Annotated in this window: 59 protein-coding genes, 1 pseudogene and 1 riboswitch (1 of these 61 only partly in view); of the genes and pseudogenes, 17 read left to right on the top strand and 43 right to left on the bottom strand. The window is 46.8% G+C overall.

Annotation, left to right across the window (positions count from 1 at the left end):
- Window positions 1–74: 74 nt before the first annotated feature.
- Window positions 75–347 carry a zinc ribbon domain-containing protein gene (locus tag GON22_RS06275; RefSeq protein WP_160395253.1) on the bottom strand — a complete coding sequence of 91 codons (273 nt, stop codon included), beginning with the start codon at window positions 345–347 and terminating at the stop codon, window positions 75–77.
- A 199-nt stretch (window positions 348–546) separates the two neighbouring features.
- Between GON22_RS06275 and GON22_RS06270 the strand changes: the two genes are divergently transcribed.
- Window positions 547–1,158, top strand: a complete 612-nt coding sequence (locus GON22_RS06270; RefSeq protein ID WP_160395318.1) for a transglutaminase domain-containing protein — start codon at window positions 547–549, stop codon at window positions 1,156–1,158.
- 245 nt (window positions 1,159–1,403) lie between these two features.
- Here GON22_RS06270 and GON22_RS06265 read toward each other — a convergent pair whose 3' ends face one another.
- The 6 genes from GON22_RS06265 to GON22_RS06240 form a co-directional block, all read right to left on the bottom strand.
- Entirely contained in the window at window positions 1,404–1,907 is a 504-nt protein-coding gene (locus GON22_RS06265) for an NUDIX hydrolase (protein WP_336604268.1), read from the bottom strand.
- Window positions 1,907–3,184: a DNA cytosine methyltransferase gene (locus tag GON22_RS06260; RefSeq protein WP_160395251.1), complete on the bottom strand. Its 1,278-nt coding sequence runs from the start codon at window positions 3,182–3,184 to the stop codon at window positions 1,907–1,909. The genes GON22_RS06265 and GON22_RS06260 overlap by 1 nt, the downstream gene beginning before the upstream one ends.
- Before the next feature lie 119 nt (window positions 3,185–3,303).
- Window positions 3,304–4,452, bottom strand: coding sequence for a Ger(x)C family spore germination protein (locus tag GON22_RS06255; protein WP_160395250.1), 1,149 nt, complete (start codon window positions 4,450–4,452; stop codon window positions 3,304–3,306).
- A gap of 13 nt (window positions 4,453–4,465) precedes the next feature.
- Window positions 4,466–5,929 carry a spore germination protein gene (locus tag GON22_RS06250; protein ID WP_160395249.1) on the bottom strand — a complete coding sequence of 488 codons (1,464 nt, stop codon included), beginning with the start codon at window positions 5,927–5,929 and terminating at the stop codon, window positions 4,466–4,468.
- On the bottom strand, window positions 5,926–7,023 hold the full coding sequence (locus GON22_RS06245) for an endospore germination permease (protein WP_160395248.1): 1,098 nt from the start codon (window positions 7,021–7,023) through the stop codon (window positions 5,926–5,928). The genes GON22_RS06250 and GON22_RS06245 overlap by 4 nt, the downstream gene beginning before the upstream one ends.
- 156 nt (window positions 7,024–7,179) lie before the next feature.
- The gene (locus GON22_RS06240; RefSeq protein ID WP_160395247.1) at window positions 7,180–7,920 is read right to left on the bottom strand and encodes a Fic family protein; all 741 of its coding nucleotides are present in this window, start codon (window positions 7,918–7,920) and stop codon (window positions 7,180–7,182) included.
- A 153-nt stretch (window positions 7,921–8,073) separates the two neighbouring features.
- On the opposite strand from GON22_RS06240, the gene GON22_RS06235 reads away from it, so the two are divergent.
- Entirely contained in the window at window positions 8,074–8,490 is a 417-nt protein-coding gene (locus GON22_RS06235) for a GNAT family N-acetyltransferase (protein WP_160395246.1), read from the top strand.
- 145 nt (window positions 8,491–8,635) lie between these two features.
- Here GON22_RS06235 and pyrE read toward each other — a convergent pair whose 3' ends face one another.
- The 4 genes from pyrE to GON22_RS06215 form a co-directional block, all read right to left on the bottom strand.
- Window positions 8,636–9,169 carry an orotate phosphoribosyltransferase gene (pyrE, locus tag GON22_RS06230; protein ID WP_160395245.1) on the bottom strand — a complete coding sequence of 178 codons (534 nt, stop codon included), beginning with the start codon at window positions 9,167–9,169 and terminating at the stop codon, window positions 8,636–8,638.
- A 121-nt stretch (window positions 9,170–9,290) separates the two neighbouring features.
- Window positions 9,291–9,839: a GNAT family N-acetyltransferase gene (locus tag GON22_RS06225; protein WP_160395244.1), complete on the bottom strand. Its 549-nt coding sequence runs from the start codon at window positions 9,837–9,839 to the stop codon at window positions 9,291–9,293.
- Window positions 9,840–9,877: 38 nt separating this feature from the next.
- Window positions 9,878–11,494, bottom strand: a complete 1,617-nt coding sequence (locus GON22_RS06220) for a glycosyl hydrolase family 18 protein (protein ID WP_160395243.1) — start codon at window positions 11,492–11,494, stop codon at window positions 9,878–9,880.
- An 85-nt stretch (window positions 11,495–11,579) separates the two neighbouring features.
- A complete protein-coding gene (locus GON22_RS06215; RefSeq protein ID WP_160395242.1) occupies window positions 11,580–12,221 on the bottom strand; it encodes a hypothetical protein in 642 nt (213 codons plus the stop codon).
- A 186-nt stretch (window positions 12,222–12,407) separates the two neighbouring features.
- Here GON22_RS06215 and GON22_RS06210 point away from each other — a divergent pair, with 186 nt between their 5' ends.
- Entirely contained in the window at window positions 12,408–13,289 is an 882-nt protein-coding gene (locus GON22_RS06210; RefSeq protein ID WP_160395241.1) for an aminoglycoside 6-adenylyltransferase, read from the top strand.
- A 157-nt stretch (window positions 13,290–13,446) separates the two neighbouring features.
- Window positions 13,447–13,839 carry a hypothetical protein gene (locus tag GON22_RS06205; protein WP_237179043.1) on the top strand — a complete coding sequence of 131 codons (393 nt, stop codon included), beginning with the start codon at window positions 13,447–13,449 and terminating at the stop codon, window positions 13,837–13,839.
- Between the two features lie 30 nt (window positions 13,840–13,869).
- Here the strand turns inward: GON22_RS06205 and GON22_RS06200 are convergent, their stop codons facing one another.
- Window positions 13,870–14,523, bottom strand: coding sequence for a M48 family metallopeptidase (locus GON22_RS06200; protein WP_160395240.1), 654 nt, complete (start codon window positions 14,521–14,523; stop codon window positions 13,870–13,872).
- 93 nt (window positions 14,524–14,616) lie between these two features.
- Between GON22_RS06200 and thpR the strand changes: the two genes are divergently transcribed.
- Window positions 14,617–15,201, top strand: a complete 585-nt coding sequence (gene thpR, locus GON22_RS06195) for an RNA 2',3'-cyclic phosphodiesterase (RefSeq protein ID WP_160395239.1) — start codon at window positions 14,617–14,619, stop codon at window positions 15,199–15,201.
- 31 nt (window positions 15,202–15,232) lie between these two features.
- On the opposite strand, the gene GON22_RS06190 is transcribed toward thpR, so the two are convergent.
- The 7 genes and pseudogenes from GON22_RS06190 to GON22_RS06160 all read right to left on the bottom strand — a co-directional run bounded on the left by GON22_RS06190 (window position 15,233) and on the right by GON22_RS06160 (window position 18,906).
- The gene (locus tag GON22_RS06190) at window positions 15,233–15,601 is read right to left on the bottom strand and encodes a DUF4180 domain-containing protein (RefSeq protein ID WP_160395238.1); all 369 of its coding nucleotides are present in this window, start codon (window positions 15,599–15,601) and stop codon (window positions 15,233–15,235) included.
- On the bottom strand, window positions 15,598–16,188 hold the full coding sequence (locus GON22_RS06185; RefSeq protein WP_160395237.1) for a hypothetical protein: 591 nt from the start codon (window positions 16,186–16,188) through the stop codon (window positions 15,598–15,600). The genes GON22_RS06190 and GON22_RS06185 overlap by 4 nt, the downstream gene beginning before the upstream one ends.
- A gap of 14 nt (window positions 16,189–16,202) precedes the next feature.
- Window positions 16,203–16,607, bottom strand: coding sequence for a DUF2716 domain-containing protein (locus tag GON22_RS06180; protein WP_160395236.1), 405 nt, complete (start codon window positions 16,605–16,607; stop codon window positions 16,203–16,205).
- Between the two features lie 467 nt (window positions 16,608–17,074).
- A pseudogene (locus GON22_RS25965) lies at window positions 17,075–17,578 on the bottom strand (GNAT family N-acetyltransferase); the annotation flags it as partial.
- 138 nt (window positions 17,579–17,716) lie between these two features.
- Complete coding sequence (locus tag GON22_RS06170; protein WP_160395234.1) at window positions 17,717–17,866, bottom strand: hypothetical protein; 150 nt, start codon at window positions 17,864–17,866, stop codon at window positions 17,717–17,719.
- A 37-nt stretch (window positions 17,867–17,903) separates the two neighbouring features.
- Entirely contained in the window at window positions 17,904–18,446 is a 543-nt protein-coding gene (locus tag GON22_RS06165; RefSeq protein ID WP_160395233.1) for a histidine phosphatase family protein, read from the bottom strand.
- Window positions 18,447–18,459: 13 nt separating this feature from the next.
- Entirely contained in the window at window positions 18,460–18,906 is a 447-nt protein-coding gene (locus tag GON22_RS06160) for an NUDIX hydrolase (RefSeq protein ID WP_160395232.1), read from the bottom strand.
- A gap of 85 nt (window positions 18,907–18,991) precedes the next feature.
- Between GON22_RS06160 and GON22_RS06155 the strand changes: the two genes are divergently transcribed.
- The 3 genes from GON22_RS06155 to GON22_RS06145 all read left to right on the top strand — a co-directional run bounded on the left by GON22_RS06155 (window position 18,992) and on the right by GON22_RS06145 (window position 21,803).
- Window positions 18,992–20,086 (top strand): hypothetical protein, encoded by a 1,095-nt coding sequence (locus GON22_RS06155; RefSeq protein WP_160395231.1) that lies wholly within the window; start codon window positions 18,992–18,994, stop codon window positions 20,084–20,086.
- A gap of 42 nt (window positions 20,087–20,128) precedes the next feature.
- Window positions 20,129–20,213, top strand: a riboswitch (ZMP/ZTP riboswitch).
- Window positions 20,214–20,295: 82 nt separating this feature from the next.
- A complete protein-coding gene (locus tag GON22_RS06150) occupies window positions 20,296–21,153 on the top strand; it encodes a bifunctional 5,10-methylenetetrahydrofolate dehydrogenase/5,10-methenyltetrahydrofolate cyclohydrolase (protein WP_160395230.1) in 858 nt (285 codons plus the stop codon).
- Window positions 21,150–21,803, top strand: a complete 654-nt coding sequence (locus GON22_RS06145; RefSeq protein WP_160395229.1) for a cyclodeaminase/cyclohydrolase family protein — start codon at window positions 21,150–21,152, stop codon at window positions 21,801–21,803. The genes GON22_RS06150 and GON22_RS06145 overlap by 4 nt, the downstream gene beginning before the upstream one ends.
- Window positions 21,804–21,892: 89 nt before the next feature.
- Here the strand turns inward: GON22_RS06145 and GON22_RS06140 are convergent.
- The 4 genes from GON22_RS06140 to GON22_RS06125 form a co-directional block, all read right to left on the bottom strand.
- Window positions 21,893–23,448, bottom strand: a protein-coding gene (locus GON22_RS06140; RefSeq protein ID WP_160395228.1) for an IS3 family transposase whose coding sequence is annotated in 2 segments (ribosomal slippage) — window positions 21,893–22,818 and window positions 22,818–23,448 — 1,557 coding nt in all. Because the reading frame shifts where the segments join, the coding sequence is not laid out codon by codon here.
- A gap of 91 nt (window positions 23,449–23,539) precedes the next feature.
- The gene (locus GON22_RS06135) at window positions 23,540–24,460 is read right to left on the bottom strand and encodes an ornithine carbamoyltransferase (protein ID WP_160395227.1); all 921 of its coding nucleotides are present in this window, start codon (window positions 24,458–24,460) and stop codon (window positions 23,540–23,542) included.
- A 155-nt stretch (window positions 24,461–24,615) separates the two neighbouring features.
- Window positions 24,616–25,698 carry a phytase gene (locus GON22_RS06130; RefSeq protein WP_202113119.1) on the bottom strand — a complete coding sequence of 361 codons (1,083 nt, stop codon included), beginning with the start codon at window positions 25,696–25,698 and terminating at the stop codon, window positions 24,616–24,618.
- A gap of 222 nt (window positions 25,699–25,920) precedes the next feature.
- Complete coding sequence (locus tag GON22_RS06125) at window positions 25,921–27,327, bottom strand: phytase (RefSeq protein ID WP_160395225.1); 1,407 nt, start codon at window positions 27,325–27,327, stop codon at window positions 25,921–25,923.
- Window positions 27,328–28,032: 705 nt separating this feature from the next.
- On the opposite strand from GON22_RS06125, the gene purN reads away from it, so the two are divergent.
- A complete protein-coding gene (gene purN, locus GON22_RS06120) occupies window positions 28,033–28,644 on the top strand; it encodes a phosphoribosylglycinamide formyltransferase (protein ID WP_160395224.1) in 612 nt (203 codons plus the stop codon).
- Between the two features lie 97 nt (window positions 28,645–28,741).
- Here the strand turns inward: purN and GON22_RS06115 are convergent, their stop codons facing one another.
- The 3 genes from GON22_RS06115 to GON22_RS06105 form a co-directional block, all read right to left on the bottom strand.
- On the bottom strand, window positions 28,742–29,263 hold the full coding sequence (locus GON22_RS06115) for an ankyrin repeat domain-containing protein (protein WP_160395223.1): 522 nt from the start codon (window positions 29,261–29,263) through the stop codon (window positions 28,742–28,744).
- Between the two features lie 76 nt (window positions 29,264–29,339).
- Entirely contained in the window at window positions 29,340–30,173 is an 834-nt protein-coding gene (locus GON22_RS06110; RefSeq protein WP_160395222.1) for a helix-turn-helix domain-containing protein, read from the bottom strand.
- Complete coding sequence (locus GON22_RS06105; RefSeq protein WP_160395221.1) at window positions 30,166–31,194, bottom strand: LacI family DNA-binding transcriptional regulator; 1,029 nt, start codon at window positions 31,192–31,194, stop codon at window positions 30,166–30,168. The genes GON22_RS06110 and GON22_RS06105 overlap by 8 nt, the downstream gene beginning before the upstream one ends.
- A 117-nt stretch (window positions 31,195–31,311) precedes the next feature.
- Here GON22_RS06105 and GON22_RS06100 point away from each other — a divergent pair, with 117 nt between their 5' ends.
- Together GON22_RS06100 and manA are read left to right on the top strand one after the other, a co-directional pair.
- A complete protein-coding gene (locus tag GON22_RS06100) occupies window positions 31,312–32,229 on the top strand; it encodes an ROK family protein (protein ID WP_160395220.1) in 918 nt (305 codons plus the stop codon).
- Between the two features lie 29 nt (window positions 32,230–32,258).
- The gene (gene manA / locus GON22_RS06095; RefSeq protein ID WP_160395219.1) at window positions 32,259–33,203 is read left to right on the top strand and encodes a mannose-6-phosphate isomerase, class I; all 945 of its coding nucleotides are present in this window, start codon (window positions 32,259–32,261) and stop codon (window positions 33,201–33,203) included.
- Window positions 33,204–33,522: 319 nt separating this feature from the next.
- Here manA and GON22_RS06090 read toward each other — a convergent pair whose 3' ends face one another.
- The gene (locus GON22_RS06090; protein ID WP_160395218.1) at window positions 33,523–34,194 is read right to left on the bottom strand and encodes an HAD family hydrolase; all 672 of its coding nucleotides are present in this window, start codon (window positions 34,192–34,194) and stop codon (window positions 33,523–33,525) included.
- A gap of 146 nt (window positions 34,195–34,340) precedes the next feature.
- On the opposite strand from GON22_RS06090, the gene GON22_RS06085 reads away from it, so the two are divergent.
- Window positions 34,341–34,925, top strand: coding sequence for a GNAT family N-acetyltransferase (locus GON22_RS06085; protein WP_160395217.1), 585 nt, complete (start codon window positions 34,341–34,343; stop codon window positions 34,923–34,925).
- On the opposite strand, the gene GON22_RS06080 is transcribed toward GON22_RS06085, so the two are convergent.
- Window positions 34,922–35,659: a phosphotransferase family protein gene (locus tag GON22_RS06080; RefSeq protein ID WP_160395216.1), complete on the bottom strand. Its 738-nt coding sequence runs from the start codon at window positions 35,657–35,659 to the stop codon at window positions 34,922–34,924. The two genes, GON22_RS06085 and GON22_RS06080, sit on opposite strands and share 4 nt — an antisense overlap.
- An 80-nt stretch (window positions 35,660–35,739) precedes the next feature.
- Between GON22_RS06080 and pyrF the strand changes: the two genes are divergently transcribed.
- The 4 genes from pyrF to GON22_RS06060 all read left to right on the top strand — a co-directional run bounded on the left by pyrF (window position 35,740) and on the right by GON22_RS06060 (window position 38,948).
- A complete protein-coding gene (pyrF, locus tag GON22_RS06075) occupies window positions 35,740–36,666 on the top strand; it encodes an orotidine-5'-phosphate decarboxylase (protein WP_160395215.1) in 927 nt (308 codons plus the stop codon).
- A 441-nt stretch (window positions 36,667–37,107) separates the two neighbouring features.
- Window positions 37,108–38,202: a PD-(D/E)XK nuclease family protein gene (locus GON22_RS06070; RefSeq protein ID WP_160395214.1), complete on the top strand. Its 1,095-nt coding sequence runs from the start codon at window positions 37,108–37,110 to the stop codon at window positions 38,200–38,202.
- A gap of 18 nt (window positions 38,203–38,220) precedes the next feature.
- The gene (locus GON22_RS06065; RefSeq protein ID WP_160395213.1) at window positions 38,221–38,718 is read left to right on the top strand and encodes a DUF6985 domain-containing protein; all 498 of its coding nucleotides are present in this window, start codon (window positions 38,221–38,223) and stop codon (window positions 38,716–38,718) included.
- Between the two features lie 20 nt (window positions 38,719–38,738).
- On the top strand, window positions 38,739–38,948 hold the full coding sequence (locus GON22_RS06060; RefSeq protein ID WP_237179042.1) for a hypothetical protein: 210 nt from the start codon (window positions 38,739–38,741) through the stop codon (window positions 38,946–38,948).
- A 4-nt stretch (window positions 38,949–38,952) separates the two neighbouring features.
- Here GON22_RS06060 and GON22_RS06055 read toward each other — a convergent pair whose 3' ends face one another.
- The 3 genes from GON22_RS06055 to GON22_RS06045 form a co-directional block, all read right to left on the bottom strand.
- Window positions 38,953–39,765 (bottom strand): aminoglycoside N(3)-acetyltransferase, encoded by an 813-nt coding sequence (locus GON22_RS06055; protein ID WP_160395212.1) that lies wholly within the window; start codon window positions 39,763–39,765, stop codon window positions 38,953–38,955.
- Window positions 39,766–39,780: 15 nt separating this feature from the next.
- Window positions 39,781–40,821, bottom strand: coding sequence for a hypothetical protein (locus tag GON22_RS06050; RefSeq protein WP_160395211.1), 1,041 nt, complete (start codon window positions 40,819–40,821; stop codon window positions 39,781–39,783).
- 285 nt (window positions 40,822–41,106) lie between these two features.
- Window positions 41,107–41,265, bottom strand: coding sequence for a hypothetical protein (locus GON22_RS06045; protein WP_160395210.1), 159 nt, complete (start codon window positions 41,263–41,265; stop codon window positions 41,107–41,109).
- Between the two features lie 448 nt (window positions 41,266–41,713).
- Between GON22_RS06045 and GON22_RS06040 the strand changes: the two genes are divergently transcribed.
- The gene (locus tag GON22_RS06040) at window positions 41,714–42,274 is read left to right on the top strand and encodes a YdeI/OmpD-associated family protein (protein WP_160395209.1); all 561 of its coding nucleotides are present in this window, start codon (window positions 41,714–41,716) and stop codon (window positions 42,272–42,274) included.
- An 86-nt stretch (window positions 42,275–42,360) separates the two neighbouring features.
- On the opposite strand, the gene GON22_RS06035 is transcribed toward GON22_RS06040, so the two are convergent.
- The 12 genes in view from GON22_RS06035 to GON22_RS05980 are tightly spaced (at most 34 nt apart) and all read right to left on the bottom strand, a layout consistent with a single transcriptional unit that may run on beyond the window.
- A complete protein-coding gene (locus GON22_RS06035; protein WP_160395208.1) occupies window positions 42,361–43,527 on the bottom strand; it encodes a nucleotidyltransferase family protein in 1,167 nt (388 codons plus the stop codon).
- A 17-nt stretch (window positions 43,528–43,544) separates the two neighbouring features.
- Entirely contained in the window at window positions 43,545–44,711 is a 1,167-nt protein-coding gene (locus GON22_RS06030; protein WP_160395207.1) for an acyl-CoA dehydrogenase family protein, read from the bottom strand.
- Between the two features lie 2 nt (window positions 44,712–44,713).
- Window positions 44,714–46,855, bottom strand: a complete 2,142-nt coding sequence (locus GON22_RS06025) for a non-ribosomal peptide synthetase (protein ID WP_160395206.1) — start codon at window positions 46,853–46,855, stop codon at window positions 44,714–44,716.
- A 33-nt stretch (window positions 46,856–46,888) separates the two neighbouring features.
- Window positions 46,889–47,122: a phosphopantetheine-binding protein gene (locus tag GON22_RS06020; protein ID WP_160395205.1), complete on the bottom strand. Its 234-nt coding sequence runs from the start codon at window positions 47,120–47,122 to the stop codon at window positions 46,889–46,891.
- A gap of 25 nt (window positions 47,123–47,147) precedes the next feature.
- Window positions 47,148–48,686: a BtrH N-terminal domain-containing protein gene (locus GON22_RS06015; RefSeq protein WP_160395204.1), complete on the bottom strand. Its 1,539-nt coding sequence runs from the start codon at window positions 48,684–48,686 to the stop codon at window positions 47,148–47,150.
- A 34-nt stretch (window positions 48,687–48,720) separates the two neighbouring features.
- Window positions 48,721–50,433: an ABC transporter ATP-binding protein gene (locus GON22_RS06010; protein WP_160395203.1), complete on the bottom strand. Its 1,713-nt coding sequence runs from the start codon at window positions 50,431–50,433 to the stop codon at window positions 48,721–48,723.
- A 4-nt stretch (window positions 50,434–50,437) separates the two neighbouring features.
- A complete protein-coding gene (locus GON22_RS06005; RefSeq protein WP_160395202.1) occupies window positions 50,438–52,234 on the bottom strand; it encodes an ATP-binding cassette domain-containing protein in 1,797 nt (598 codons plus the stop codon).
- 16 nt (window positions 52,235–52,250) lie between these two features.
- Window positions 52,251–53,210, bottom strand: coding sequence for a 2,3-diaminopropionate biosynthesis protein SbnB (locus tag GON22_RS06000; protein WP_160395201.1), 960 nt, complete (start codon window positions 53,208–53,210; stop codon window positions 52,251–52,253).
- 10 nt (window positions 53,211–53,220) lie between these two features.
- Window positions 53,221–54,192, bottom strand: a complete 972-nt coding sequence (sbnA, locus tag GON22_RS05995) for a 2,3-diaminopropionate biosynthesis protein SbnA (protein ID WP_160395200.1) — start codon at window positions 54,190–54,192, stop codon at window positions 53,221–53,223.
- A 14-nt stretch (window positions 54,193–54,206) separates the two neighbouring features.
- Window positions 54,207–55,844 carry a carbamoyltransferase family protein gene (locus GON22_RS05990; protein WP_160395199.1) on the bottom strand — a complete coding sequence of 546 codons (1,638 nt, stop codon included), beginning with the start codon at window positions 55,842–55,844 and terminating at the stop codon, window positions 54,207–54,209.
- 19 nt (window positions 55,845–55,863) lie between these two features.
- Window positions 55,864–56,523 carry a hypothetical protein gene (locus GON22_RS05985; protein ID WP_160395198.1) on the bottom strand — a complete coding sequence of 220 codons (660 nt, stop codon included), beginning with the start codon at window positions 56,521–56,523 and terminating at the stop codon, window positions 55,864–55,866.
- Between the two features lie 24 nt (window positions 56,524–56,547).
- Window positions 56,548–57,671 carry the 3' portion of a PEP/pyruvate-binding domain-containing protein gene (locus tag GON22_RS05980; RefSeq protein ID WP_160395197.1) on the bottom strand. It continues 850 nt past the right edge of the window, so 1,124 of the gene's 1,974 nt are visible here — the last part of the coding sequence; the start codon falls outside the window, past its right edge; its stop codon occupies window positions 56,548–56,550.

Raw genomic sequence — 57,671 nt, 5'->3', positions numbered from 1 at the left:
CCTTGTCATCTGACATCCCATGGTGGCTGGGAAACCCTCCTTGTAGTATATCCAGAAGCTTGCAAGCTGATTGGCTACTTCGTCCAACGTTCCAGCTTATAGATATTCCGCGTAAACACGCCTCTTAGAAACTTCGGAAACCCGAATTCGCCCAGCTTCTCCTTCACCAGTTCCCGCATCTGCTCCACTGTCAGGTTAGGTAACGTAAATTCGCCATGTTGGTAGCAATGGCTGCAATATTTGTTGCTTTTCGAACCGTCACGTTCGGTCCCGCCCCGTTGTTCGTCACGCGCAAGCGGCATGCCGCAGCTTTGGCAGTTTTTATAGGTTTTCGCCGTATTCGTCATTAAAGGACCTCCTATGTATGCTATAGCATAACCTCAAACATTATAATCGCCTTGAGGCACAGCCGTATACGGCCAAATAAATTACGCCGCCAGAGAAGAGTTCTCCTTGCTGTACGGTTGGGTTTGAATATATAATCATACAGATGTATAAAAATACATTCAAGAACATTTACCATCCACTCACACTCATTTAAGGGGGATTGTCGTGATTTGTGAATCTAGTTCATTAGAAGACTATCTCGCCGAGAGCGAATACGTCGATTTCAGCCACGCCTCAATCCGGGAGCTTGCGGCCAAGCTAGCTAGCCAATCTTCCAACGGCATTGCCTATGTGCAAAATGCTTTCGAATTCGTACGCGATTCCGTATCGCACTCATGGGACATTCAAAGCACTCGCGTCACATGCAACGCATCGGATGTCCTGCACTACCGGGAGGGGATTTGTTATGCCAAATCCAATCTCCTATGCGCATTGCTTCGCATTCACGGCATGCCGGCGGGATTCTGTTACCAGCGCCTCACGCTAGGCGATACGCCTGATACAGGCTATGTCATCCATGCACTTAACGCGGTTTACATAGGTGAGCTGGACCGATGGATTCGTCTGGATGCCCGCGGCAATAAGCAGGGGGTCGATGCCCAGTTTTCGCTAGACGGGGAGCGGCTCGCTTTTGCAATCCGTGAGGCGTATGAGGAGGTCGATTACCTGGTAATCTATACAGCGCCACGTGCGGAAACGATGGAAACGTTGCGGACGCATACGGATTGCCGGGTGATGTATGCGAGTGGGTTGCCGGAGGCACTTTTATAGCCTGTAATGGCAGAAAAAAAGAGCATGCGTAGTAGGGAGCGCATGCTCTTTTTTGAATACAGAATCCGTCAGCGCTCCAGCCGGCCGGATAGGGTACTTTTTTCTGCCCTATTTGCTCCCCGGCGCTCCAGCCGGCCGGATAGGGTACTTTTTTCTGCACTATTCCTTCCACGCCCCTGAAACATAAAAAAGCCGTCGGGACTCGCTCGACAGCCTTAGCCAAGGAGCAGGCACGCCTGCTCCTTTTAATATTTTAATTCACCACGCAATGGCAGCTTTTCGTAATGGTTGGATACACTGTTGGAAAAAGAGAACCGATGCTCATATAGCATCTGTTCCGTTAACATGACAGGCAAAAAATGAGGAACATGCCCGATAACGCCGAGATTTTTCGTATTGCATATCCAATCTTTATGTTTCCAGCATAAGATGCCTTCTGGCGTCGCAACAGGAGTTTCATACTCGAAGCCAGGTGCCATCTCCGCAATAAAAGCGTACATGCCCGACGTTTCATATTCATTAACCCATGTAACAGCACCCGTATACTTCACTTGGTCACGGCCTAACTGTATCCCCGTTTCCTCGTAAGCTTCTCGAATGATACATGCTAATGGCGATTCACCCTGCTCTAGCTTGCCGCCAACCCCGTTCCATCTTCCCATGCCCGGCTCTTTGTTCCGGTTCAGCATCAAAATTTCATCGCCGCGCTTTATGAATCCAACGGTATATTTTAACCTAACAGGCTCCACTATTTACTCAACACTTCATTTCCCTCGGAGATAGATCTGTCAGATTTTCCGCCCTTAACCTGTTTAGCTGCCCATTCTGCTAATGGCTTTGCTATCGCTTTCGCTAACAATACCGGGACGGCATTGCCGATTTGCTTGTAGAAGTAATCTAGCTTAGAAGTTTCAGAAACTTGTCTAGGCGTAGTCGTAAACTCATACCAATCAGGGAACGTCTGGATACGGGCGATTTCTTTTACCGAAAGCCTTCTGTTCATCTCTTCCCCGCCAGGAAGATCCCACGCATCCGCACCCATCTTAACCATGGAAGGCCCGTCTGGATGGAGTGGGGCTTGCCTGCCAGACGCTTGGATCGTAAAGCTTTGCTCGTCCCAGCGTTTCTTTCTGTTTCGCGACAAATAAATAGTTGAGAATGAACCTGTAAAGTAAGGGCCTGGATTTTCCGCCAAGTCACCAATCGCATCTTTTAAAGTAACGTAAGGTTTTAGCGCTGGATCATTACCATGCGTAGGCTCGGGATATTCATAGTCAAAATCGATATCATTTCTTACACCGACCAGAATAACCCGTTCCCGTAACTGTGGTACGCCATAATCCCTTGAATTGAGGAGCTTATATTTCATTTTGTATCCGGCTGAAGCGAAATCCTCAACGATCTGTTTCAGAACTTCGCCGCCGCCGATGTTCATCATGCCTTTCACATTCTCAGCAATAAAGAAATAAGGCTGCGTCTCTATTAAACATCTAATGAAATGGATATAAAGAAAATTCCGTTCGTCATCAATTAACCGAGGTCCCGCCTCTGAAAACCCAGGGCACGGGAAGCCGCCTACGACGATATCCGCTTTCGGAAAGTTTTTAACTTTCCTAATATCTTTTCGATGCTGGACAACCGAAGCTGGAAAATTTATTTTATAAGACTCATTTGCCTCAGTGAACAAATCATTGGTGTAAATCGTATGAAATACGCTCTTTCCCCTTGCTTCATTAAAGCTTTCTTTATCTTGAAATGCCTTCATTGCAGCTTCTTCACCAATCACTGCCGCAAGGCCTGCTAATTCAAACCCCATATCTAATCCGCCGCAGCCGGAGAACAGGCTCAGCATGTTAAATTTATCATCTTGGTAATCTAATTGTGCTAGAAGCCCCTCGTCATCCTCAGATTCAATGATTAGGGACATTTCTTCTTGAATTTTTTCTAGCAATACTTGCCGTACTTCCTCGGGGGATAGATTGGGCGCAGGTTTAAATTTCCCTCTTCCTCTTTCTTCAAGTTTCATTTATGGTGTACCTCCCTAGGTTTCAATGAAGCGCAGCAATTATCGCCTTTACATTATACACGATATATAAAACTATATAGCATTTCCTTCACTAAGAACAGACGTTCCAATCGAATCGATTATCGAATCTTCTCCTTATACTTCCCTGTGCTCAAAATCTTCACCTGAACCTTAACATGGCGCAACGATTGCCCATCCAAGAAAAACGGGCTTGTCTTCGCCAGCTTGTAGAACATTGCAGGATTTTTGCGATACAACGCTTCCTCCAGTTGAAAAGGGTCCACCCGCTTGGCGAGCCCCTTATGGTACGTTTCTCTAATTTCCTTTTCGATTAACTGCTTAGATTTCAGCTCCAGCGTCTCAATCGACTTGTTATGCGACTCATACACGGTCCCGCTAACCTTCAAGTGAAGGTCGAATTGTGCACCGGCTTTTCCGATTACAGGTTTAATTGCCAAATGCGGATGGGCAAGCATCACAACTGCATCGTCAGCATCATTGAGCGGGATCGACAGCGGTGCCTGCTCCAGCCTGCGATTAGCCCACCGAATGCCTTTCAAATCTTCGATGGACATCCAGCCCGAGCTGTGGTTATTTTCAAAAAAGAATGCGCCAGAAATTTCAAACATGGACTTGCTTTTCTGGTCTTCCTTCCAATAATGCTTAGTCGTAGAGATCGATGGCATAATAGCAGGGTTGCCGGGTTCGTTTAAATTAGCGATTGCATGATTGCCGTTCACCGGCAACAGGTAAGACTTTTGGCTGCCTAGCTGCGTTCCTGTGAACATAATCGTGTCGAGCGGCGATAAGTTGAACAAGGATGTCTGGTTTAATATGTCCGATGGATTTTCTTTGGTGCCATAGACGAAGATGTTGTACCGAACTTCCCGATAGCGGTTCAAGGTGAGATAGATTTCTTTGAGCCCTTGTTGCAGTACACTCTCCGTCATAACGACAGCCTTTAAGTGTCCCCAGAACATCGGAAACTGTGAAGTTGCCGTGACGCCGGCTATCGCACTAGACATCGACTTGCCTCGCCCGCTGCCGATCCAGATCGGCACTTTTTTGCCCAGTTGGTTACTCTCGGTTCGCGCAATGTTAGAAAAGTTAAGCACTTGGGCATAGGTAATGTAATTCCCGTCCACATAATCGATCCCAAGCGCAGTGACATACGCCAGTGCTTGAATATCTTTCGAATTGCCGCAGCCTTGCTGGAGCATGGCTGCCAATAGCAGAAGATGAAGCCCCATCAGCCGAACGATTCGCATAAGCCCACACTCCTTAACGGTCTTCATCTTGCGTCTTCAACGACGCCGGCCTGCGCTTCAACATGAACCACGGCACTCGCAGGTACGAAAAAAACACTTCACGGATATTGAGCGGCGATAGCGGAGCAAGGTAATTCATCCCGAACGAGCGTTGGCTCGCCATATAGGCGACGAATATAACGATGCCCAAGATCACGCCGTACATGCCGAGATAGCAGGCCAATCCGAAGAAAAAAAGCCTCAGTATGCTAACGACCGTGCTGAGCGACTGATTGACGAGCGTAACGCCAGATACCGCAGTTATCGCCCCAATTACAACGACGGAGGGCGAAACAAGCCCCGAGCGAATGGCTGCATCGCCAATAATTAAGCCGCCGATAGACGTTAAGGTTTGGCCGATGGCGCTGGGCAGGCGGACGCCCGCTTCGCGGAATATTTCGAGCAGCATAAGCAGAATGAACGTTTCGATTTGGGAAGAGAACGGCAGCCCTAACCGGGACACCGACACTGTCGCCATGATGCGGAACGGAATCTGGTCCTGATGGAACGCCATCAAGGAAACCCACAGCGCCGGCAGAAACACGGACAGGAACAAGCTGAATGCCCGAATCAATCTGGCGAACGTAATATACGAGTAGTTGAAGTGGATATCCTCTGGCGATTTTAAGATCAAGGACAATCCGGCTGGCCCGATCAACACGAGCGGATTGCCATCCACGATGATAAGGAAGCGTCCGGATAGCAAAGCGTTGACGCAAAAGTCAGGCCTGCCTGTGTAATCCATCAAGGGGAGCAGCTTCAGCTTGGAGCCAGTTAACGACTCTTCGAGCTGATTTATGCTGTACAAGCCGTCCGATTCAAACTCGTCCAGCCGTTTACAGACATCGTCCAGAATCTTGGAATTAATAATATCGTGGAAATAGAGCAGCGATACTTTGGTCTTCGTACGCGTGCCCAGCGTGAACGGCTTCACATGGAGCGAATGGCTGCGGACGCGTTTGCGAATCAAGGCGATGTTCGTGTACATGTCCTCGATAAAGCCATCCTTCGGCCCTTTAATCGAGATTTCCGTACTGGATTCTTGCGGGCTTCGCTGAGGGCGATGATTGATGCACATGCGAAAACAGCGATTCTCCTCCGTGAAGAACAAGATGAGATCGCCTTCGAAAATGGACTCATCCAGCTCTTCGGCTGCCGGCTGCTCCGAAATAGATACCAAAGTTAAGCGTGAGATCAGCTGCTCTAACCCCGTGGCTTCATTGGCGCGCTGCTCAAAATAATTTCCCAGCGCAGGCAGCACAATTTCCTGTACATGATGGCCATCGCAGAGTCCATTCGCATAAACCAGAATCACGTTTACCTGGTCGCTCTGGCCGAATCGGCAGGCATCAATATAGACATCGGCGGAGCCTTTATAGGTTTCCCGCAGCCTCTCCTCCGACCATGCCATGTTTGGCTGTCTCGCTGTCGTCGTCATGAAGACTCCCCTTTGCGCATCGGCTTGGCGAATAATGTAATTCCCATCCAAATGATCGAAACCGTAAACAAAATACCGAACGAAATCGGCATATAGATGCGATACATCCACTCATAGAACGAATAGTCATTAATCGGATACAGCGCAATGGCGAGATAACTCAGCATAATGGACGCAATGGCCCACTGCCGATGGGAATTCCGCTTGAATGGCGCAATATCGACGAGCAAATAGACGGCAAGGCTCACGCGTATGCAAGCGCCGGACAGCCATTGGAAGATCGAGAAAAAATCGACATGCTCGATGTATTGGCCGATTTTGATCAGCCGCCACTGCTCGTAGGGAGACGTCATCTGATTCGCAGCTTCGGTGGGACCAAATTCCATAATAGCTCCGGAGATCGGTCCAACCATGATCAGCACGGTAAATAAGCTGTACAGAAAGATCTGCCAAACCTTTACTTTACGGGCAAGGCGATGCTGGAACAGCAGCAACAAGATGATCTCGACATAACCGCCAGCAGCATAGAGCATGCCATCGGTAACGGGCGTCCAGCCATTCTCAAGCACGGGTTTCAGCAGCCGATGATCCTTCTCTGTCGCATTAAACACGCTGACGAATACGCCGAGCAATGTAACGACTGGCAGCAGCATGCCCGCTGTAATCGCGATCGTGCTCATCCCCCATAACGCCAGCACGAGACAGATCAAGATCAGCGACAGGACAATAACCAGCCCCGACGTCTCGGGCAAGTAATTGGCCGTATTCCATTTGGCCGTATGGATGACTGTCGTTGCGCCAATCAAATATAGCATGACGCCTACGGGAAGCAGCAGGATCCAGGAAACGATTGGGTGGGTCTGCTTCGCGATCCAATCATGCCACTTCAGTTGGCCCGATTTGCGCATCATCCAAGTAATGAGCAGACACCACACAACGAATAAGACCCCCGTCAGCAATACCGTAACCCACGCATCCCGTCCGGAAGCATCCAATAACATCGGATTAATAATGACATGATCGACAAGCCCATTCATCAGCGCAAAAATCATAAATAACTGCAAAATATTGATTTTAGTTGGCGCTCCGCTCATTGGTTCACCCCCGTCATTCGTTTCTGCTAGCCGTATAACATCCATATAGGGTGCCAAATGCAGGAAAAAGTATGCAGGGGCCCGCAGGCAGCGATGAGTGCAGCATAAAAAAAGAGCCTTCCTAGGTTGGATGGCTCCTTCTGGTTGCTATTCGGGCTATTTCACTGCACCAATGTATCGCTGCAAACTGTCTTCTACACATCCTGCAATCAAGTTTACGAAAGGTTCAACATTTTGAGCTGTACTAGCCAATTCCAATGTCTCATAATAACTTAACCGAGCCTCATTAGCAGCTTTTACGATTGCTGGCGGATACCCGAATTTCATCAAAATGAGATTCATTAATAGCCGTGCGGTACGTCCGTTTCCATCGGAAAAGGGATAAATATATACAAATTTAAAATGGAACTCCGCTGCCAGTTTGACGGGATGCAAGGTCGTTTGATGTTCATTAAACCATTCGATTAATTGCTCCATCTTTTCTGAAAGTACTGTAAAATGTGCAGGCGTATGCTGCGAGCCTGATATAAAAACATTAATCATCCTATAACGCCCAGCATTTTCATCATCAATGTTCTTAAGAACCAATTGATGAATCGATTTGATTACATGCTCCGTAACATCCATCTTGCGGTTGACCAAGTCCTGTACATATGTGATCGCCTCTGAATGATTAACAACCTCAAAATGCTCCCGCAGCTTTTTACCGCCTATTGTTAGCCCTTCCACAAGAACGAGCTTCGTTTCCAGCAGTGTGAGTGTATTCCCTTCAATTGCATTGGAGTTATACGTCCACTCTACGCGATAGACCTCTTCTAAATTTCGTACAGCCGCCGCCGGCAATGGCCGCAATTCATCTAATTCCATTTTTAATTGATCGATTTTATTAAAATCCATTTGGCCACTCCTCCCTTACATCCCCTTGCTTTCTCCCATTATATCACAGCGGATGTTGGGGTAATGGATATACACAGCTTTGACAAGGGCAGGGTTATCAGCCAGTCTCGCGAATAATAAAATTGTAAACTTTTATATAAAAGGGGATTGAATATGGGCACAATCAGAGAGATGACTATTCACGATTACGAGCCAATGATTCAACTGTGGAGCAGCATCGAAGGTTTAGCATTAAGCAACGCAGATTCCAAGGAAAACATTCAGCGATATCTCGAACGTAACCAAGGATTAAGTTATGTGTGGGAGCAGGATAAGCAAATCGTCGGAACGATTCTATGCGGGCATGATGGAAGACGGGGCTTTATTTATCATGTGGCAGTCAACCCAGACTACAGAAACCAGAAAATTGGCCATCAGCTGGTTCAAACTAGCCTAAACCAGTTAAGGCGTGAGGGAATCGATAAATGCCACATTTTCGTCATTGAAGATAATGCCATTGGCAATGGCTTCTGGTCAGCGTCGGGGTGGGAGAAGCGCAGCGGATTTTATGTGTATTCAAAAAATACGTAAGCGCGCCGACGGGCAGTTCGCTGCGATTAGGGCAGATTTATCTGCCCTAACAAAAAGGCGGAGCAGAAGTTCCCCCTCTGCTCCGCCTTCTCTTGAATTCTCGATCCCCTACGATAGCGCGAGCCATCATACCATCATACTCACACTAAACGCCCTCAGCCGCCGACAGCAGCTCGTCCATCTTGAGCACAGAGTGAAACGCGAGGCCAGCATTTTCTAAATTCGCCCTTCCCGCCGCGTCCCGCTCAATCACGCAGACGACGTCCTGCACCTGCGCGCCATACTGCTTCAAATCCTCAGCACTTAGCAGGATCTGTCCGCCAGTTGTGACCACGTCTTCAATGATACAAACCTGCTTGCCTTGAATATCCGTCCCTTCGGCAAGCTTGCATGTGCCGTATTCCTTCGCCTTCTTCCTAACGAATACGACAGGAATGCCCGTCTTCAAGGACAGCGCCGTCGCAATCGGAATGCCGCCCATCTCTAGACCAGCTAACACTTCGGTCCCGGCCGGAATGAGCGGAGCCATGTGTTCAGCAACTGCTGCAAGCAGCGTTGGATTCGACTCGAACAAATATTTGTCAAAATACTGATTCGATTCCTTGCCCGACCGCAGCTTGAATACACCTGTAAGATGTGCCGTACGATAAATCTCTTGAGCCAACTCTAGCTTATTCATGTTGCTCCCCCCTTCTCTGATGATTGTTTGACGAATTATGCCACAGAAGAGGGTACCAGATCATTTTGGAAAAGTCTACCTTAAAAACTGCCTAAGTATGAGAAGACAATGAATGCGCCGATCATTTCAGTAGAATTTGCTCTAATTCCAAATTAGCATAGGCATCCGCAGCGAATGCCCTGTCTCCGTGTATGCCCGTAATGGCAGTAAATCCCGTTTTAATCCAAAACCGCAATGCTGGCCAGTTTTTTAAAGCCACATTAAGCCTAATAGCCCGATAGCTCAAACCTTTCAATTCGACTAACAAACCTTTCACTGCTTCTTCGGCATAGCCTTGTTGTTGGAATGCCGGGTCAATGAATAGGAACGGAATATACACGATATCTTCATTCGGGAAACCATGATAAAAGGTTATATATCCGATAATAGCATTACATTCACTATGTCTAATCGTTTGAATTTTATAGTTCTCCTTAACGCCGTTAGGAGGCAAATCGCCTTCCAGATACCAATTCATGATGTGGTCCTGTTCCCTATCCGAATTCCCGTCCCATCCCCCCATATATTGGCTTGATTCATATAGTTCTTGAACTCGAGGAACTAGCTCCATAGTAAGGTCTTCCATCAACAATCTGCATGTCTGCCAGCTCGAGCGCAATACATCGGCCATTATCCAATCCTCCTGAATATGCACGCCAGCCCAGCGAATTAACGGTTGTTCGTCTGCGCACCGACCAAATCCCAATCCGAAGCCGTGTAGTTCCCCATAAACCACAAGGAAACGCCCTTCAAGTTGTAAAACTTAGCCAGCCATACCTTCTTCGCAATGCTCTGTGTGTCCTCGTAATAAATCTCATGGCTGCCGCGTTCATCCTTGAACGTTGCTTTCGCCAGGAAATAAGGCAGCTCCCATGTGCGGGTTACGCCCGGCATCGCAAGCCTTTTCTCCACATCTGCAATCGCTGGGCTTAGCACTTTCCCCGTTACGCCCGCCGATGTAATCCATTGGTTCGCCTGTTTCGAAATGCCGAGCACAAGCTTCTCCTTCGGAATCGCTTTAAGTGCGGTCACGACCGTGTCGTTCACGAGCGGCAATGGCGCCGATGGCAGCTTGCTATCGTTATGCGTAAAATCATACGCCATCAGAATAACCGTATCCGCCAGCTTGCCGATCGCCGCAAGATCATAGCCTTTATAATATTGAATCGGCGGAACGGCCACTGACATTGTGAGCCCCGTCCCGAGCTCATCCTTCACCTTTTGCAAAAAACGAACATATTCCGCAGCGCTTCCCGCTTCCTTCAGCCCTTCAAAATCCATGCTCACCCCAGTAAACGAGTACGCCGGATTGTTCACCACCGCAAGCAACGATTGGATAAACGACTGCTGCGCTGGCTCATCCTTAAGGAAATCTTTCAAATTGCTGCCGTCATAGAAGACCATCAGCTCCTTTGAAGCCTGTGCGTAATCCGCCGCCGCAAGCGCCTCTTCATACCCGTCCGGCATTTTATTAACGGTCGTGCTCACATCCAAGGCCGCTGTGCCAGCCGTGCTGTACGCCAAGTGAGACCAGCCGAAGATGACATTGGCGAGCTTGTCCATCTGTTGAATGGCTGGATAAGATTGAATCGCATAATAGCCTGTAAAATCAACCCTTTGCCCCGATACTCGATCATCGATCAGGCGGGTAATGACAGCTGCCGCTTGCTTGCGAATCAAGGGCTCGCTTGGCTTAAAGCCTGCCGGGTCCCCCTCCATCATGCCGCGGTTCGCCGCATAATACACATAGGGCTGCATCGCCGCGTTAATCGCCGATTGATCTTTGAACGCTCGCGTATCCCGCTCTATCTTCCAATCGCCGCCCAGCCATAGCTGTCGCGTCTGCTCCGTCTCGGATTCTAGCAACGCCTTCCCGACGAGCATCGCAACCTCTTGCCTCGTAATTGTCTGATCGGGATGGAACATCCCCTTCTTATCTAGCAAGCTATCGATCCACTGATGCGCATTCGCAACCGAAATAAATGGCGCAGACCAACGCGACTTCGCCACATCCGCCGGGATTTTTCCAATAGCAGCCGTTGTATCCAACTGCCTCGCCATCACCAGCAGCTTAATGAAAGCCTCTCTGGACAGGCCAACATTCGCACGGTATGTCCCATCCTCATAGCCATTAATAATGCCTAAAGCAGACAACGTATAAATCGATTCCCGCGCATAATCGTTTTGTTCATCCTTGAACGGTTTAAGTTGCACATTATAAGCAAACGCACTGTTCGCACACAGCATGCCGAGCACAACAACGAGTAAACCCACCTTTTTAAACATAGTCGTCTCCCTTTCTCCCAAATCTATTAATGAGGAACATCATAAACCAATCATTTAATAGACGCATGAGAGCAGGATAAGTTACTTATGTTCTTAAAGGATACACGAGTTGTATGCCCTTCTCGGCCATTAGGCCTTCATATAATACATGATTGTGGTCTGCACCTGCGATGCACAGGATTCGTTTGTCCGCATGCTTCTTCATCGCGTTTTTGATCCGTTGCAGCATGATGAGATGCCTGCATGTCCACCTGAACATATGAGCCTGCGGATTGATTCGTTCTAACCATTCGTACTTCTGTTTCGTAACCGCATCGAACGCATAAGAATTAAACGGAAGAACGCTTGAACCACAGGTTGCAAGCTGACGCTCAAACCATTGCTCCCACTCCGCATTCAACTGCTGCTGCTCATGTTCCTCGAATGAAACGAATGGGTCAAAATCCGTCCAAACATCAAGCTCCACCCAATCAATCGGTTCAAACTCAATCTTCTCCTCTTCACACAGAGGAAAAATCAAATCCCAATATTCGCTCGCAGGCTCCCCCCAGTACCCACGAAGCGTACGGTCCTTCTTATAGCGTTCCCAACTGCTAGGAAGCACTTCACCGCAAATCACATCAGGATTAAATTCCGTGATCAGCTCCTTCATGAACGCCAAGGATAGATGGTACTTCTCCCTAAGCCCATCATCATGAACGACGCCTAGAATGCCGACAACTGCCATAGCCAACCTCCCATTCATCTGAAGCTCTTGCAGCACAAACTAATTTAACAAACATCTAATTTGATATTCGTTAAATTAGATAATAATGCTTTAGGGATAAAATGTAAATCTTTTTATTTCCGATTTATTGTGGGCATGAACAATTTTGGATAATCGTGGTACTATTAGGTTTGGGGGTGCATTCCGATGAGAAACGAGAAAGAAATGATGGATTTAATCCTAGGCGTCGCCGAGCGGGACGAACGCATAAGGGCAGTCTATATGAACGGCTCAAGAACAAATCCGAACGTTCCCAAAGATATTTTTCAAGACTATGACATTGTATATCTCGTAACGGAAGCCGCTTCATTCGTTAAGGATGAGAAGTGGATCAACGTGTTTGGCCAATTGCTCATGCTGCAAGAGCCTGATAAAAATAACTGTGCTAACGGTGCAGGCATGAATTTTGACCGTTCTTATGGCTATCTCATGCTCTTCCAAGACGGAAACCGCATCGATCTTCGAATCGAAACCAAGGACCTGGCGATTGATCGGTACCTCAGTGACAAGCTCACCATTCCGTTATTGGATAAAGACGGCTGCCTGCCAACCATACCTGCATCTACGGATATTGGCTACCATGTTACAAGGCCAACAGAAGCGCAATTCATGAGTAACTGCAACGACTTCTGGTGGTGCCTGCAAAATGTTGCAAAAGGCATTTGGCGGGATGAGTTGCCGTATGCGAAAAAAATGTTCGAATATACCACTAGAGAGCAGCTGGACGAAATGATTTCGTGGTGGATCGGGATGAAGCATGATTTCCAAGTTTCAACGGGGAAAATGGGGAAGTATTTTAACAATTTTCTTCCAGCAGCATACTGGGACATGTACCAAGCAACCTATTCGGGCAGCAGCTATGAGCAGATGTGGGACTCCATATTTGTCACCTGCGAATTGTTCCGAACTTTAGCAACAGAGGTAGCTGGCACTATGTCATTCACGTATCCGCATATAGACGATGCCAACATGACCGGATATCTCAAGCATGTAAGAAATTTGCCGCTTGATGCAGAGGGCGTATACTAAGGCTAAGGCGGGATCAAGATTGATGGAGTTTCTTTATCACTATTACGATGAATCCACGGGACCATTCGTTAATTTATCTGACCTGGAGGCGGATGAAGCGGAACGTATTCTTCGTGATATTCGGCTTAATTAAAAAGGGTTCGCAAGTAAACGGTCCATGGACTATCTTCAAATTCGCCGCGGTCTTGAAACCAAGACAAGGGAACTATTTATCTCAAAGGGCGGTAAACCATCCAGAAAGTATCCGCATTACATGACGCTTGGGCAATGCCCTTGGCTTTTGGATTGGTATCCGGCCGGCAAGCAACTCGAAATCCCTCTGACGGAATTTGAAGCACAAACGGTAAGCTTCACCTACGGTGACTTATTCCCTACGATGCGTTGCCAAGATGGGAAACCGTACCGTAATCAGGTCTATACCTTAATTGAGATTAGGCATGTTATCGATCAATTCGGGCTACCTCAAGAATGGAATGCCGATGGCAGCAATGGGCCGGAGCGATATATTGAGGTGCAAATTTGGGATGATGGACCGTTAAAAAACAAATAAAGCCCCAGAGCATAACCTCTAGGACTTCATCTACAGCGTCATCGCTTGCCCGTAACGTTCCAGATACGCTTCCTTATCCTTATAATCCGGCATGATGCTCCCGACGCGCCGCCAGAAGGAGCGGTCATGGTTCATGTGCGTCAGATGGCATAGTTCATGGACAATGACATAATCGATCACTTCAACCGGAGCCATTGCCAGGCGGTAGTTAAAGGTGAGCTTGCGGTCCGAGCTGCAGCTCCCCCATTTGGTACGCGACTCAACGATCTCAATCGACTTGGGCGTTACCTTTAGCTGCTTTTGGTAATCCTTGATCCGTTCTAATACAACCTTCTTACAGCTTGCAAAATAAAACTTTTTCAACTGGAGCTTCAGCTCATCCTCGCTCCGCCCTTCCGTCTCAATCAGCTCATGAAGCTGATGGTAGCGGCCCAAATGAAGAAATTTGCCCTCATCCTGATATTCTCTCGTTACGGGGGCTTCTTTCGCTTTCGCGATAATAGCCAATCGTTCCAAAATCCATTGCTCATACTGCCTAACGGCACTCATGACCATTTCGTCGACGGCGCCGTTCGGCGCTTTGACCGTAATGAGGCCCGAAGGCTCGATCTGCAGCGAAATCTTCTTGCGTGGCCCGTATTCCACATGAAATTCAACAATCTGCTGTGCTAGCTCAATTTTCATCATCAACATCGTTTCTGTAAGATTATTTATGGCGCCTTTGCCGTTGGGGAACGCTACAATAGAAAACTTATTCCTGAGGAGGATAACCGACACATGAACTCCCCATCATCTAATCCGGCGGCTAACCGCCAGCGCCTATTTGTTGCCGTTCCACTTCCCGAAGCTATAAAAAAGGCAATCGGCACATGGTCGAATGAAATCCGTGATACGCAACCTTTTCGCAAATGGACACATGAGGCTGATCTGCATATTACGTTGCAATTTCTCGGCGATACGGAGCCAAGCCAGCTGCCAGAGCTGATAGATGCCTTAGCCTCAGCAGCACGCTCAGGTGAGACGCAGCCTTTTCGCTTAACGCTTCAAGACGTAGGCGTGTTCGGCATGCCGAAGCAGCCCCGCGTGCTCTGGATCGGGCTCCACGGCGAGCTCGACCTATTGAGCCGGCTTCATCAGGCGACCGTTTCTGCAACAGCCCCTCTAGGATTTTCGATAGAGGCACGCCCCTATAGCCCGCATCTTACCATTGCCCGCAGCTATACGGGGAGCGAACCATTCGTTGCTCCGCAACACAGCTTTAGCGACAAGCCGCTTGAGTGGGACGTCAATGCCATTGTTTTGTACCGCACGCATATGCATGAGCGCCCAATGTATGAAGAAGTTGCCCGCTTCCCTTTGTGAAGAAGGGCTCTTCTGCGCTCCTCTTACTCCGTTAGCGGCTGTTATGCAGCGCCTCCAGCGCCTCCGCCTCTGTCGAGCGAAAGGCTACTTTGTTGCCCTGATTGCACTCGTAAATAAAATCGTTCAAGCTCTTGCTATTATAGCCGCTGAACTCGCCAACGATAGCAATCGCCATTTGATAATTGGTATACTTCTGCAAAATCTCTCCCGCGAGCCCTGTGCTCAGTTGAAAGAAATCCTCCACGATATTTTCTTTTTTCACCAGCATTTTGTCGCATCCGTGGTTGTAATGGACGTCGGCTAGCAGATCCAGCGCATCCCCAACGTTCGATATAATGAGGCCATCGCTTGATATAACGGCTACCTTCGAACCGTTCTTCTCATTTACAGCAATGTTCATGGCTTATAGCTCCTTATATTCGTGAGTATCGTTTCAACGATTTGATCCTTTTTACATACAGGCAGTAACGCATCCAGCGTTTGAAAATGAAATGCTCCAAAGTTCATCGGCAAATGCGAGAAAGGACGGTCGTAGATCATTACGATCTCATATCGAATGGAATCCCGTTCCTTCGGAAGCAGGGATAATTGTTTGTCCAAGCCGTGCCATATCTCTTCGATATAAAGATCCGAGACTCGTTCAAGCACGCTCTTCCCGCCGATCGGATCTTGCCACCACCAGGATATAAACAGCTTCCAGCTCGTTTCATAATTGGCTTGGCCCCGCTCATCGGGAGTAAACAACTGATTGTATTGGCGCTCAAATTGAAAATCCTGCTCAAACGTAAGATTTCCCGCGCAATAAGAGTGCCATAATTGCTCAAACTGGGCTCGGAACTCATTTTCGGATAAGAGGCCGTTTGGATCAAGGCTAATGTCCGGAAACTTTTGTGAACCTTCATCCCCATTATCATAGAGCCCTTTTACATAAATCAAGTAATTCGGCGTCAGCGGAATGCAGTTGCATAGGGTGAAGTTTTTGAACATCAATGCACTCCCACTCAGCCTCGAAGCAACACCTTTTGCAGCATTCGAGGTTCATTTTGTAACAAGCAGCCAATTAGCTTTTCTCCATAGACCGTGATTGTTTGTTCCCATGGATGGCCCAAATTGCCCCACGAGAAATCCCTTGCAAGAAAGAAATGATAATCGCCATCTGGATGAATGGAAATTATCCAATCCCCGCTATCAACACTCTCAGGCGGTTGTCTTGGGAACTCCAATCGTGCGTCCACTAAATAACCTTCATGCTGCCAATCTAAAGCATAGATTAGTTCCCCCGGAAGGGTACATTGTTGAAACGCAACAACTGCCTGTTCCTCGAAATCTCTAATAAATTCTTCTTTGCAGCAGTTCGATATGTCGTATGTAATAAACGGACCAGGCGCAGTATAAGAAGGGAACATGCTCACTCTCCATTAATGATATTATTAAGCCCACGTCTCCTATCCAAAGCTACTAACGCCCTTCTTCTTACGTATTCAACGTTATCTTCTGAAAATCTAGACAACAGATTAATCCCCTCTTCATCCATTCCTTCTATTTCGCCTAGGGCATGGGCAACTTGCCACCTAGCTTGGCTATCAGAATAGGCAAGAGCTTTGTTCGCTATTGCGACCAATGCTCCGGGATGTTCAACCAACATTTGCAATACATTTTCTACTTCATTATCCCTAGCTAAGATATATAAAATCAGTTCGTAAACTGCTGTATTCCAATCATCTATTAAAGTATTGCCAATAACGCCCCGAACAGCAAGATAAATGCTATTCCAGTGCAGATATTCTGTTTCCCAATCACTATGCTTTTCAGTTACGCCGCTAGCCCATTGTTTAAATGCATCAACCTCATGTTGGAGATTCTGAACCTCCCAATCTTCCCGCAATATCGAATAATAATACTCATCCCACCACTCATCGCCATGGGGGATACATTTCTTGAAATGCCCTTCCCTTCTCATCCCGATTTTCTCCATGACGCGATAGGACGGCGTATTCTCCGGCTGGCAAGTAGCAATAATTCGGTGCAGATTCATTTTCTCAAACGCATGCTTCAAGACGGCTAATGCTGCCTCAGAAGCGTACCCCTTATTGTGAAACTTCGGATTAAACACCCAGCCAATTTCATACGTATGTTCGCCAAAATATTTATGAAAAACGATATGCCCAATAAGCGTTCCTTCGTCAGCTAACACGACAGGAAATTTTTCGGCCTTGCCATCCATATTGTTGCTAACAAATTGTTGCGCCAGTTCTTCCGTAAACACCCCTTCGGGCATGTAACGCATAGCGTCCTGATTCGACGTATATTCATGCACGGATCGCCAATCCATCAATTCGAACTTGCGAATTAGTAACCGCTCGGTTTTTAAGTTCATTTTAAGTCCCCTCATTTCTCTCTCGAAAGACGGAATGGGCTCACCCTGTATGGCCAGCCCGTTTAAACAGCTTGATTCCTAACCTATATGCTAAACAAGCCCCGGTTAAGAGGCTTGCACACACAGTAAGCTATCGCTTCACTTTTTTACAAATCCAACAATCAACGTAATCAACGAAACCAATGCCGAAATCGACAATAGCACGATCAGCCATGTTTCAGTCGAGACGGTAATCAGGTATACGGATGCGATTAGCAAAATAACCCGATACAGTGTCGCAAAATTCAACGCTATTCCCCCCTTTAAAATCGCCGTTCGTTTATCATCATTCTGTCCATATTCGCTGCATGCTAGGAGCACCCTTCTCGAAGGAAAGCTGGAATACGTCAGGATTAGATAGCAATTCCCACTCCTTGAACCCTACTTGACCATCAAAATGCTTCAGCAGCAACGAGATCAGGTTTCCGTGCGAGACCATTACGGCATTCTGATGCCCGCCCTCCAGCACATCTTTAACGACGCCAACAGCACGGTTCATCGCGGCGTTACTAGATTCCCCACCATCATAACATAAATCCAGCTCCTCATAACTTCGCCGCAGCCGATCACGCCAATCCGGATGGCTCGTGCCAGATAACACCCGTTCCGTTAGCCGAGCGTCCAGAACAACTTCTATGCCAAGGCGTTCTGCTAGCGGCGCTATGGTACGATAAGCTCTTTCATAAGGGCTCGAAACCACATAATCAATCGCCCTGCCTGACAAAAATGCAGCAAGCTGCTCCGCCTGCTTGACACCCTCTGCAGTTAACGGAGCATCTGGTGCTTGTCCCTCTGCCTTACAATGCCGCACGACATAGATATGTTGCATCGCTGCCATCCCCTTATAATCCGATGTTGGCTTTCAAGCCTTGGTAGCTTCCGGCCTCAGGAAATCCCGCTTGAACAATAGCCATAAACTTCTCAGAGAAGCCATGCGCAACAAGCTCATGAATGGAAACCATGGCGACGTCGCTTATCGGATTGAGATCAAACTCATTAGAAGGAATACGCAGCTCTCCACCGATCCGTTTCAACAGAAACGTTATATGGATGAGAGAAGGCGAGGCATCCGGTTTATCGCATAGATATAATAACTTGGAAACCGTAGTGGCAATCCCCGTTTCTTCTTCAACTTCCCTAACAATTGCCGCTTCTAGCGTCTCTCCTTGCTCCACTCGCCCACCTGGCAAAGACCACTCGCGATCAGGCGTTACGTTTTGTTTTACTAACAAAATGCAATCTTGCTCTACCAGCACTCCCGTTACTCTAACCTGCAATAGATTGCTCATCCCGCTCCATGCCTCCCATTCGTATAACCAAAGAAAATATAGTATCATAAAGTACCTGATTTTGGTATAAAAAGGAGTACATCTCATGGTTCGATCACAATTGATCTTAATGGAAGGTCTTCCCTCGACCGGAAAATCGACGAACGCTGGCATCCTTTTAACACAGCTAGAGCGCAATGGGCATAAGGCGTGGTGGGTTCACGAGGTAGCTCGGCCTCATCCGGTTTTATTTTTTTATGAAGCGTACATGGAGAATCACGAATACGACGCATTCATCACCCGCCACCCACATGCCGCCGCCACATTGGAATCGTTCATCATTAGGCGTAACCGTTCCGTTGGCATAGACTTGCTTGAACTCGAATGGCATCATCTTGATCAACTCGGGAGTGAAGCCTATCATGGCCTATGCCAATATGATGTATGGAAATTTTCATTGGAGCGTTATAAGAAGGCGGCGTTAGCCAAATGGGAGCATTTCGTCCAGCAGCAAATGCAATCCGATGAGATTGTTATTTTGGACAGCAGCATTTTTCAATTCCAAATCTATAGCTTTATATTGGCTGACGCGCCACTCACTGAGCTATTGCCGTTTATTGAGCAGCTCTACGCCATTATTGCCCCGCTTCACCCGTCGCTCGTTTATTTACATAGAGAAGATACGAACGATACGATCGATTACATGATTCAGGATAGAGGCACTGCTTTTCTTGAACGCATTTGGGAGCGAGACCGGCATCGGCCATACTATGCGAACCGCCCGGAGGGTGCAGAGGGGTACAAAATGTTTTTGCGGGACTACGGGACATATGCGAAAGCCCTGTTCGATTCAACCCCGTTCGCCAAGCTAGCGCTAGACATCAAGGATGGGAAGTGGAACGAGTACGTGGATGCGCTCCTTCGGTTTGTGGACCTATCTGATGTAGCTCCAATTGAGGCTAACTATCCTAACAGAATCTATTATAATGCTGTGTTGAACCAGTCGATTGCCATTAAGAATGGCCAGTTGATCACCCCGGACGGCGGCAGCAAACGAATCATTCCCCTTTCAGCATCCGAGTTCCGCCTCCATGATATGCCTGTGTCGATTCGCTTGCAGGATAACGCAATCCATATCGGTGGCGAGCAGCTATGTGAGCGATGGACGGCGACAGGAACGGTCTTTGCCGCTCAACAATAGGCCTTGCTTTTAATAGACTTTTTGATAAAATAAGGGAAAAACAAAGCGGCATGCTACTGGCGAAGAAAAGTGGAATAAACCACGAGGGAGCCTGCCGTTGAACGTTCCGTTCGCCTGGGAGAAGTATCTGCAGTTGACTCGTACAATAACGAGCCTCCGCAGATGCTTTTTTTCGTTTCCGAATAAACGAGAACAGGGAGGAAATTGGGATGTCCGTACTCATGAAAGCAAAAGAAGCAGCAGACCAGGCATACGAAGCAATCAAAACGAAAGTAGAGGCGATGGGAAAGAATGGCCTTCACCCTCACATGGCGGTCCTATTAGTCGAGGGAGACCCTGCATCCGCCTATTACGCGCAATCCAAACAAAGAATTGCTAGCAAGCTTGGCGTAGCCTTTCATCTCCACGCCTTCCCCGCAAACGTAACGGAAGATGAGATTCTTCGCCTGATTACACAATTGAATGATGATCCTACGGTCCATGGCATCATGCTTGAACTTCCCTTGCCTAAGCACTTATCGGCGAACAAAATCGAACAGGCAATTTCGCCTATGAAAGACATCGACGGCGTTACGCCAAGCAATAAGCTTGCTACGGTTACAGGCGGCGCCGGCCTTTACCCCGCTACTCCCCAAGCATGCATTAAGCTGCTCAACCATTACGGCTATCGCCTTGAAGGCAAGAACGTTACGCTTATAGGGAGGGGCCAAACGGTCGGGATGCCGTTATTTCATATGCTGCAACGGGAAAATGCGACCGTAACCGTGTGCCATTCCCGCACGCCAGACTTAGCCTTGCATCTTAGCCATGCAGAGATCGCTTTTGTCGCTGTCGGTCGCCCTGATGCCGTTGATCGCAGTATGGTTCATCCAAACCTAGCCATCATCGATGCAGGAATAAACGAAACGGCTGATGGGAAAATCGTGGGAGATGTTGCTACAGACGCAGGCAATCATGCATGTGCTATCTCTCCAGTCCCGGGTGGGGTTGGAACGTTAACGACTGCCATTCTGTTTGAGAATCTCATGAAAGCAATAGGCATGCAATTCGGAGAGGAATTACGATGACGAATATGGTTTCTTGGGACAGCTCCATTCGCGTTTTCCTGCAACAAGCTGGAAGCCCAGCCCCTACTCCAGGCGGCGGAAGTGTCGCTGCTCTGATCGCCGCGCTCGGAGCATCCATGGCAACGATGGTCGGCAACCTCTCCCAAGGCGGTAAGTACGCTCCTATTCAACCCCAAATCGTCGAAGTTATCGAGATGATGGCCAGCTTGACCACGGAATGTGAAGAGCTGCATCATGCCGACATCACTTGCTTTAACTATTACATGGAAGCATTGAAACTCCCCAAAGTGACGGACGAAGAGGCGCTCATCCGCAATCAGGCCATTCATGAAGCCGCCATTCATGCCATCGATGTCCCCCTTCGCCTTATTGAAGTGTGCAAAGCGGGCATAATCTGCACGCATCGCATTGCCGAATCATCGAATAAAAACGTCATCTCCGATCTTGGCATCGGAGCCATATTGTTTGAGGCTGCCGCCCAATCGGCTTCCCTAACCGTCGAAATCAATCTAAACTCTTTGCAAGACTTGTTGCTAAAACGCCAGTATGCAAGCAAGCTATCCTTATGGATCAGTGAGATTGAAAATCTAAAAAACGAGACGTTACAAATTGCCCGTAACAGAATCATGCATGGCGACGCAACAACGTAAGCTTCAATGAGCTATCTCCAATCAATTAGAGCTTGTCCATTACATGAACTGCACCCCGTCAAGTAGACAGCATAAAAAATAAAAGCTAATTAAGCGGCCTTGGTCCTGAATTCCATTGGACTTAGGCCGTTTAGTTTTGCTTGTAGCCGTTCGTAATTGTAAAAGTGAATGTAATCGTCAATATCCTTTTGGAGCTCCTCGAAAGTGCGGTAGGTATGCAAGTAATACTTCTCGCACTTCAATGTTCCCCAGAAGGATTCCATGGGACCGTTGTCAATGCAGCGCCCGACTCGTGACATGCTTTGCTTCATTTCAGCTTCGTCCAGCATCTCTTTAAAGCGTAGTGACGTGTACTGAAATCCACGGTCACTATGAAGCATTGGCGTGCTTTTTGGCGCGGCCTGTAAGGTCCTCTCTAACGTTTGAAATACGAGAGGGTTGTTGTTGGATCGTCCCAATACATAAGAGACAATTGTTTTATCATGAAGATCCAAAATCGCGCTTAAGTACGCTTTCTGTCCATGACCATACTTGAATTCTGTTACGTCCGTTACCCACTTCTCATTTGGCGCTTCTGCTTGAAACTCACGGTTAAGCAAGTTCTCAGCTACTTGTTGGGGAGTGGAACGCTCATATTTCTTCTTTTGTCTACGAATGACCGACTGAATCCCCTTGAGCTCCATAAGGCGCCGTACGCGCTTGCGGTTAATCGGTTTCTTGGTCTCACGACGCATGTGTAGGGTTAACTGACGGTAGCCAAAAGTACCCTCAACCTTCTGGTGTAGGGACATCATGACTTCTGTTAGCTCTCTGTTTTCCAATTCTCTTGCGCTAGGTTTGTGGTTAAGCCACTTGTAATAGCTCGACCGTGGGGTCCCTGCAATTTCACATAGAAGCTGTATGCTGAGTGATTCTGCCTGTTGCACGGCTTGGATGGCGAGATAGACGTTTTCCTGACGATGTTGGTTTAGCGACACCTCCTTTGGAACTCCTGTAACTTTTTTAAGAAAGCATTCTCCGCACGAAGCCGCTCGTTTTCATACTCCAGCTTTTTCATGGCAAGCTTCTGTTTGTCGGCTTCCGTCAGTTCTTCGGGTGCTTTTGTACGCCCCCTGCCGTCGCGTAGAGCCTCTTGGTCACCCACTTCGTATTTCTTAACCCATCCATATACTTGCTGGTAGGAGACTTGAAATTGATTCGCCGCTTTCTTGTAGTCCTGCTCGTTTGCAAGACAATACAGAACAATGTCAATCCTCTCCTGGTATGTTGTCGAGCGTCCTTTGGTCATAGCTGGTGATCCCCCTGTATAGGCACTTAAGCTGCTATGACCATTATACTTCTTAACCCAGCTCGCAAGTTGACATCGGCTGGCAATCTTATATTTGTCGATTACCTGATATTGCGATAATCCCCCCTCAAGATGATCCTTGACGGCTTGAAGCTTAAGCTCAGCGGAATAACTGCGATTATGAATACGGGGCTCTAATCCCTCATAGCCGTACACGCGATATCGACGACGCCATTTGGCAAGCGTTGTTTTGCTGATACCGAACTTTCTAACCGCCTCTTTAACGCCTATACAACCATCCTCGATCTCCTGAACGATAGCGAATTTATCTGAGGCGGTATATTCTTTTTTGGACATGAAAAATGCTCCCTATACGGCAACACAGGTTTTATTATTTCACCTGTCTACCGTATAGGGAGCATATCATACAAATGGCAAGCTCTTTTCTTTACTCGTTTTCATTTAGCAAATAAAGCAGCAGCGCCTTCTGCACATGCATCCGATTTTCCGCTTGCTGGTAGATGACGGAACGGTCCGATTCGATCAGCTCTTCTTCAATTTCATAGCCCGGATGAATCGGCATATCGTGCATGATATAAGGCGTATGCCCTTGCAGGTTAGCCCTGTTCAGCTGATACGGCAGCATTTGCTCCAGCCTGCGATTTTTCTCATCCTGGTAATGCTCCTCATGGAAAAACTCCATATCAATCCATGTGTCGGTGTAGACAAAATCAGACCTAGCCGCCGCTTCGGACAGGCTGTCTATACGTTCCACATAACCGCTTGCATACGCAGCCTGCATCAGGCCTTCATCCCATGAAGGGGTGTTGATAATTGGGGTCACAAGCAACAGCTTGATGCCTAAAGTGACACAGCCCGCTATTAAGGAATTAGCCACATTATTATGAATGCCAACATACGTAATCGTGACTCCTGTGAACGTGCCTGCTATTTCATATACGGTCATCAGGTCAGCTAATGCTTGGCAAGGATGGTATTTATCGCAGCAGCCGTTGATTACGGGAACGTTAGAATGCTTCGCTAATTCAAGCAAATCCGAATGCTTCTTTAATCTAGCCATGATCACGTCACTGTTGCTCGATACGTACCGCGCCTCATACTGAATGGGTGAAATGCTAAAATTGCTGGCATCCCAGTCCAGTGCCACCGCGTAGCCGCCTAATTGATTGATTCCGGATTGAAAGGAAAGATTCGTCCGGGTAGAGGTTTTCTGAAACAGCATAAGGAGCCCTTTTCTATCGCATGCATGATCATACTCACGAGGGTTCTGTTTGATTGCAATCCCCGTGAGGATAATAGATTGAAGCTCCTCTTTGCTTAATTCTTTTAGGGATAATAAGTGATTCAATGGGTCACCTCATATTGAATATTTATTCATTATAATGAATATAAATACAATAATATGGCAGCTCGCTATTGGTGTCAACTGTACCTTCCTCCACCCCTAGAAACGAAAAAAGCCGAAAAGGTGGTCGGTCGCCACCCTTTCGACTATAAAACCCCTTATTGCCGTTCTTCAAGCTCCCGTGGATCAACAGAATCGAGGGTTTCGACAAGAGATCCGAATTCATCCGAAATATTATCCCATTCGACCAATTTAAAGTTCTGGTTGATGGCTACGCCATTCTCCATGTTCTCATCATCCTGGGCGACGAACAAACCGTTCGAGAATTCATCCCCGAGATCATAGTTAAGAACATCAATGCCATCCGTCTCGCTTGTGCCATCCGTATCATCGCCGTCTCCGATCATGAAGCTGCCGAGATATGGGTTGGAATTCTCACGGTCAAAGATCGCATAGCTGCTGCTGCCTTGACTAGATGCGATCAAATAGCCCTCGCCATCCTCTCCGTAATACAGGGTAAGCCCCTCAACATCAGCCGTTAACTTCTGATTATCAACCGCAGCTACTTGAACAGCGCTGTTACCAGCATTAGGCTCGGCACTATATTTCCAGATCCCCACGTCTTCCTCAGCGATGTATATCTTGCCGTATTCATCGTCAGCGACCATCCCTTCGGATTGCGAGCCAAGTTGGAATGAGCGAACCAGCGTTCCATTAATTTTTCCGCTTCCATTGTGGTATAGCTCGTACTGCTCGAATTCTCCGGCTTTACCAAGCACCAACGCATAGAATTTACCGGTGCGTTGGCTGTGATATAAACTGAAGCCGTAAACCTCACCCATGTTGGAATGGATTGGCGTTCCAGAAATATTGGTAAGCGCACCCGTAACAGGAGAGATTGCGTAGATATCGACTGTATTGGTCGTCCGGTTCGTGGCCGCTGCGATATCCACTTTTTTGCTGCCTAACGGAAAACCGTAACGGACATCAACATTGTTCATTTTACCAGTCGAATAGGAAAACTTCTGATGGCCCTCTAAGTCATACACCAGCAAGCCGCCTGCTTTGTTCGTTGCGATGATCGTGCTGTCCTCCGCATCATCAGGGTGAAGCCAGATTGCCGGATCATCCGCAGCATCCTCACCGTTGCTGACGGCATCCGTTTCCACATCGGCCTCAACATAGACTGGCTGCGTCCCATTAGCGAGCGCATTGGACCCCATCGACAAAGAAATGATCATCCCTGCCACTATCAACCTCTTGTAAAGCTTGGACACAATTAATTCCTCCTTTTATTTATGAGTCAATTAATACAATATAAGGGTATTGTTACAGTTGTATTATCATTATGTTAATACTTTGTAATTCCCTTCTTACTCGAATATACATGCAAAAAAACCGTACTTCTGCACGCAGCAGAAGCACGGTTTGAATACAATTGTGGAGGAATTCGCGATTATGGATTATTTGACGTCTCGCTTGATGAGTTTACGCGGATTAACCACATTTTCCTTCTCCATAAGCAGTTGGATTGGTCCGCCCTGTGCAATCTGCTCCCATGCGACGACCTTGAAGTTCTGATTCAATTCCTTGTTGCCTTCCATGTTGGAATCGTCTTGTGCGACGAAGATACCGTAAGGGAATTGCTCCCCAAGCCCGAAGCCTAGCACATCGATGCCATCTGTAACGGACGTGCCATCGATCTTCTCTCCAGCTTTAATCTTGAAGCTCGTTATATACTTATTGCTGCCTTGGCGATCATAAATTGCGTAGCTGTCACTGCCTTGGCTGGAGGCGATCAAGTAGCCGCGGCCGTCTGCACCATAATAGATGGTCAAGCCTTCGATATCATCTTGCAGCCTGCGGCCGTCAGCAATATCTACCGTGGACAACGGCTTGACGCCGCCAGTAGGCTCTGCTGCATATTTATAGATCGCATAATCCTCTTCGGCAATGTACATAGTGCCATATTCATCGTCCGCTACAAGGCCTTCCGACTGCGAAGCGAGCTTAAATTCACGAACCAGCTTGCCTACAATTTTGCCCTTGCCGTTGTCTGACAGCTCATATTGCTCGAACTCGCCTTCCTTGCCCAGCACGAGTGCATAATATTTGCCGCTGCGCAGGCTGTGGTACAAGCTGAAGCCATACACCTCTTCCATCTTCGCAACGATTGGCTTCGCGACGATATCTTTCAATTCGCCGGTTGCCCCGTTAATTGCAAACACGTCTACCGTGTTTTTGGAACGGTTCGTTGCTGCTACGATATCGACCTTTTTGCCGCCAAGCGGAAAATCATAGCGAACATCGATATTGTTCATTTTGCCAACATTATAATTTTGCAGCTGCTTGCCATTCAAATCATAAACGAGCACGCCACCGCCTTTATTCGTTGCAATGAGCTTGGAATTGGACGGATTCGTGGGATCAAGCCAGATCGCCGGGTCGTCTGCCGCATCCTCGCCATCTTCCACTGCTGCAGTTTCAACTTGCGCCTTAACAGCGAAAGTCGAGATGGCATCCTGCGGATTGCGGAATTTCGCATTCTCAGCCAGGATTTGCTTCAGCGCTTCTGAAGGAATGTAAATCGAATTGCCAACCATCTTAATCTTGCTGGCGAGTTTGTATCCTTTGCCCGCCAGGCGGTATTCTTGTTCACCGACGGTAAACGTGCCTGCAATGCCATTCTTCAGCTTAACTAATGCCGACAGGTCATCGTTATCCCAAGTGACTGTCGCACCAATTTGTTCAATATTTTTCCTCAGTGGCTCGTACCCTGCCGTGTTAGCGCTTGCCCCCATTGCTGTCCCAGCCTGTACAAGCAAGCTTGCGGATAATGCGATCAATGCTGCGGATTTCCCAATATTCATTTCGATTCCCTGCCTTTACGTTATGTTATGTCCATATGGAACAAGGCTACAGAGGAAGTGTTAGATGAATATTATGGGCATGTGGTTATATTGTAAAAGCCATTGAACCCCTTTAAGCGCCTAACCGTTGCCTAAACCGATCCATTTGCAAATCATCAATTGCCTGTATGGAAGCTCCGCACTTCGAGAGGCTTATGCTTTCATCCTTCCTCGATAAAATAAAGTACTTCTCTCCTTTTTTTAAAGGGTAGGGGCAGTCGGATGCTGCCGAGAGTTTAATTTCTTCTATTGGCTTGCCTTTCCACGTTCTGTCGACCGCAAATTTAACTTTATAGGCTTTCGTTATTCGATCTTGTTTAATGGACACCACTTTAGCTTCGTAGATATGGCCTGACTGGTTGATCTCATCGTCCAATGGGCCTGACCTTTCGCACAAACAACCGCCAGTGGCGATTTGGGAGAGGCTATTTTCCCGGAATAATAGAAATAAAACTGCTATTATTAGCAAAATGCCGCCACACAATTGCGATGTGTTTCATCTTTTTCATACCATCCCCCTCATGGCTATATTAACATTTTTGGATGAATTGTATAAATAAGGTCCAATCTAATATAGCAGGCAAGCCTGTTATATTCCCTCCATGCCCATCATGATATAATCTAATATGATAAAATAATGAGAACAAACGCAAAGGAAGTGATGGAATGGAAGCCATCCGACTCGGTTTCCTAGCTTCGCATGGCGGCAGCAACGTGCTTGCCATCATTAAAGCTTTCAAGGAAGGCAGGCTCGCTGCTGCTCCGGCCGTTGTCATTAGCAACAATTCCGGCTCAACCGCACTGGCGCATGCCCGTAACGAAGGGGTGCCCGCCTATCATATGAGTGCGAAGACCAACCCAGATCCCGCTGATCTGGATAGCCGCATCCTACAAGTGCTAGAGAAGAATGGGGTTAACCTCGTCATTCTTGCAGGCTATATGAAAAAAATCGGTCCAAATACGCTAAACGCATTCAACGGCCGGATATTAAACATTCATCCTTCCTTGCTTCCAAGACACGGCGGGCATGGCATGTATGGCCAGGCCGTGCATCAATCCGTTCTCCAGTCAGGGGATACAGAGACCGGCGTAACCATACACCTCGTTAACGAAGAATATGATCAGGGTGCCATTGTATCCCAATTTCTAGTGCCAGTTCTCCCAACCGATACGGCAGAAACTTTGTCGGCACGCGTCCTTGAACAAGAGCACCTCTCGTATGTCGAGACGATTAACCGAATCGCCAATCGCATGATCGATCTCAACACTCTTCAATAGTGAGTGCTAACCGTGCTGTTGCAGCACAAAAAAAGGGCTGCCCCTCAGCCTTCGCGGCTTTTGGAGCACCCCTTTTAGTCTAATAATCGTTTATAAATTATTCTGCCGTTCCGTGCTGCCGAAGCACCGCCGCTACGTTATGGTTGCCCTGCTGCAGCGCAAGCGACAGCGTCGTTTCCCCATCTTCCAGTCTCGCATGAACATCGGCACCATGCTCGATCAACATACGAATCAGCTCGATGTTATCATCATGGAACGCAGCCGTGTGCAATGCAGTATGCCCGTTGCTATCGAAGATGTTCACCTCTGCCTGATGGTTTAATAGAAGCCTAATAACATCCAAGCTGCGCTCCCCCGCGATGGCTGTATGCAATGCCGTATTCGAAGGAATGTAAGAAACCTTTGAATGCGATACGGCATTCACTTCAGCGCCGTGACCGATTAGGAGCTGGACTGCCGCTTCGTTTCCAAAATGGGCTGCATATCCCAATAGCGTAAGCCCATCGCTATTTTCCATGTTTACTAGCTCCGGATAGGCTTTTAACACCTCTCCCAACAGTAAAACATCCCCAGACTGAGCCGCCTTAAATCCGTCTTCGATCATTTGCTCTAACGCCATCCGTGCCCCTCCATTCCATGATTTCATGCTCACATTCCCAATTATAATTGGAGCTTGAAACCATACTTCTCGAAAATCACTTTTTTCGGCGGAATTGGAGTGGCGATGCCGCAAATCGCCTTGCGAATAAGCTGCTAAAGGAGCTGGGGCTTTGAAACCCAACCTCTAAACAAATGCCGGTAATTGGTTTTTCAGTGTGCAGCAGCAGCCGCCTTGCTTCCAAGAGCCTTCTTTCCGTTAAAAACTGATGGGGGGATACGCCAAACAATTGCTTATAGCTTCTCAGAAAATGATTGGGGGACAAGCAAGCCGCTCTCGCCGCATCAGCTAGAGTTATCGGCTGATCGAAGTAAGCCTCAATAAAGGCATGGCCGATCTGTACGCGTTTATACAACTCTTCACGCGTGGAGGCTTTAAGGGACGGCAGCCTCGTCATTTCTATATGTACCTGCCGATGAACAGCGAGCAGCCCGTGCACTAGTACATACAGCTTCTCCTCCAGCCATTCAGCGTCCAACTGGCGAAACCTATAAGCCGTTTTGATTTGGTCTAATGCAGCTTCTAGCCACTGGTCATTATACGTTTTTTCAACAAAGGCAATCGACGGTCCCATTGGGGCAACAGGATTGTCCAACAGGTGTTCATGGGACGCTACCATACTGTAATAGGCCTCTTCCGCCATTCCCTCGGGGAAGAAAATGCAAAACGATTCCACAGGAGTCTCCGAGTCAATCGTTATCGCATACTCCTGCCCATCATTAAGCAGTAGGTAGCGCCCTTCCTCAACCGCATAGTTCCCGTACCCAACATGGTAGAAAGCACGCCCATTACGAAACGTTTTAATCGATAAAGCGCCTTTCCCCTTCCAGTAATATTGGTCACTTCGAGCATGGAGTATCAGATTACCCATGCTCCCGCACCGATTCCCCCGCAATTAACGCAGGCGGGATATATACCCGTACCATCTCGCGGCTTGGTCCCGTGAGCGACAATAGCAGTTGGGCTGCTGCATCGCACATCCGTTCCTTGTCCACCCGCATCGTCGTTATCTTGAGCCCGCTCTCCTCTTCGTACTTCAGGCCGTCAAAGCCCACAATCGATATATCCTCCGGCACCTTAATCTCGCGCTTCCGCAGCTGTCTCGCCAGCAAATACGCAATCCGGTCATTGCTGCAAAAGAACGCACTCGGCAGCTGTCCGCCCAATCCGTCCAAGAAGCCCCCAATCTCCTGCTCCGTATGCTCGAAGCTTGGCGAAGACACCATTACTTTACGGGCATCAATGGGGAGCGCATGCTCCTGCATCGCTTTCCAATAGCCGAACCACCGCTCTTCATGGCTGGTCGTGAGATTGGCTGGCCCAATAAACCCGATCTCGCGATGGCCCGACCGAATAAGTAAAGATACCGCCTCGCAAGCGCCCTCCATATTCGCGGAGGTGACGACTGGGCATGGCAATTCCCGGTGATACGAGTCCAGCATGGCTAGCGGAACGTCCAGCTCCCACACCATTCGGGCATACGCCTTGTCCACGATTCCGAACAGAATAATGCCTTGGTACGCGATATCGGTACAATGCTGCGGCAGCCGAAGGTCCGTCTCCATCTCCCGATCTATGGGAGCGACGACCGCATTCAACCCTTTTTTGCGGATGCTTTTCTCAAGCCCCCAGATCATATCATGGAAAAATTGAAAATGATCGTTATCCTCATAGCTCATAATCCGCTCCGGCACAAGAACGAGGACGTTCCCGCTCGAAGCGGATTTTTCCGCGAACTGGCCGTAGCCCAGCGCCTTTGCTGTTTGCTGTACTTGCTGGCGCATGTCCTCACTGACGCCTTTCTTGTTCTGCAAAGCAAGCGATACCGCATTTTTCGATATATTTAGTTGATCGGCAATGTCCTGCATGGAAACTTTCTTTTTGCGTGCCATCGGTTCTGTTCAATCCTTCCGAAACATGATAAACTATGCCTAACTTTACTTTACAAATAGTTTATTTGTCAAGTTTGTCAAGTGATGATGATCAAGTTGAGCTGGAGGGAATATGTCGTGAGTTATGCGATTGGCATTGATATCGGAGGCACCAAAACAGCTATTGGTATCGTCAATTCCGCGGGAAAAGTGTTAGCGAAAACCTCGCTTCCTACAGACCAAGCACTTTCGCCGGCTGAGATGGTGGATCGTATCGCCGAAGCGGCGCGCGGGCTTCTAAGCAATCAAGGATTACAGCAATCCAGCCTTCTTGGCATTGGAATTGGAGCACCTGGCCCGCTTAACACGAAGCTAGGCATCATCGCCGAGCCGCCTAACATGCGTGGCTGGTGGGGTTTCCCGATCGTGGATGCTTTCAAGAAACATTTTGATGGAAAAATTATTTTCGAGAATGATGCTACAGCCGCAGCTTTAGCAGAAAAATGGGCCGGTGCGGCGCAGGCTGCCGAACATTTCATCTATATCACGGTTAGCACCGGCATTGGCGCGGGTATTTATAGCCATGGCAGGCTCATTACAGGAGCGACGGGCAACGCGGGCGATATCGGGCATATGGCCATCGATCCTGCGGCTGGCACTTGCGTTTGCGGCCAACAAGGCTGCTTGGAATATGTCGCTTCCGGCACTGCCATTGCCCGGCAGGCTAGCGAGCTGCGCGGGCGGCCTGTTTCGTCCAAGGAAGCATTCGATCTGGCTTTCTCTGGACAAGATGTTAGAATGGAAGAAATAGTTAACCGCGCATTCCGCTACATCGGCATCGGTTGCGTTTCGCTCATCAATACGTTTGATCCAGAGCTGCTCGTGATCGGCGGCGGTGTTTCCCAAGTAGGTGCGCCAATGTTCGACGCCGTAACAAGCTATATTAGGCACAATGCGCTTAATCCTTCAGGCCGCGGCACGCATGTCGTTCCCGCCGCACTCCAACAAGATGCGGGGCTTATTGGAGCCGCTGCACTCATCCATATCCCTTATTAATACAGAACGCGAAGGAGATTATTAAACCGATGAATCAGCCTATTTTTCTGCAGTCCGTGTTTCAAGAACGCATCTGGGGCGGCACGAAGCTAAAGCAATTGTTCAACTATAATATCCCGAATGAGCGTACAGGCGAATACTGGGCCGTATCGGCGCATCCGAACGGCCAGAGCATCGTCAGCAATGGCACTTACCAAGGCATGAAGCTTGGAGAACTATGGACCGCTCACCCTGAGTTGTTCCGTTCCAACTCCGCCGTGTTCCCGTTGCTGACCAAAATTTTGGACGCTTCCGATGACCTCTCCGTCCAAGTCCATCCCAATGACGAATATGCCGGCAAGCATGAGAATGGCGAGCTTGGCAAGACGGAATGCTGGTATATCGTCGACGCCGAACCGGGCGCTACGATTATTTTCGGCCATGAAGCGACGTCGAAGGAACAGCTTGTACAGATGGTACAGGACGGGCAGTGGAATGCACTGCTCACGCAAGTGCCAGTCAAAGCGGGCGACTTCTTCTACGTCCCGAGCGGAACGATCCACGCCCTGGGCAAAGGCATCGTCGTGTTGGAAACGCAGCAAAGCTCTGACACTACTTACCGTGTCTACGATTATGACCGCCGTGACAAGGATGGCAACCTGCGTGAGCTGCATTTGGACAAGGCTATTGATGTAACGACGATTCCTCAATCCTATGTACCCGTTCCGTACAGCACGCGGGAGTCCGAAGGCATCACCGTAACCGCCTTCGTATCGAACGAATTTTTCACCGTGGAAAAATGGAACGTATCCGGTGTGGCACAGCTTCCTGCGAGTGAGAAATATACGATTGCTAGCGTGATCGAAGGCAGCGGTACGCTTCGCATGCAAGGTGAAGAATATGCGTTGAAACCCGGCGACCACTTCATTTTGCCTGTGGCGTTCGGGCCATATTGCCTGGAAGGTTCGTTGGAGTTGATTATTTCGCAGGAGTAGAAGGACTAGGAACAAGAAGAGGAGCTCTTCAAAGCAATTTTGCTTTGGGACATCCTCTTTTCTAACGGACCTGAGAGCCGCTAAACCCTTCCAAAAGCGCCCGTTGCAGATGTAACGGACTCCATAGCCGTTATTTAGCTACTTTACTTCCTCACGAGGGGGATTTTGTTCATATAACGGCTCCTCGGTCCGTTAGAACTAGAAAGGGCGTGATTCTGCCAAATAAGGGCTCCTCGGTCCGTTAGAAAGAACGGTATGGCAACGATGACAGTGACCGTCTCGCGGAGGCGGTCATTTATTTTGTTTCTATGTAACGGTGCTAGGATAACAACGGAAGCAACGTTTCCAACGAATTGACCGTATAGTCCGGGGAATGCGCCGGCGGCAATTGTTTGTTTTTACGATTCATCCAAGCAACCTTAATGCCGGCATTGTTAGCCCCGCGAACATCACTAGTTAGGGAGTCACCGACATGAAGCACCTCGTCAGGATTAAGATTTAAGACCGTGAGCGCCTGTTGAAACATCTCACCCCGGGGCTTGTATGCTCTAACATCCTCACTCGTAATGACATGCTCGAATGATAATCCGTTATGTTGAATGGCTGCTAGAATGTCGTGCCGGTCAATATTAGAGAGAATGATGGCGGGAACACGGATGGCTTCCAAAAACAGCATTGTATCTTCGAACAGCTGCGGAGACTGCCAGTGGCCGAATAAAACTTCGCACAACTCGTCTGGATTTTCTAACGATTGATAGAACGCAATTGTATCTTGCAATGCTTGACGCTCGATTTCACGTTGGCTTTGGAATTGATCGCCATACGATGCTTGGAATGCCTTGGAAAATGAGTTCCACCAGTAAGCGCCCACCTCTCTTGTAGTGGATGGAATCGGTGAAGACTTCAAAATTCTCCCGCAGATTTCCTCAATGTACACGTCATCTTCATGGACCAACGTACCGTAGAAATCTAGAAACACCGCTTTGTACATAGCCCTCAACACCCCGTCTTTTTTATTTCAATACATTACCGTTTTACCACTTTAACATAATAACGCAACGAATCACAATGATTCACTATTGCTAACTGAATTTCCATTGTGATATGGTTATTGGAAATATTTTGAGAGGTGAGCATATGGACGTTACCAATACGGAGCCCATTTTGTTATCGATACCTGAGCGCTTTGAGAGTAAACGATTAGTAATACGTGCCCCATTATGGGGAGACGGAGCGGCTGTTAACAATGCGGTTGTTGAAAGTATCGAGGAGCTCCGCCCGTGGATGCCGTGGGCACAAGCCCTCCCTACACTCGAAGAATCGGAATCTAGCATTCGACGGTCCCGGCTGCAGTTTCTGGAACGTTCGGATTTGCGGCTGCTGCTATTCTTGAAAGAAACAGGGCAATACATCGGCGGCAGCGGCCTCCATCGGATCGATTGGCAAGCGCGCAAATTTGAAATCGGATACTGGGTTAGCACCTCGTTCGGCAAACAAGGCTATATTACCGAAGCAGTGGATGCGATTACGGACTATGCGATTCAAGCGTTACAAGCAAATCGCATTGAGATCCGTTGTGATTCCCTGAATCAATCAAGCGCCCGAATCGCTGAGCGTTTGGGCTTTGCTTTGGAAGGCATTCTCCGTAACGAGAAGTGTGATGCAGCAGGCTCGTTAAGGGATACTATGGTGTTTGCTAAAGTGCGAGGGGTAGAGTTTTAAAACTCGTTCGGGTTTTCACCCATTCTAGCCGTACGGATCACGGAGAGATACTCACTTATCATTTCGCGTGTCGTATTCATTGCGATCAAATAGTGATCTGCCAGTGATTTTTTCAATCGCAGAAAGGCTTCCCGATCTTCCGTTTCTGCTGGAACGGGCGTATATTCGACCAAATAAACGGTTCTGGCCACATCATATAAATAATCGCCATGGCACACATTCATGAAATCGATAACGGCTGTATGCCCACCTGATAACATAATATTGCCCGGATGAAAATCACCATGGCAAAGCGTGTCTCCATCCTTCAATTGATCTAGCATTTCTAGAGCCCGCTCTCTTTCCATCGGACTAGCCGACTGCGCGTTTTCGATATGATATTTCAGAAAATGTTTGTAATTCATGACATTACTAACGCTGTTCTGTACGATGGCCGTATGCAGGCCTGCCATATATTCAGCACATCCTTGGATGTCCCCCGTCCTAAATAGCCAGCCTAACAGGGGTTCTCCTTCCACTCTGTCATACACAATGCCAACTCGATCTTCGCAGTTAATCATTTCATAGGCCTTCGGCTTATCGAAATTCAATTCATTGATTGCCACTGCGTTTAGAAACTCTGTTTCAACTGCATGCTGGGGATAGCCTTGAAAGAAAAGCTTTAACGCTCTCCCCTCTTCCCATTCATAGACGGTTGCTGTGTTGCCTTGGCCGATTATTTCCCCATATTTCATGTATATCTCCCCTTTTCATTGCCACCAATAATCCCCTAGATTATACTTATGTATGGAATTAATTGCTAGGAGGGACTTCATTGCTTAACTTCGCAGACGTATTAATTGATGAAAGCATCAAGAAAAGAAGCGCATTAGTTGTAGGATTGGACCCTGATCTATCGTATTTTCCAGACTTCTTGTTACAAGATGTGCAGCTCACCTCCAATGAATCCGTTGGGGAAGCCATCTATGCCTTTAATAAAATCGTGATCGACGCGGTCGCTGATCATGTGATCGCCGTAAAACCGCAGCTCGCTTATTACGAAGTATATGGAAGCCACGGCATTCGGGCGCTAGAGAGAACAATTAGCTATGCACGCACAAAATCGTTAATCGTTATCAATGATGCCAAAAGAGGCGATATCGATTCAACCTCTGCCGCGTACGCGCGCGCTTTCCTAAGCGATAGCTCCCTCTCCGGCGATATGGTTACCGTCAACCCCTTTTTGGGCAGCGACGGCTACTTGCCTTTCGTTGATGCTGCGCGGGAGCATAACAAAGGCATTTTTCTGCTGCTCAAAACGTCCAACCCTTCCTCACATGAGCTACAAGACCTCAAGCTGGACACCGGCGAGAAGCTTTATTTCAAACTGGCGGATGACATCAAACCGTTAGCTGAAAAAACAAAAGGAAAACATAACTACTCCTTTATCGGTGCAGTCGTTGGCGCTACCTACCCTGAAGAGGCGAAGTTGATCCGGCAAAAACTGCCTCATTCCATCTTCCTAGTTCCCGGATTTGGTGCACAGGGCGGCAAAGCGGAGGATTTAGGCGTCTTCTTCGATAAGAACGGCAACGGCGCGCTCATCTCCTCGTCTCGGGGAATTATTTACTGCTACCGAAACGGCCGTGAAGATTGGAAATCTGTAAGCGAAGCTGAGATGCGCCGGCAGATCGAGGAAACAACGGTTAAAGCAAATGAGGAAATTAACCATGTAAGGTTGAAATCGTTGCCTATCATTTAGTTTTAAAACTTCCTTTAATTGAGGTGACTATGAAAAAATTAGACGGGCTCTAGCTTCCCCTTAAGGAGGTTAGAGCATTCAATGAGCAGAAGCGTTAAAAGAACACCCGTATGTAACGACCACCGGACACCTAGGACTCGCTGGAGTAAAAGACTAGCGAGCAAAGCTGTACGGCGTTTTACCGAAGATGTTTACAAAGGAAAGTGGTACCGGAAAGTGTACTGTTCCTGGGACATTTGTGATTACCGTTTCTTTAAAACTAGACAACAAGCGATAAACGAATGGGAGACATCTCGTTCGCCTCAACAGCTAAAGTTAACAAGGTCAGATGTTATTAACTGCTGGGAACGGTATTACAAACGAAAATAAGCGCAATGCGCCGGTTAGGGAAGCCTGGCGCTTGCGCTTTTTTTATATTCAAGAACAAGAGAGGAACATGACATGAATGACAATTTTGTAAGTATCGTCGGCTATCAACTTGAGAAGGTGCATACCGGCGTTATTCGTTGGCTCATGGATACGCTTAACACGAATGTCTCCATGGATACGAAATATGAGATCATTCGCCGAACTTACAGCATGATTCATCCAAACAATAGCCTCGACTTCGGTAAAGATGAGATTATTGCCATTACATGCTTTCCAGAGTATGCAATTGGCAGGAAAAGAAAAATTGATCTTGTCATTAGGATCGATTTAGCAAAACGGCCATCTAACTATTTTGTCATTGAAATGAAAGTGGACTCCATTCCCTATAAAGACCAGCTCAGCGGCACGAAAACCGACTTCCTTCAATTAATGCCAGACTATGATCCGAAGAACGTCACATTTTTCCTCTATTTGCTTGGAACTTCATCCGTATGCCAAGTGCCTGATGAACTGCATTCCTTTCACATCGTCTCGCTTCCGAACATTATTGGAATCTATCGTGGCCTGCCTGTCCACCACTACATTTATAACGATTGGATGAGTGAGCTAGAAGCCGAAGCAGCCAAAAGGGATGCTTTTATTAAAGATTATGAGCAATCAATCGGTATTCATGATCGGGACCGCAGCTCCTATTGGCAAAACAAAGGCTATCGGGGACGGCAACACCATTACTATTTATATGACGAGATGAAGAAGCATGCTAAGAACAGCCAACACTGGGCTATAGACAACGGCGGCAATAATCCTGTCATGAACTACTGGGGAATGAAGCAGAATGGTTGGGAACCAAAGAGCTACGATGGCCATGCCATCCTCTTCTATTGGGAATTCAATCACGAGGATTTCTTCTTAAAAGCTTGCCTTCATGGCGATGATACGAATAAAATCTCACAAGAAAGCTTCACGACACTCAGAGCTCAGATAATCGATGAGTTAGAGAAGGCTGCTATCGAGAACGGAGCTAGAACCAGACCTACTTATGGGACATTTGTCTCCATTTTTAAGTGGAAATTATTTAAAGGCTCACCCGCCAATCTGCCTCACATAATGGAGAAAGCTGATAAAATCATCGCATTAACACGCCCAATCATTAAACGAATCCAGTAGTGTGAGGAGCGAAGCAGCATGACGGAAAGATTTCAGCTAGAGCATGTCGGAGGAGAAGATTCTACAGATGAAAACAAGATATCCGGCTTTGGTCTGCTCGATTTATTCAATTGCCGCGTTGAATACCACTTTCGTACGGATGACATGAGCTTGGAAGAAGCTGAAGTGTATATACGGGACGTCTTAAACCAGTTGCCCAATGAATCGGTCGATGAGATATGCGAAAAAGCATGCAATTGGAAAGCCGACAAAATGAGCAGTGATACGGCTAACTATCCTGACGGCTTAGCGGAGGCTTACGACCGGGAGATTTTAGCTTATATGTCCGTCGGTGACGTTGCACTTTATCGCAATCCTTATGACAGAAACGACACTGCTTTTGGAGCAATTCTGGGCGGAGGCGCGGAATGGGATTCCGAAAACGGCATGGAAATTGTCATTCGAGGCAATAAGGTGCTTGAGGTGCGGGAGTTTTTGGGCTATGGAGAATATGCGATTTGGAACGAAACGGACTGATCTCATGAGGAGGGAATAACTTGATAAGCTTATTTCGATATAACTGGATGGTAAGGGATGAATGGTTTGCGCTTTGCAACCAAATGCCCGCAGAGCAACTATTACAACAACGTGTAGGAGGAGCGGGCAGCATCCTCTACACGTTTTTCAAGGGCATTACATCCATATGGATCAGGGAGCTTGGCCTGCAGCCGGTATCTGCGAATGTCATTGGCAGAGGGTTATTTTGAACCATTATGCGTAATCCCGGTGCTCCTGTAGCCATTGGCTTGCAAAGTCCACGGCTTCCTTTATCTCAAACAGCCTACATTCAGCGTTGCCTACATTGCCTCGCTGGACGTTAGCTTTCTGCTCAAAATGCTCACCTAGTGTAATGAAATCCTCAGCATCGTAGGCAAAGTCCGTAAACCACTTCCATACGCGGCTTCCGCCCTCTAGCATGGCGGTCCCCATCTGTTTCATTGGCATGCCTGTTAATACGGTCTCAGCCAAATGAAAGCTTGTACATTTATCATAACCGACGCCGAGCAGAAGCACCTTTGCATTCAGATCGTACAATTTGCCAAGCGGGGAATGCACGCCCAACTGAGGGGTTAAAGGATGGTTCCGCACGATATTCCCTGCTTGCTGCCCCTTCGCGCAAAAGGAGGTTTGGGGATGCTCTGACCGCATCGTCCCTGGGTATGTCCGAAACGCCTCAGCGATGCGCCCCATCTCCCTTGTTGGCGTTACGGCAGGATCAAACGGCGGCCATTCATTGTAAATAATATCAATCCACGCATGAGGGACCGGAGGATTTCCCCATTCAGCGGGATCACTCCAATCGCTGCTATGTGCCGGCATAACGAGTGTTCCTGACTCGCCGATTGCTTGCAACAATCCTTCCACAGCCGCTTGCGGGCCTCCGCAAACCCATCCCAGCTTAGAAATCGAGGAATGCACAAGAATCGTATCCCCCTCCCGCACACCGAGAAGGTTTAAATCCTGTACCATTTTATTGATTGTCACCGGAGATTCGGTCTGGTCAATAATATCTTTTTCGCTCATAAATGAATCCCTCTTTTACTTCAACTTTGTTCCCGTCACGTCCATCCAGTTTCTATGTGCGGCTGCTTCCTTGTAAATCAAATTATCGAGAAGCAGTTGAAGTACTTCTTTTTCTTTATTTTGGGCAATGTGCAGGATTTCGATTATTCGATTGTTGATTGTAGCGCTATTTTTGAATAGTTTTTTAAGAAACAGATTTCTTGCATTTCTTATATTTTCAAAGACGGCCGTGTACTGTTCGTAAATCTCTTCCGAATTGCTAAGAAATCCGTGCATGCCCATAAATTTGATTCTTTCCAGCATCAAAACTTTATGGTCAAACAAAATATGTAAAGGTTTATAATCTCTAAAATCAGGATTTTCCTCTAAAAACGTACCCAATGTTGTATAAACATTTAAACCATATTCGCCCGGAGTCGAATTTTTGAACATTCTATATTTATCAGAAGTATTCGTTGAATGAATATATTCTTTAATGGATTCGGCAACAAAATACACATCAAAATCATAATGTGTTTTGCTATAAAAGCTTAATAACTCAATTCCGCCCCTTCCATCAAAATTATAATCCCGATCTTCCCCAATGCCCCAATAGGCAGCTTCTAATTGTTCGAACGTGACTGTTTCATACGAATATGCGTCTTTGAAAGTAAAATCGGCGACGTAGAATAAGCGCTTTTCTAAATCATACCCGTAAATAAACAACTCATGCGGGAGAGGTGTGTCGCACCCTTTGAAAAAGAATGATTGTTCGAACACGCCAAAAATATAATTATCCATATTTATGCTCTCAATAAAAAAGCTGCAAATATCTTTGGCCAGCAGCTCGATTGTTTCTCTCTTGATTATCTGGTTATAGGTCCAAGGACAATCCTGCTTTGCAGTCGCCCTAGGAAAAAAATCGATATAACTGCCGCCTTCGCATACAAGCTGAATATAGTTGCTATACAACCAATCGTTTGTCTCTTCATAGTTGGTTATAACCGATAATAGATTGGCATGCCACGTCCACGAAGTAACTGGCGGGTAATTCATTGGAAGTATCTTCGAATGCATAGGTTATCTCCTTTATGCAATGTTATTTCGAGGAATTTACACTTTGTTATTCCAGTTCGATCTAATAGTATCATAGTGTTACATTTTCATACAATAACGCCGAATTGTTCACGGAAACGGGTTTTAACAGCAAAAAGAGAAACCCGGTGTTTTGAAAAACTGTGGGCTTCCCTCGCATTTTGTGGCAGGTTTTTCTGCCCTATTCACTCTCCAGCGCGTTCAATGAACTTACTCTCAATTGTAATGGGTTGAACGTTAATGTTCATGCTCCGTTTCCCCCACTGTTCACTTGCTCTCTTCTGCCTCCACAAACGCAATGTTATGAAATAAGAAGGACTCACCTTTCAGAAAATGCTTAATAATCGCTTGCGCATGCGGCTGTTCTTCAATTAATATTGCCGCATCTTGATATAACACCGTTTTTACGCCTTCCATCGTGTTCAAGCCCGCCTTCCTTTTGGCTGGGTCCCGGCATAAAATCTTTTTAGAAGATGACTTTCAAAACTTCACGTCGAACTTGGTTGCCAACGCATTTAGGATGAACGAAAAGAATGCGATCCAGCATAAAATCCACGATCATGTTTATATTGGACTGCAGAAGTACGAATCCTGGAAAGAGGAATCGTATAACTATTACTTCCCTTCTGTCCAAGTATCCTCATTCGACGGCCTTCCTCCTGGATCCAAACACTGACACACAGCTGTCAGGAACGATAGTTTATCATTGCCATATCAAGCAAATGATGACGCTAACAAAGGAAAGGGGAAATGAATGATGGGCAAATTACAACCATTACGAGACCCATTCGGCAACGTGTTGGGGATTATGTACAACACTCACTATTTGGATATCGTGAATGCTAGAAACCAAGGATAAGGAGCAATCCGTAAAATGATCATCGATAAACTCGTACAAGTCCACTCCCGGCAGGAATGGCGGGAGTGGCTCCATAGCCACCACAGCACAGAAGATTATTGTTGGGCAGTTACGGCTAATCCGCAATCCGCGGGTTACTTGGATTTTGTAGAAGAAGCGTTATGCTTTGGCTGGATTGACAGCACCACTAAGAAATTAAACGACACGCAAACCGCGCAACGATTTTCCCCACGCAAGAAGAAGAGCAACTGGACAGAGCTTAACAAAGAACGCGTCCGGCGGTTAAATAAATTAGGGCTCATGACGGAAGCAGGAAGAAAAGTGCTGCCGGACATGAGCCCCGAATCGTTCATTATTCACGAAGAAATTTTGTCTCAGCTCCGCGAAGACGAAACACTGTATCGCAATTTCCAAGCTTTGCCCGAACTCTATGTCAGAGTGAAAATTCATAACATCCAATCCGTGCATAATGACCGGGCGTTATACCAGAATCGATTGGCCAAGTTTATTGAGCATACTCGCATGAATAAGCTGTATGGGCAGTGGCATGATAATGGGCGGTTGTTGGCGTATTAGCTTAAGCATAAAAAAAAGCTCTTGCTGCATATCGCAACCGGAGCTAAGATTCATTTCATTAATGTATGGCTGTATTGATCCAGATTCTATATTTGCTGTTCATAAAAGTTCATAAATTTTGCAGTTTCTTTAAATTGTGCCGGATTGATTTGCATAATTTCCTCTCTTCTCTTCTCCGAATCGAAAAACCGGGTAAGGAAAGGCGTTTGCCAGGTAAATCGCTGTTCTTCTTCAAACCCATATTGATCTAAATAGGTAAGATTAGCTGGACGAATAGCGTTCATAAATGAAGATGGAACAAAGGAGCCAAACAACAACTCGGCATGGTATAGCGCATAATAAAGAATTGATGCCGTCTCATGCCCACACACACTATCTGCAAACCTGTCCCAGTTCACATGGTTCGCATTGGCGATGATATATTCATACAGATCCGTATATTTGTACAGCTCCCCGTCTTTGCCTTCTAGTACATTTGGAAATCTTACCGCGTCATTATATAGGTGAGACGCAAGCTGCAGTATATTATTGGCGGGGCTGAGGCTATACATTACGCTCTCGGTACTGCCCTCACCTACTGGATTGATGGAATCAAACAAAGCAGGGATGTTATATTGGACTTTCATATTTTTGGAACGGCTGAAGATATCAAACTGCAAGTCAACCGCTAGTAAGCCAAATACAGGGTTATCAAATTTCTTCAGGAATCCGATCAACTCATGCGTTGTCATTCTGTGAAATACTTCCTGTTTCCTAGTAGAGTTAACTATCGTTAGATTATCGCCTTCAAACCCCTGAATAAAACCAAGCTCCGTCAAAATTTGGCTGACAACTGTGATGTCTTCCTCTCTAACTAGAATATCAATATCATTGCAATATCTCACACCGAATTCCTTATATATTGTATTGTTTAACAAAACCCCTTTAAGAAATACGGGCTTAACTTGCTTTTCTGCGAAATTGCGAACTAAGCAATCCACTTCCCTATTAATGGCCGTAAATCGTCTTGTTATGTCCGCGCAATAAATTTCCAGAACATGACGGTATTTACGCTTTATATAATTAGTAAGCTCATGGCGGAGCAAATTCTGATAGACAAACGTAGCCACTTTATGTTCGAATATTAACCTAAAAAATCGCGGTATGTGAAAGTGCCGGTTTTCCATAATGTGTTTGGCTTCTTCGATCTCCTCGTAACTAAGTGTCGATTTACCTAGAATAATTAACAGTCTCGCTTCCAAGGTGATGCCCATGCCACTTCCCCGCTTTCTTAGAACAATGGATGATCAGAATTTTTATAAATTAATAATAAAGATGCATTGGTTTCCATTAAACGCTCGTTATTGATCATCAAGCTCGCCGAATGAATGTCACGCAGATGTTTGGCCAAGGTGTATTGACCGTTATTTTGGTAAGATGAAATGCCACAAATCTGCATCGCACGATGCACAATCCCTGCTGCATCGTTCGAAACATTCATCTTTAAAGCATTCCACTTCAACAAAACAGGTGTGCTGGTTAGTTCACTCTTCCGATGCTCTTCTGGCAATTCAAGCAACGCTTTATATGTGTCCAAACAATGAATCAATTGGCTGTTTAGTAACTGCAAACTATTGTTCATTTCCGCCAATCTCGTATCTGGAAGATAGGGCTTGCTTTTCCGCGCTTTGGATTGCACATACTTTCTCGCCGTGTCGGCAGCATCAGTTGCGATTCCCAGCCAGCAGGACGACCATAGAATATGGGATACCGGCACCATTGTTTGGGAAAGCACGGTTTTGAATTGCGTATTAAAAATATTTTCTATGGGAAAGGAACCCTTTATTTGAAATGGCGGGCTGCATGTGCCCCGCATCCCAAGAGTGTCCCATACTCCGGTCTCTGTAAGCTCAGTCTCTTCCTTTTTCATTAATATCAGCACTTGATCTGTCGTGCGCGCGTCCGGGGATTTCTTGGCCGTGACCAAAATGCTATCCGCGTAAGCGCCATAGGAAATAATCGAAGCATCTTTGAGAAGCGTGCATCTTGGACCCACATACTCGACACCTGCGATACTCCGCCCATTATCTCCTCCTGTGCCTACCTCAGACGTATTCGAAGCAAGCAGCAATTGCTTGTCAGCGATTTCCTTCAAATACCCCTTAAAGCTGCTACTCTCCTCGTGATGCATGATACACGCGACTTGAATGTGGTGCATGGCAAAAATCATGGCGGTAGACGCGCATTTTTGGGCGATCATCATGGTCATGCCGGCAATGTCAGACAACGTGCAGCCTAGCCCGCCATCTTCTCGCTTAATATAAGCGCCCAATAGCTTAATATCCTTCAAAGCGTTGATAGATTCCAATGGAAATCTTGACTGTCTATCTACATCGGCAGCATGTTTAGCAATAATATTATCGACGGCGTGAGACAGTTTATTTTTTAAATCGATCATTATCATGAATCCCCCAGGCTATAAGCAAGCGCATGTTTCTGAAGTTGTTTTCTATCCAATTTCCCGCTTACTAATGTTGGCATATGCTCCATTCGGATAAATCGGATTGGTATCATGTATTCAGGCAACACCTGTCTGGCTGCTTGAATGACTGCTGGAATATCCATTTCCCGATCATGTACATAATATACGGCAATTGCATTGCCGCCATCATGATTGATCACGTCGGCAGCGATCTCCTGAACATTTGCAATCCTCATGAAGGTATTCTCTATTTCTTCCAATTCGATTCGGTACCCCTTAACCTTTACTTGATTATCCTTACGCCCTATAAAACGAATATTTCCGTCCGACAGCCAGTATCCGAGATCGCCTGTTCTGTACATTCGGACACATTCATTCTGAAATGGAGCAATGCCAAAGACCGCATTAGTTTTCTCTATATTACGGACATACCCCGGTCCAACCCCATCTCCGGCAACACATATCTCACCTACTGCCCCAACCGGGCACAGGTTATCAAATCGATCAAAGATGTACACAGTCATATTTCGAATCGGCTTCCCAATCGGAACATAATCAGCCAGCAAGGCTTTATCCGAGAAATAGTGCGTTATATCATCTGAGGCTTCTGTCGGTCCATAAACATTGGCGAAAGGAATCTCTGGGTAGAGCTGAAACCACGTTTCGAGCAAAAACGGCTTTACAATCTCACCAGTGACCATCAGCAGTTGCAAATGTTCCAACTTGACGGTTCTTCTCTTTAGAAACTCTAGCATCGCCGCAAGGTAGGAAGGGACAATCTCCAAAATTGAAATCCGGTCAGCAATAAGTTGGTGGACAAGCGTCTTCACTGCCGTTACGGCCTGCTTTTCATAAATAACCGTCCTTCCGCCAGCTATCAGCGGTGCGAACAGTTGCCAAACCGATATGTCAAAGCACTGGGAGGCCATCTGCGCAACGGCGGTTTGCTCTGTAATGCTGAAATCCTCAATTTTGGCAAGCAGATGATTCATCATTCCCCGATGTTCGATCATCACGCCTTTTGGTTTTCCAGTGGATCCAGAAGTATATATAACATAGGATATATCTTCCATTAAATAATTCTGTACCACGTTCTTATCATCCAGCAAAGCAATGGCCTGAAGCAGTTCATCATTTATTTGGATAGCCGTAACGCCTTCGTGCCGCACCGAATGGGATGATGTCAGAATATGAGCAGCTTCACATTCACCTAGTATTTGGGCCAGTCTCTCTTTCGGGTAATCATGTTCTACCGGCACATATATCGCTCGTATTTTCCATAAAGCCAATACACAGATTCCAAAAAGATGGGATCGCGGCATCGCAATGACAACAAACGCCTGCGTTGTTATTCCCTGATCCAGGAAATAACGAGCCAACTGATTCGCTGCACGGTTTGCATGCGCATAACTAATTTCAATGTCATTATGCTTCATTGCGATTCGCTCAGGGTAACACTCAACCATATGTTCGAATTGCGGAATAAAGGTTTGATCCAAAATGCTTGATTCCGTTCGGTTAAATCGTGTCAATAATAAATCTTTCTCAATTGGCGAAACCATCTCAATTGCTTCCAGCAGTATATCCGGCTGATCAGCAACCTTGTTTAAAACATGAAGGATATGCTCTCCCATACGCCAGACACTCTCAGATGATAAAACGTCTTTATACTCAATTTTAAGAGTTACCCCGAACTTCCCACTTAGTGGCGTGAATTTTAAATGTTGATCGACAGTTTCTCTTCCTGAACTGCAGAAAACAATTCGTTCCACGCACGAATCCACACGATCAGCGACATTTTGACTGTTCATCTGTTCCCCGACCTGACGGAGCAGGGAAGCAAAAGGCTGACGCCCGTCCAATTTGCAGCCTATCTGCTTCTCTACAGCATCAGTACGTACGTTAACTGTTATTTGCTTCTGATAGGTATATTTTGCAAGAACAATACAAATTACGGCTAGAAGCACCTCATCTATTGAAACCCCCGGCTCAGCCGCCAACACTTCAAGCCCATCTTGCCATTGGATCCTCAATTCGAATTGTTTATCATTGCCGCATGGAACAGTTTCTTTCATCAAATAATTTGCGACCGAGTCATCCTTCAACGGATATAAGTTCAAATATGGTTTCCCCTTTACGTTTGTCCACATTGGTTACTGATTGTCTTTGATCGCAGTTATCGTATTCCATAAAGATATTGAAGTCCGGAAAGTCTCCTCATTAAGATAGCGGTCGGGAAACTCAATGCCAAACGCATCCTCAAGATCCAACACGAGGTTGATCACCTTCAAGGAGTCTAGGCCCAATGAAACGAGTTCTTCTTCAGGATCGATCTCATCTGCCTTCTCTAAATACTGGCTAATAATTTCAAAAAATTGTGGAGTCATCATCCCATCACCTTACCGTTATTTTCTAAATAAGCGTTTCATTCAAAGAAGATGTAGCTGTTAGCCCTGTAAAATGGACGCTAAGTTCGTTTGCTTCATCCCAGGTTTTGCAGACGAGGCCAATTTCAGCAACATCCAAATTGTTCAAAGCACTAATACGATTCACTTTGCCCTCTTGCCTATAGCTGAAATGGTAACAGTCGTGCTCTTTTTCAATTAGCAGCCCAACCGAGTCATGTTCCAGTACCTCAACAGCAATATTGGTGTTGCCAATATGCGAAAGCATCAAAGACTCCCCGCAATTCATCCCCCAAAAGTACATGTCCCCCGTCTTTGTTCTGAGCACAAAACCTGCATGATAGGACAAATCCCTGCTCTTGCCGACAACTTCCAACTCAACCTGAATAGTAAAATCTTTTGCTAGATTATTGTTTTGTAAGGATTTAAAAAATAACTTCGGTGAGTCATCGGTGATCCATGAGTTATAGGTTTTATCGCCACGAAAATGAAAGTGAAAACTTCTGTTATGGAGGATATGGAGGATACCATCTTCGTTATTTTCAGTCATCCACTCGGTTTGAGAAGGTTCCACCCGCTCTTGTTCCCTCTCAAGAACACTTCTCGCTGTTAGAACAGCATCATACACCATTTGTTCATATTGAAGCGGTAACTGTACTAATTCCGCGCAATCGATCTCTTTTTTCCTATGGCAAGCTAGGACAAACTTGCTAATAGCAAGTTTCCAGGCAGCCAGAAGCTGGTCCAGGCCATTACGTGCCTCATCCGGCAGTGTCCCTTCCAGCATTCGAAACAACTCACTGTACAGCACTTTCTTATGCTTAGTAATCTTCATCAGTTCAAAATTCACTTTATCCAAATCCCCTTTGGCAAGGGATGCAGAATTAGCCACATTTTTTTTCATAATATCTAACTCTTTGAAAGGTTGGTCCGTACGGTATTGATCCATAAAATCGATAAATTGAATGAGCTTTTCCTTTATCGAGTATTGCTTGGGATCCGCCTCAATCGAGTAAATTACATCGTATCCGTAAGATTCCGCACCAGCTTGAAACACTTTATGAAGCGTCTCATATTCCATTACAAATTCTTCATACAAGTGCTCATCTGTTTTCTTCTGGCAGCCATCGATAATATGCAATACTTTCTTTTTGTCTTCATACCCCCGGATCAAAAACAAATGAGGCCAATGTGATTCTTCGTAGTGATAGGAATAATACAATTGATTTAAGTCGCCCCCCACCAAAACAGGGCGCCCCTCATCGAGCTCTTTCACAATGTTGTCGATCAGATTCGCGGCATTAACCGGAATGACATTAACTTTTAGCCCTAAATGCGGGAAAGTATTGGACCAACGGTCTATGTGCTGTTCTGAAGCTAGATTAGTATGATACGCCCGCATAAACTTCAGATACATATACACCAGAAAGAATGAATCTCTCTTCATTCCTTCTGCTGCAATAGCTACCGGCTTTTCGAAACAGGTTACATAATCTAATGGATAACTGTCTTTAACATTTTTTATATGTAACAGTAACTGCCTCAACACGTTCACCTCAATACATTTAATTTAATCCCACTCAAGACACCTGCAGCTCCGCGTGAGCCGCTAGCAGCGAATGATATGCCCGGCTCTCGCTCATAAGCTCCTCATGCGTTCCTGCATCTACAATCCGGCCCTTCTGCATGACATAAATGACATCTGCATTCTCGATGGTCGACAGCCGATGCGCGATTATGATTGTCGTCTTGCCTTCCCTTAACGTATCCAGGTTTCGCTGGAACGTTCGCTCCGTTTCGAGATCAAGCGCTGACGTGGCTTCGTCCAAAATCAATATTTCAGGATCCCGAAGCAGGGCCCGCGCTAGCGCAATTCGCTGGCGCTGCCCGCCAGACAAGGTCATTCCTCTCTCCCCGAGCGGCGTTTCATACTGCAGCGGAAGGCTGCGGATATGTTCATCAATTTCAACCGCTTGGCAAACCTTTGTGATTTGCTCCTCAGTTGCATCAAGCCCTAGCTTAATATTGTTAGCGATGGAATCCGGGAAAATATACGGGTCCTGAAACACGATGCCGATATGCTCCGTCCACGCATCCCGCCGAATGTCTTTTAAATCCATCCCATTGACAACAATCTCGCCCGAACCAGGTTCAAAGAAACGCGAGAGCAAGTGGGCAACCGTTGATTTGCCGCTGCCGCTCGCCCCAACGAACGCGATCTTTTTGCCCATCGGCATATCCAAGGTAACCTCATGCAGCACCTGCTGTTCCTCGGATTCGTACGTAAAGCCAACCTGTTGAAACCGTAAGGAGGATACTTTACCTTCTAAAGGCTCAGAGCCAGGATCAAACATATTTTCCTCTAACGCCTCTCTAACCCTCTCCACGCTCGCCATTCTTCCAGACAATCCCATGACGGTGTTGAACAAGCTTTGGCAGGTGTCCCCCAGCATAGAAGTAAGCTGAAAGACAACAACAAACATGCCGATAGACAACGAATGATTGATGACAAGGTATCCGCCATATACGATCACGAGCAGCTTCATCGCCCATTTAAAAGGATCTGTTGCAAGCATCTGTTTATTCAGCCATTTGCCCTCGTTCATGATGCTCTCGTAGTATCGCTGGAATACGTTCTTGTACTGGGTTCTCTCCCACTCTTCCCGGTGGAACGCAATAACTTCCCGTGTACCTGAGATCGATTCTTCCAATTGAACGACGAGTGCCGACCGATTCTCCTGCACCGCTCTTGCTGCCTTCTTCATTCTGGAGGAAAAGTACTTGCCCATTCCGATGTAAACAACGATAAACAAGAATAAGGCAACTAGCATCATCATATTGGCCTTCGCTACAATGGCAATTAACAAGACGGCCGCAATAAGCTGCTGCATGCCCCGCGCGATGTCGCTGCCTAGCAATCCATACACGTTCTCGATATCGTTAGAGAAAAATTGCACATAGCTGCCGGACCGTTCTTTGCGTAATTTGGACATCGGCAGCCGATAGATCGTTTTCATAAACTGCCCCGCCAGCCTTTTATGAAAGTAAGCCATATTCAGATGGGTCGTGTGCGGCCCTAACGTGAACAATAAGGCGTGAAGTAAAAATGCGGCGGAAATCCACCCAAGCGTAGGCCAAAATAGGCCATATTGTTGATTAATAATGACGGAATCAATGAATTTCTGCTGTAGCGCGACGGCTTGAATGCCGCATATCGATTCTAGGGCCATTACGCCGATCGACAACAACAGAAACCATTTCCTTGGCATCATGAACGTTAATAACCATTTCATAGCCTCACATCACCTCCGGCAGTATTGCAGTCGAATCGTTGCCATGAACCATTTGATAAAAAATGCCGCCTAACGCAAGCAACTCGTTATAGCTGCCAACCTCGGCTGCTTTCCCCTCATGAACAACGACGATCCGGTCGTAATTAGCAATCGTAGACAACCGATGTGCGACAGCAATGGTCGTCCTGCCCTGCAGCAAGGCGTCCAATGCTTTCTTCACTTCTAACTCGCTTATATTGTCGAGTGCGGAGGTCGCTTCATCCAAAACGACGATCGAAGGATTTTTGACAAACATGCGCGCAATTGATATCCGCTGTTTCTGGCCGCCAGATAGCTTGACCCCTCTCTCGCCCACAACCGTGGCGTATCCCATAGGCAGCTGTTGGATAAATTCATCTGCATACGCTGCCTTAGCCGCTGCTATAACCTCTTCATCGGATGCATCCGGGTTGCCGAACCTGATGTTCTCTTCAATCGTGCTTCCGAACAAGAAGGTATCTTGGAACACAAAACCCATGCTGTTTCGCAGATCCGACAGCTTCATGTCGGCCAGGGGGACATTGTCGAGACGAATCTCACCCTGTTTCGGATCATAGAAACGGCCAATTAATTTAGTAAGCGTCGACTTTCCGCCACCGCTTAATCCAACCAACGCAACCTTCTCCCCGCTTTGGACCGATAACGAAAAATCATGAATAATCGCATGGCTTCCATCGCCATAGTGAAACGAAACCCGGTCAAAATCAATCTTGCCCTCGACATGGCCAATAGCCCGAGCATTCTCTTTCTCCTTCACTTCCGGTTCAAGATGCATGAAATCATAAATCCGCTTAGCTTGAACCATTTGCAGCCTTTGCTCGGTGATCAGGGTGACTACGACCGTTAGCTTAAAGATCGAGTTGAAATAGTACAGCATAAAGGCTGTAAAAGCCCCGATGCTGATCGCCCCGTCTTTGATGAGATAGAAGCCAACTATGAAGATTGCGATAGCCCCGAGATTATTGCAAAACCGGCGTACAGAACCGCGCAGGAAGGAATACCAGAACGTTCGAACCATCCCGTCATCCATCGCCTGGCGCTTGTCCATAAATTGGCGATAGTCCCACGGCTGGGCGCCGTTCGCCCTTAGCTCCGAGATCGCCGACACGCTCTCGTAAATCTTGCGGTTGTAGCGGATCCGATTCTCTCCCCATTCCGCTTGCGCGTTAGCTGCCTTCTTCTCGAAATAAGGGCCCATCACATAATACAGGCCGAAAAACGGGATGATCAATAAGGACAACCCCGCATGGATCGAAAACATAAACCCGAACGAGAGTGCGGCAAATATTAATTCATTGACCATGCTTGGGAATGCACTGCGATATATGTTTTGTACAGCGTTTAATTCCGTGTTCACGAGTGACAGGCTCTCGCCTACGGCATGCTTTTCAAAATAAGAATAGCCTAACGTACGCAGTTGCTGAATAATCCGGAATTGCAAATCGCTAGCAGCCTTTTCCTGCATGTGGCGCTGAACGAGCATCCGCAGGGCAGATATGCCGAACATAATAATGAGCAAACCCGCCATCACAGCGAGTGTTTCGCCAAAATTCGAAAAATGGCCGACGGACATAATTTGGTCAATTAAATGCTCGATAAATTTAGGGATGGCGAGCTCAATTCCAGAAATCACCATGCTGCATGCGAGCACAGTTAACAGCTGCCATTTGTAAGGAAACAAGAACGAAAGAACCCACCAGTAGATGCGCAAAATCATCCGTTCTTTCATGCGTTGGGGTGCAGAACTGTCTACAGATACCACCTTTTTATCCTCCGTCCTAAAGTATGGTTCCAATTCCCTTCTCTATGGCCTTGTTCAAATAATACTTGCCGATTGCAATATCGAAAGACGCCATTCCCATCGGGTTCACCATAATCGGGTGATCGGCGCCAAGCCATTGATGCCATATGCCCTGCTCCAGATCCGTGATGCTGCATGTATCCTCTTCCTTTAATCCTCGTTCAAGATGCATCTTTTCAATATCCGTATTCTCCCTGCAAACCTCAGTCCAGTTATCGACAATAATTGCATGTTCGACAGAATCAAATATTTGCGATCCATAATCTCGCAGCGATACATTTAAGAGAAGCGCCCCTTTCTTGGGTGGAAGGCAAATATAAGGCCTCTTAGCTGTTGTACATGTTAATACAATGTCAGCCTCAATGTACGCTTCTTCCCATGTTGGTGTTATTGTCATGCGATCCCTATCCATTAAGCCGTCCAGCTTCATCGGGTTTTCGTCATAAAGCAAAAAAGCATCTATCCATTGTCCGTAAATGTCCTCAAAAAACTTCAAATGATGCGTTCCAATCGGGCCAAGGCCTATTATGCCGACTTTAACCTTGCACGGCTTTCTTGCCGCCATATAGCCCTTGACGAAGAAACCGGATACTGCCACCGTCCTCATAATGCTCAGCAATGCTGTATTAATAATGGCTAGAGGTTGCCCTGTATCTGGCTCATTGAGTATCACTACACTATGCGCTCTGGGAAGCTGCATTTGATGATTGTCTGGAAAGCTAGATATCCACTTGATGCCCGCCGCCTCAACCGCCCCCCCTACAAATGCAGGCATTGCAATAATTCGATTATCAGGGTTACGGTATCTCAAATACGGTTTGACAGGCTGGACATAGTCATGCGCTCTCATACAATCGACTGTAGCCTCAATGGCTGCGATCAGATCTTCCCACGGCATCCCAATCGACTTGATATCCTCTTCGTTCAAGTAGCGCATTGCGCATCTCCTAGCTGTATTTGATTTCATTCGATGCATTGGCAATAAGCCGCCTGCACCACTCATTGTTATAGATGGTGTTTAAATAACGCTCTCCCTTATCAGGAAAAATCGTAACAACATTAGGCGCATTTTGAATGTTTGCATCCTTAAAATATTTTTTTATGGCGACATAGACAGATCCCGACGAGCCTCCTGCAAAAATATAATGGCTTTGCAGCAGTTCGTGACATCCTTCCACCGTTTCGACTTCATCAACATAAATGACGTCGTCGATCAGGGCATTCTTCAAAATTTCTGGAACCATACTGGAGCCAATCCCCGGTATGTATCGTTTCTTTGGAGGCTGCCCGAATATGACGGAACCATAAATGTCCACAGCGATGACCTTACAATCCGGAAACATTTGCTTAATTTTTCGGGACACCCCGGTAATAGTCCCCCCTGAACTCACTCCTAAAAACAAATAGTCGATTCGGCCTATCTCACCTATTAGTTCTTCACCTAACGTATCGCAATAAGCATCCGCGTTATATTCGCTGCTGTACTGATTGATCCAATACGAATTCGGGATCTCCCTCAGCAACTGTTTCACCTTTTTAATCCGACTTAGCAAATAACCGCCATTCTCGTCGACCTCGGATACCTTTATTACATTCGGACAAAATTTTCGGATCAAAAATTCATTTACTTCCGAAATATTCGGGTCGATTACACAAATAAATCTGTAGCCCAAAGCTTGCGTGAAAACGGCCAGAGCAATTCCGAAATTTCCCGAAGTAGACTCGATTATCGTATCGCCAGGCACAATTTCTTTGTCTTCTATTAATTTGTGAAGGATATAACTTGCCGCTCTATCTTTAACGCTGCCTGTCGGATTATGAAATTCCAACTTGCTGTAAACATTCACCGTGGGCAAATCCTGAATCGGAATTTTAAGCAACGGAGTGTTTCCCACCCGGTCGATGATACGATCGAACACCGTAAAATCACCCCTTACTTCCTCACTATATAGTTGCCGATGGCCAGCACGTCCATCTCCGTATTGATAAAATCAGTTATTGCTTGCCCCGGCGTGTGTACGATCGGTTCTTTATCCAAATTAAACGAGGTGTTCACAAGGACCGGCATTCCACTGTATTCGCCGAATTTCTGAAGCAGTTTCCAATAAAGTTCATTATCTTCCCTGCGTACCGATTGAGGGCGTGCTGTGCCATCTGCGTGTACGACTGCAGGAATTCTCTTGCGCATGGATTCATGAACCTTGGCGGCGACAATCATAAACGGAGAAGGATGAGGGCTGTCAAAATAGTGATGGAAACTCTCTTCTGCCACACTAGGCGCAAAAGGCCGCCACATCTCACGGCACTTGATTCTATTTAAACGAATTAGTGTATCCCGGTCAGTTGGATTTCCGAGAATGCTCCGCGCCCCCAGGGCACGCGGCCCGATTTCCGCTCGACCCTGAAACCACCCGACGATCTTTTTATGATGTAGGCACATAGCAACCTGTTCGATGAGCTCTTCATGGGTAAGCCGTTCAAATTTAAGTTGTGCATCATTCAGGCTGGCCTCGATGTCACAGTGGCTATAATCTGGTCCCCAATAGGCATGCCGCATCGCTTCACTCTGCATATTAACGCCCAATCGCTGCGATAGTACTAGCGCAGCCCCCCAAGAAACACCTGAATCACTCGCTGCAGGTTGAACAAATAGGTTATTGGCAATGCCAGATCGGGCCAGCTTGCCATTGGCGCTGCAGTTCAGCGCTACCCCGCCGGCAAGCACGATATTTCGCTGTTTCGTTAAGGAACATGCCCGTTCCGCCAACGACAAAATTGCCTCTTCTAACGACTTCTGGGCAGATGCTGCAAAGGATACATAGGCGAATAGATCTTCTCCTGTCCCTTTTTTAAAAGGAAAACAATTCTGTTCGAAATGGTCTTCCAATGCTGCTCGAAACGACTCCATTGCGGAGTAGGATCCAGAATGCTCTAACTCAGATAACCCCCGCCAATTCAGGCCAGTTTCATCGACAGAAAGCGGCATAGCCTGATCCGGCTTCCCGTATGCAGCAAGCCCCATCATCTTCCCGGCATGCCTTGCCTTCATGCCAACATAACGGGTCGCCGCTGCATAGTAGTGTCCCAATGAACCTGGCAAGGGAAGAGATTCAAGAACCTGAATGCCGTTTCCATTTCCGTATGCGATTGTTGTTGATTCCGTTTCCCCACCGCCGTCAACAACCAGAATGGCAGATTCCTTAAACCCGCTTGGCCAGAATGCACTAGCTGCATGGGCTAAATGATGATCGACAGGCATAATCGGAGGAATCGCCGTTGCCTTAAACACTGATTTAGGAAACAGAACCTCTCTCTGGTCCCTTCCATCCGCCGGCTCGTTGTACAATTCACGCGTGCGGGAATAATTCCAGCCCAAAGCAACAGCGTTCACGTCCTCCAGCCCGATTCCAGCTTTAGTGAGACAAAATAAAATCGCATCAACCGGCGCTTCACCCACAGCCCTTTTATTCCGGCTGAATCGTTCCTGCTCAGCCATAGCGATCAACTGCCCATCCTTTACCAATGCGGCAGAAGAGTCATGTTTGCCGCAATTCAATCCAAGTACATACATGATGTGCTCTCCACTTCTGTCAAGATTGTAGTCGGCCGATGCGCATAAGTTCCCGGCAAAGGACAGTCTCCTCTGCCTGCTTGAATTTTCCATCGCTAAACGTGAAGGTACCCTCTTCCATTTGATAGACTTTAAAGCCTGTCCCTTGGAAGTTCCCTCTTACAAATAAAGTGATGCAGCTCTCTTCTTCATGATTAATAGTGATATGCGGGGTGCCCGCCATGCCCGTATTGATTTCGTTTGCTGTTAATACGTGATCCTCGATTAACGCCAATTGCGCCGTATGGTTTTCCTCCGACATCGAATTTACCTGATAGTTTCTTTCCTGATAAGAACCTTTCAGTATAAGAGTCGAATAGGACCATTCATGGCTGTGCACTTGAGGGATTTTATGAGCGTTATCCTGCTTCGTCTTCAGCCTGTGCATCCGTACTGCGAAACCGTTGTCAGGCGCAAGATAAAGAACAAATATATCCATGATCTTGTTAGGATAGCTCATGTGAGGTTTATAGTTCTGCAAGAGATCTGGATTAGAAACAATTTCTTGGCATCTCTTCTCCAACTCTTCGGGATTTTGTGAGATGCCTTTTAAGAGTGCCTCCACTTTATTGAAGGTTTCAGGCGTGTCTTGCTTCCAATCCAAGCTTTCTAAACCTTTAATGAATTCGTTCCATGTCATGCTTGTTCACTCTCCCCAGTGGCATCAGAAAACTGCGACATCCCCTTCGGCAATGCGTACATTTTTGATCGTACGCAAGGTCTCCCTTGCATCTTCAACCACGACCGCTGGCACTTGTTTCTCTCTCAAAATAATTGCGAGATGGCATAGAAGAGCCCCACGTTCGAAAATAAACCCTGATACGTAGTCCGCCAATACAGCAAGCGTCCGTTTAGGGTATTCCGCGACGACGATTGGGCTCTCCTTGCCTTGCAGCAGCTCCTCAATCATCGCTTGGCAACGATCCGAATGAACCGTCTTGTTAAAAGACGCTTTAGGCACGACATCAATCTCGCTAATAATGTCGTTGAAGAGAACATCGAAGGTATCGATATCATCAAGAATACAAACCTGTCCCGCTGCAAAACCTGTCGACAACATATTGCCCAATCCCAACGTTTCAACCAGCGGCCTGGTCTCCTCCGATAGATCAAAGAACCGAATGTGATTGCCATCAAATACCCATTCAATGCGAACCTCCCCCAGTTTGCGGGAAAGATTCCCTGTCATATCAGCTATTTCTTTTAATTGTTTTTCTTCTAAGCCATGCATGAACGGTTTTTCTGGATGAATAGGTTCAAAATCTTTGGATTCAGAACAAAAATCAAAATATCCAGTAACAGTCTGTATTTTTTCTTTTACCGCCTCGCCGTCAACCGTTACTAAATATGTGGTGGGCGTTGCCCCATCTAGCCAGAACGTCCGAAATCCTCCAGGCAAGGTTTCAACGTAAACGAGCCCATCCTTATCGATGCTGGCATAACCGCAATAGACTGTACTCGTAAACTCTTGAACGAGTATTTTAAGTTCTTCTTGGAAACCCTGGCTTTTGTCTTTGGCATATTGCAATAATTGTTCTCTACAAAGGATCGTGAAACGATCACCATCATACGCTTCGATATAAGGAGTTTCCATAGCCGACAGCACATCATTGATGGCACCCACAATAGCAGGCTCCCCAGCAGGGCTAATTACGTAACGCACGTTCGTCACTCGAATGCCTAATGCCTTACACATTTTACGAACATGATGCTTCTTATCAAACCAACGCATATGCTTTTCTTTCAAAACACCTAGATTTAAACGTGAGCAAGCCTTTACGTCATCAA

The sequence above is a fragment of the Paenibacillus sp. MMS18-CY102 genome (assembly GCF_009789195.1).
Taxonomy (GTDB): Bacteria; Bacillota; Bacilli; order Paenibacillales; family Paenibacillaceae; genus Paenibacillus_T.
Note: the sequence above shows the minus strand (reverse complement) of the source record. Positions and strands in the feature narration are given on the sequence as shown.

Bases quoted from the DNA above. Each gene is read 5' to 3' on its own strand.
- GON22_RS06275 (WP_160395253.1), bottom strand. From the start codon at position 347: ATGACGAATACGGCGAAAACCTATAAAAACTGCCAAAGCTGCGGCATG.
- GON22_RS06260 (WP_160395251.1), bottom strand. From the start codon at position 3,184: ATGAAACTTGAAGAAAGAGGAAGAGGGAAATTTAAACCTGCGCCCAAT.
- GON22_RS06255 (WP_160395250.1), bottom strand. From the start codon at position 4,452: ATGCGAATCGTTCGGCTGATGGGGCTTCATCTTCTGCTATTGGCAGCC.
- GON22_RS06250 (WP_160395249.1), bottom strand. From the start codon at position 5,929: ATGACGACGACAGCGAGACAGCCAAACATGGCATGGTCGGAGGAGAGG.
- GON22_RS06245 (WP_160395248.1), bottom strand. From the start codon at position 7,023: ATGAGCGGAGCGCCAACTAAAATCAATATTTTGCAGTTATTTATGATT.
- GON22_RS06240 (WP_160395247.1), bottom strand. From the start codon at position 7,920: ATGGATTTTAATAAAATCGATCAATTAAAAATGGAATTAGATGAATTG.
- GON22_RS06235 (WP_160395246.1), top strand. From the start codon at position 8,074: ATGGGCACAATCAGAGAGATGACTATTCACGATTACGAGCCAATGATT.
- pyrE (WP_160395245.1), bottom strand. From the start codon at position 9,169: ATGAATAAGCTAGAGTTGGCTCAAGAGATTTATCGTACGGCACATCTT.
- GON22_RS06225 (WP_160395244.1), bottom strand. From the start codon at position 9,839: ATGGCCGATGTATTGCGCTCGAGCTGGCAGACATGCAGATTGTTGATG.
- GON22_RS06220 (WP_160395243.1), bottom strand. From the start codon at position 11,494: ATGTTTAAAAAGGTGGGTTTACTCGTTGTTGTGCTCGGCATGCTGTGT.
- GON22_RS06215 (WP_160395242.1), bottom strand. From the start codon at position 12,221: ATGGCAGTTGTCGGCATTCTAGGCGTCGTTCATGATGATGGGCTTAGG.
- GON22_RS06210 (WP_160395241.1), top strand. From the start codon at position 12,408: ATGAGAAACGAGAAAGAAATGATGGATTTAATCCTAGGCGTCGCCGAG.
- GON22_RS06205 (WP_237179043.1), top strand. From the start codon at position 13,447: ATGGACTATCTTCAAATTCGCCGCGGTCTTGAAACCAAGACAAGGGAA.
- GON22_RS06200 (WP_160395240.1), bottom strand. From the start codon at position 14,523: ATGAAAATTGAGCTAGCACAGCAGATTGTTGAATTTCATGTGGAATAC.
- thpR (WP_160395239.1), top strand. From the start codon at position 14,617: ATGAACTCCCCATCATCTAATCCGGCGGCTAACCGCCAGCGCCTATTT.
- GON22_RS06190 (WP_160395238.1), bottom strand. From the start codon at position 15,601: ATGAACATTGCTGTAAATGAGAAGAACGGTTCGAAGGTAGCCGTTATA.
- GON22_RS06185 (WP_160395237.1), bottom strand. From the start codon at position 16,188: ATGTTCAAAAACTTCACCCTATGCAACTGCATTCCGCTGACGCCGAAT.
- GON22_RS06180 (WP_160395236.1), bottom strand. From the start codon at position 16,607: ATGTTCCCTTCTTATACTGCGCCTGGTCCGTTTATTACATACGACATA.
- GON22_RS06165 (WP_160395233.1), bottom strand. From the start codon at position 18,446: ATGCAACATATCTATGTCGTGCGGCATTGTAAGGCAGAGGGACAAGCA.
- GON22_RS06160 (WP_160395232.1), bottom strand. From the start codon at position 18,906: ATGAGCAATCTATTGCAGGTTAGAGTAACGGGAGTGCTGGTAGAGCAA.
- GON22_RS06155 (WP_160395231.1), top strand. From the start codon at position 18,992: ATGGTTCGATCACAATTGATCTTAATGGAAGGTCTTCCCTCGACCGGA.
- GON22_RS06150 (WP_160395230.1), top strand. From the start codon at position 20,296: ATGTCCGTACTCATGAAAGCAAAAGAAGCAGCAGACCAGGCATACGAA.
- GON22_RS06145 (WP_160395229.1), top strand. From the start codon at position 21,150: ATGACGAATATGGTTTCTTGGGACAGCTCCATTCGCGTTTTCCTGCAA.
- GON22_RS06130 (WP_202113119.1), bottom strand. From the start codon at position 25,698: ATGATCATTTCTTTGTCGATGGGGTCCAATGCGCTCGCTAATGGGACG.
- GON22_RS06125 (WP_160395225.1), bottom strand. From the start codon at position 27,327: ATGAATATTGGGAAATCCGCAGCATTGATCGCATTATCCGCAAGCTTG.
- purN (WP_160395224.1), top strand. From the start codon at position 28,033: ATGGAAGCCATCCGACTCGGTTTCCTAGCTTCGCATGGCGGCAGCAAC.
- GON22_RS06115 (WP_160395223.1), bottom strand. From the start codon at position 29,263: ATGGCGTTAGAGCAAATGATCGAAGACGGATTTAAGGCGGCTCAGTCT.
- GON22_RS06110 (WP_160395222.1), bottom strand. From the start codon at position 30,173: ATGGGTAATCTGATACTCCATGCTCGAAGTGACCAATATTACTGGAAG.
- GON22_RS06105 (WP_160395221.1), bottom strand. From the start codon at position 31,194: ATGGCACGCAAAAAGAAAGTTTCCATGCAGGACATTGCCGATCAACTA.
- manA (WP_160395219.1), top strand. From the start codon at position 32,259: ATGAATCAGCCTATTTTTCTGCAGTCCGTGTTTCAAGAACGCATCTGG.
- GON22_RS06090 (WP_160395218.1), bottom strand. From the start codon at position 34,194: ATGTACAAAGCGGTGTTTCTAGATTTCTACGGTACGTTGGTCCATGAA.
- GON22_RS06085 (WP_160395217.1), top strand. From the start codon at position 34,341: ATGGACGTTACCAATACGGAGCCCATTTTGTTATCGATACCTGAGCGC.
- GON22_RS06080 (WP_160395216.1), bottom strand. From the start codon at position 35,659: ATGAAATATGGGGAAATAATCGGCCAAGGCAACACAGCAACCGTCTAT.
- GON22_RS06070 (WP_160395214.1), top strand. From the start codon at position 37,108: ATGAATGACAATTTTGTAAGTATCGTCGGCTATCAACTTGAGAAGGTG.
- GON22_RS06065 (WP_160395213.1), top strand. From the start codon at position 38,221: ATGACGGAAAGATTTCAGCTAGAGCATGTCGGAGGAGAAGATTCTACA.
- GON22_RS06055 (WP_160395212.1), bottom strand. From the start codon at position 39,765: ATGAGCGAAAAAGATATTATTGACCAGACCGAATCTCCGGTGACAATC.
- GON22_RS06050 (WP_160395211.1), bottom strand. From the start codon at position 40,821: ATGCATTCGAAGATACTTCCAATGAATTACCCGCCAGTTACTTCGTGG.
- GON22_RS06040 (WP_160395209.1), top strand. From the start codon at position 41,714: ATGATCATCGATAAACTCGTACAAGTCCACTCCCGGCAGGAATGGCGG.
- GON22_RS06035 (WP_160395208.1), bottom strand. From the start codon at position 43,527: ATGGGCATCACCTTGGAAGCGAGACTGTTAATTATTCTAGGTAAATCG.
- GON22_RS06030 (WP_160395207.1), bottom strand. From the start codon at position 44,711: ATGATCGATTTAAAAAATAAACTGTCTCACGCCGTCGATAATATTATT.
- GON22_RS06020 (WP_160395205.1), bottom strand. From the start codon at position 47,122: ATGACTCCACAATTTTTTGAAATTATTAGCCAGTATTTAGAGAAGGCA.
- GON22_RS06010 (WP_160395203.1), bottom strand. From the start codon at position 50,433: ATGAAATGGTTATTAACGTTCATGATGCCAAGGAAATGGTTTCTGTTG.
- GON22_RS06000 (WP_160395201.1), bottom strand. From the start codon at position 53,210: ATGCGCTACTTGAACGAAGAGGATATCAAGTCGATTGGGATGCCGTGG.
- GON22_RS05990 (WP_160395199.1), bottom strand. From the start codon at position 55,844: ATGTATGTACTTGGATTGAATTGCGGCAAACATGACTCTTCTGCCGCA.
- GON22_RS05985 (WP_160395198.1), bottom strand. From the start codon at position 56,523: ATGACATGGAACGAATTCATTAAAGGTTTAGAAAGCTTGGATTGGAAG.